We start from the raw sequence: 54,368 nt of genomic DNA, 5'->3' as shown, positions 1-54,368 counted from the left end.
CGTGGTCGTGAACACGCCGATGCCGACCGTCGCGAGCGCGATGACCGTGAGTATCGCGTATTCGGAGCGGTCCATGTGGTTGGATATGAGGGGAGCCGTCCCTAACTCGGTTGTGCCTAGGAGAATCGGGCTTTCGACGCGGTTCGAGTTTGAGTTCCGAAGTCGAGTCGGCGGCCGGCTTTAGACGGAAAGCCGAGCGTCGGCGCGGCGGCTCCGATGACCGGCCAGAAACGAGGGATGCGCGCGATGCCGGGCGATTCTCCTCGACCCCAGAGCGTTAACTTCTCGTGGGGTCTATCCTCGGCCCATGACCCTTACTGCGGAGTTCGTCATCCGTTCGCCCTCACTTCCGTTCGTCAGCCTCGCGGCGTCGCTCCCGTCGAAGCAACTAGAGTGCGTACACGGGCTCTGCCACGAGGGTGGCTCTCGGGTGTTCGTCGTCTACCTCGAACCCGACGACAACGTCTCCGAGGCAGACCTCTCCTCGCTCGACGAGGTTGTGGACACCTCCCCGCTCGGACGCGCGAGCGGCAAGGACGTCTACCAGCTCACCATCGAGCTGGCGGACGTCGTCTCGGAGGCGTTCGCGCCCGAGCGGTTCACCGCGACCCAGATGGAGCCGACGGTCGTCACGCCGGACGGCTGGTACGAAAAGAAACTGTTCCAGAACTACAACGCGTTCAACGGCATGCGAACCCGGTGCGAGGAGTACGGTATCGGGGTCGAGCTGGTGTCGATATCGCAGAACCCTCCCGAGGACGACGGGTCATCACAGTACGGACTGACCGAGCGACAACAGGAGGCACTCCAGTTGGCGATTGCCCGTGGCTACTACGAAAGCCCGCGACAGGCCAGCACGAAAGAACTCGCCGAGGAGATGGACATCTCACAGCCCTCGATGTCGAGTCTCCTCCGGCGCGGCGAGCGGCAACTGCTCACCTCGGCACTCGGGTCACAGCCGCAGGTAGAGCGCCTCTCCAAGTAGCGCCGACTCGTGTCGGCTGGTTCCTCGGTCACCTCGCTTCGGGTCGGGCTGGTTCGGACTGGGTCGGCGTTCGAACGGTGGTCTCGGCGGCCCACTATTTAAACACACTTTCATAGTAGCATAACTCCGAAGCCGACGGCGTCCCCACTCTCTATTCGATGACGACAGAATTCGGTTCAGAATTAGATGGGCAGGTCGCAATCGTCACCGGGGCGTCTTCGGGTATCGGCAGTTCGACTGCCGAGTCGCTCGCATCGCGCGGTGCGAGCGTCGTTCTCGCCGCCCGCCGCGAGGGCGAACTCGAAGAACTCGCCGCAACCATCGAAGACACCGACGGCGACGCACTCGTCGTTCCGACAGACATCACGAACGACGATGACATCGACACCCTCGTCGAGGCAACGCTCGACGAGTACGGCCGCATCGACATCCTCGTCAACAACGCCGGTCTCATGCCGCTCGCACACATCGCTGAGGCCGACCGCGAAACGCTACAGACCACCATCGACGTGAACTTCAGCGGCCTGATCAAGCTCACGCACGCCGTCGTCCCGACGATGATGGAACAGGAGAGCGGCCACATCGTCAACATCTCCTCCGTCGTCGGGCGGTTCCTCCAGGCGAACAGTTCGCACTACAACGCGACGAAAGCGGGCGTCAAGATGTTCGGCGACTCGCTCCGTCTCGACGTCGCCGAGGCCGGCATCCGCGTCGCCACTGTCGAACCGGGCGCGGTCGACACCGAACTGCTCGAACACATCCCCGACGACGAGGTCCAAGAGAACGTCAAGGACTACGTCGGAACGATGGACGCGCTCGCTCCCGAGGACATCGCTCGGACGATTACGTTCGTCGTCACCCAGCCGCGGCGCGTCGACATCAACGAGGTCCTCATTCGGCCGCTCGACCAGGTCCAGCCGTAACTCGACTCCGACAACTCGCGTCCGGTCGTCCCGTCGAGCCGAACACCGTTTTTTGACTGCCGCGCTCGGGACGAGCATCGCTTACGACGCAAAGAGACATCCGTATCTGTGTGTGTGGCTGTGACTGCGCGTCACAGATGAGTCTCTGTTCGCTCCCTGATTCAACCCCGTTGACCCAGAGTTAGCTCGTCACGAAGTTCCTCGCAAAATCATGGGCGCTGCAGGATTGAGAACTCCGCCCGAGAACCTGCACTCCGTGCAGAACCTCGGTCTAGTTCAAATCCTTCACGCAGGGATGATTCTCCACTCACGTTGTTCGCGGAAGAATCATGGGCGCTGCAGGATTTGAACCCACGGCAACTTGGTCCGAAGCCAAGCACTCTGTCCAGACTGAGCTAAGCGCCCTACATGACTTCGTCTGTTGTGGACTGTTTTAAATGGATTGATTCGAGGCGGCGACTCCGCGCGATTTATACCCGACCTCCGAACAGTACGGGGTATGTCTCTCGGCACGCGAGCGCGCGGGTTCGTCGAACTCACCCGACCGGGAAACGCCGTCGCCGCGGGCGTTCTCACCTTCACCGGAGCGTTCGTCGCCGGGGCGGCTCCGGGCGACGCGCTCGTCGTCGTCGCGGCGATGCTCGCCACCGTGTTCGCCACGGGTGCGGGTAACGCCATCAACGACTATTTCGACCGTGATATCGACCGCATCAACCGCCCCGACCGGCCGATTCCGCGCGGCGCGGTGACCGCGGCCGAGGCGAAGTGGTTCAGCGTCGCGCTGTTCGGCGGGGCGGTCGTCTCGGCGTTCGTGCTCCCGGTCGTCGCCATCGCCATCGCCGTCGTCAACCTCGTTGCGCTCCTCGCGTACACGGAGTTCTTCAAGGGCCTCCCGGGCGTCGGCAACGTCGTCGTCGCCGCGCTCACCGGCTCGACGTTCCTCTTCGGCGGCGCGGCCATCGGCGAGCCGTTGGGCGCGGTCGTCCTCTGTGTGCTCGCCGCGCTGGCGACGCTGACCCGCGAAATCGTCAAAGACGTGGAGGACATCGGCGGCGACAGGGAAGAGGGACTGCGGACGCTTCCCATCGTCGTCGGTGAGGAGGCGTCGCTGTGGCTCGGCGCGGTCGTGTTGGTCGTGGCCGTCGCGGCGAGCGCGGTGCCGTTCATCTGGGGCGGGTTCGGGCTGGCGTACCTCGGAGTCGTCGTCCCCGCCGACGCGGTCATGCTCGCGGCCGCGACGCGGGCGTTCGCCGACCCGGCCGCCGCCCAGCGCCGACTCAAATACGGGATGTTTTTAGCGGCGTTCGCCTTCATCGTCGGACGGGCGACGGCGCAGACTGGAGGAACCATATAAATGTATGCGGACGAACAATCGGTCGGATTCCGGGGAACGCGCCGACGAACGGGGGGCGTTCTATCCGCCAATCAAAAAGAATATTACCGGCTCACCGCATGGTCGTACTATCCGATGACCCTCGGCGAGCGGAAGCGTCACGCGATTGCGTTCCTCGGAGTCGATACCGTCGAACCGAGGTACCTGCATGTATAAGCTAGGCGCTGACCTCGACGTCGAGGTCGAACCGGGCACGAACCTCCTTCTCGTCGGGCCGCCGCTGACCGGCAAGCGCTCGCTGGCGCTCGATATCCTCGCCGAGGGCACCCGAAACGGCGAAGGCGCGGTTATCGTCACGACCAAAGACGGCGCGGACCGCATCCTCAACGACTTCGGCAAGCGACTCGACTACGAGGGCAACCCCGTCGCGGTCGTCGACTGCGTCACGAAACAGCAGGGCGTCGGCGAGGTCCGCGACGACGAGCGAATCCGATACACGTCGTCGCCGGTCGACATGACCGGAATCGGAATCAAGCTCTCGGAGATTCTCCAGGAGTACTACCAGGACCGCGGGCTCTCGGAGAACCGCATCATGCTCCACTCGCTGTCGACGCTCCTGATGTACGCCGACCTCCAGACAGTCTTCCGGTTTCTCCACGTGTTCACCGGCCGCATCCAGAGCGTCGGCGGCCTCGGCCTGTTCACCATCGACGCCGACGCCCACGACGACCGGACGATGAACACCATCAAACAGCTCTTCGACGGCATCATCACGACTCACGAGGACGCGCCGCCGGACATCCGCATCGCGGACCACTGAGACGGGAGTCCGAGATTCACAGGAGTCCGAGATTCCTCACTGGGACGGCGGCCGCGCCGCACACCCGCCTGACGTTTTTATCCGCAGACGGCCACGTCGTACGTATGCCCATCACCAGCGACGACGACATCCGCGCGCTGTTCGACGCCGAGACCATCGCGGTCGTCGGCTGTTCGGCCACGCCCGGCAAGCCCGCCCACGACGTCCCGGCGTACATGCAGCGCCACGGCTACCGCGTCGTTCCGGTCAACCCCTTCCACGACGAAATCCTCGGCGAGAGGGCGTACGACTCGCTCGCCGACGTGGACGAGGACATCGACCTCGTGGACGTGTTCCGACCGTCCGAGGAGGCTGGCGACATCGTCGACGCCGCAATCGAGCGCGCCGCCGACCGCGGCGACGTGGAGGCCGTCTGGCTCCAACTCGGTATCCGCGACGACGACGCGGCCGCCCGCGCCGAGGAGGCGGGGCTCTCGTTCGTTCAGGACAAGTGCTTCAAGGTCGAACATTCGCGACTCGCCTGAGAACCGCGGTTCGACCGGGTCCGGGTCGTCGCGGTTAGCCTTCCCACGACTCGAAGTCGCCGTAGACGCCCTTCGAGAGGTATCGCTCCGAGGAGTCGGGGAAGACGGTGACGACGGCGTCGTACGGGAGGTCGAGGTCGCCGGCGGCGGCCCGCTCGGCCACGTCGACGGCGGCCAGCGAGTTGGCGGCGGCGCTCGACGCGACGAGGTGGCCCTCCTCCGCGGCGAGGCGCTGCATCTCGTCGTGGGTGTCGCGGTCGCCGATTTGGACGATTTCGTCCACTAACTCGGGGTCGAACAGCTCGTTCGTCGCGGGGTCGTGCGTCCCGATGCCCTCGGTCTTGTACGACGCCTCCGCCACGTCGCGGCCGTGGAGCCGGGCGTAGAGCGAGCCTTCGGGTTCCACCGCGGTAACGAACGTGTCTTCGTGGTGCTCGCGGCCGTAGCGCGCCATCCCCATGAGCGTGCCCGCGGTGCCGCAGCCGGCGACGAGCGCGCCGACCTCGCCGTCGAGGGCGTCGTAAATCTCGGGCGCGGTCGTCTCGTAGTGCGCCTCGGGGTTGAGCGGGTTGGAGAACTGTTGGGGGACGACGGCGTCGTCGAGTTCGTCGGCGAGCTTGTGCGCGCGGTCGATAGCGCCGCCCATCCCGTCTTCGGTGGGCGTGTTCACCACGTCGGCACCGAGCGCGCGCATGAGCGTCTGTTTTTCGACGCTGAACCGCTCGGGGACGACGAACACCGCGCGGATGCCGAGCTGTCCGGCCGCGACGGCGAAGCCGATGCCGGTGTTGCCGGCGGTCGGCTCGACGATAGTGCCGCCCTCGGGGAGATCGCCCGATTCGAGCATCTGTTCGAGCATGTACGTCCCGATGCGGTCCTTGACGCTCGCGCCCGGATTGAACGATTCGAGCTTCGCGTAGACGGGCACCTCGTCGGGCGACGCGTGGACTCTGACGAGTGGCGTCTCGCCGACGGCGTCGAGCACCGAGTCGAGGGGGTCGCGGTGCGTGGTCATACGTGGGCAAAAGTTGCCCCTGGCCCTGAACGTTTTCATCCCGGTTCGTCCTTCGTCGGCGGTCGACTCGCGGCCGGAGCGACTGACGCCGGTCGAAACGAAAGCGTCGTCTTCGGGACTGGCAGCGGACTGTGACGGGGGACGGGATGTCGAAAGAGAACGGAGAGAGACGGAGGGGCGGTCGGATTACGCTTCGTCGGTGGTGTCGCTCGATGCATCAGCATCGGCGTCAGTCGCGTCGGCGGTCGGCTCGGTCTCGTCTCCGGCCGAGCCTTCCTCGGCCTCAGAGATGTGCGCCTGCGCGATTGCGGCGTCGAGGTCGACGCCCTGTTCTTCCGCGATGGCTTCGAGAATCGCCCGCTGTTCGGCGTTCTCGGCTTCGAGTCGGTCGACGCGCGACTTCGTCTCGTTGACCGTCTCGCGGACCTCGACGACCTGCTCGCGCAGTTCGTTGAGCTTCTTGTACACGTCTTCGGCCATCTCTGCGACCTTCTGGAGCTTCTTCGCGGTGCCTCCGAGTGCCATGTGTCGCCTCTCGGACTCGGGGCTTGTACGACTTCCGGTGCGGTGTCGCAAGAAGGCTGGACGCGAACAGCGCAAGCGGGGCGGAGAGACCGGGTCTCAGCCGAGTTCGTTCGGGTCAACCCGGTCGACGACGAACCGGAGGCCGACGAGCGCGACGACGCCGACGAAGACGAGCCCCGCGACGGCGACTTTCGCGCCGACGCCCGCGGTCCCGAGCGCCAGCCGAGCGGCCGTGTTCGCGGGGCTCAGGGGCAGCAGCGACGTGCCCGCGAAGACGAGGAGCACGCCGATGGAGTACAGGAGCTGTGCGACCCGGCGGTCGGGCGAGGTAATCGCCACCGCCGCGCCGAGGGTGACGACGACGGCCGAGAGCCCGGCGACCATGCCGAACAGCCACGGCACGCTCTCGATGGCCGTCCCGTTCAGTTGAAGGAGGAGCATCCACGCGATGGCCTGCACGGGTGCCAGCCCGCCGGCTGCGAGGAGCTTTCCGTCCACGACGGCCGCGAAGCTCACGGGTGCGACCCGCAGGAGTTCGAGCGTCCCGCGGGCGACCTCCTCCGTGAGCGAATCGACCACCAGCGACCCCGAGATGAACACTGGCAGGAACAACAACAGCGGGACGAGCACCGTGTAGGTGAAGCCGAAGTACGGGCTCGACTCCGCCGCCGGCGGGAGGGTAAGCGGGGTCGTAGAGAGGAACGCGCTCCGTTCCGCGCGCTCGTTGCGCTCCAGTTCGCGGAGCGCGTCGCGGAGGCGGGTGACCACCGCCGTCGTCTCCACGCCCGTATCGGGCGCGACCGCCGCGACTCGTATCCTGCCGTCCTCGCCCGTAGACGCCTCTAAGACGGCATCGACCTGCCGTTCTTGGAACGCCGTCATCGCGGCCGACGTGGACGAGTACGGCCGCCCGCTGAGTCCGTCTTCCGTCCCGACGGCGCGAAGCAGGTCCTCGACGGCCTCCTCGTCGCCCGTGACGGCCACGTCGACCTGATAGCTCGCCGCGCCGGGGTCGTACAGCGAGACGAGCCCGACGACGAGGAACGACGAGAACGCCGCGACAAATAGCTGGATGGCCAGCGCCAGCACGATGGTCTTCTCCTTGCGGAGGCTCCCGAGTTCGCGCCGAGCGATGGCGAGTCGCGGGCTACCCAAGGGCGTTCACCACCTGGAGGTTGTAGACGAGGTGAATCGCGATGGCACCCACGAGCGCGACACCGTAGGCTGAGCGCCCCCGACTCGCCCCGAGGGCGGTCACGCTGGCGGTCACCGCGTGGAGCGCCAGCGGCGCGAGGAACAACCCGAGAACGACGAGGGCGCTCACGCCGGTGCCGTCGGCGATACCGACGCCGGAGGGCGCGAAAGCGGTCTGTCCGAGCGTGAGCGACTGCAACCCGGCGAGTTGGGCGATGGCGGTGAACTTCTCGCCGACGAAGAACCCGAGGCCGGAGAGCCCGCCGAGGACGAGCGACGACCGGAGCGTCCGCGAAAAGCGCGCCTTCTCGAAGGCGGCGAGGACGTGGAGGCTCTTGGCCAACTCCTCGATGACCGCGACCGCGAGGAGAATCATCGGAACGGTCAGGTCCACCGGGAGGACGAACAGCACGGCGATGGCCAGCAGTTCGGCGATGAAGACGAACGGAATCGACAGCGCCGACAGGGTCGCCACGGAGCGCGCCCGCGAGATTCGGCTGTCGAGCGCGTCGAGGAACTTCAGCGGGACCGGCCGCTGGGTGAACATGTCTTCCTCGCGGTAGACGCCGACGCCGAGGAGGAACAACACGCCCGCGGCGAGGAGAATCGGCCCGACGGAAAACAGGAACTCGCCGAGCGGAATCGACTCGCCCGCGAGGTCACGGACGACGAGCGTCAACGGCGAGATGAGCGCGATGGGCGTGACGTTCGTGAAGATGGCCGGGACGAACGTGTACGTCGTCAGGAACACCGACACCGTCACCGTGACGAACGTGAGTTCCTTGAACGAGCGGGCGAACATCGCGCCGACGAACGTCGACGCGAGAAACAGGAGTCCGATGGGGACGACCGCGGCCACCGAGACGACGCCACCGCCGACCGCCGCCGCGATGGCGACGGTTATCGCGACCGTCCCGAGCAGGTACGGGAGCGTCTTGCCGGCGACGATGTCGCCCGGCGAGATGGGCGCGACGAGGAGCAGTTCGCCGCGGCGGTTGATGCGCTCGTTGAGGACGCTCGACCCGTAGGCCTGAATCACGAAGTTCATCGGCACGAGGAAAGCGAAGGCGAGGACGAGCGAGGCGAACGGGAACGGCGGGCTGATGCTCGCCGGCGACCCGCTGGTGTCGCCGCCGAAGAGGCTCGCCATCCCGCCGAGTGACGGGGCGTCGACGCCGCCGTCGTCGGCCGCCGCGGCGTCGGACGCGTCCGGGCCGTCGGCTGCCGAGCCACCCGCGGTGTCGCCGCCGGTGGTTCCGCTTCCAGTTCCAGCGTCGGCTCCGCCGCCACCGGTTCCGGCTCCGCCACCACCCCCGCCCGAATCGCCGTCGACGCGGCTTCCGGTCGGGACAAGCGCGGCGCGCTCGCGGTACTGGAGGTCAACGACGACCGGGAACGCCGCGGACTGATTCTCCTCGCGGGCCATCTGTCGCTCGTTGTACGACTGGACCGCGTCGCGGAACGCGCTGTAGGCGGCCCGACCGGTCTGCGTGTCCGCGACCGAGATGTGCGTCTCGCTGACGACGAGTTCGACGTTCGGGTCGGAGACGGGCCGCGGGTCGAGCGTGGATGACTGGTCCACGGCGTCGTAGTAGGGGCTGTCGCCCGCGATGCCGACGCGGTAGAGGTCGCGGTCGAGCGCGACCCCGCCGCCCGCTGCCCCGGCCGCGATACCGCCGGCGACGAGGACGGCGACCAGTCCGATAACTGCGGTTCGGCGGTCGAGCGTCCCCGCCGAGCGCGACACCTCCCAGCGGGCGATGCGGAGGACGGTCCGGGCGTGCGCGACCAGTCGCGTTCGGAGGTCGGTCACGACTGCCCGTTACCTCCGGGGACGCGCTGTTCGTGCTCGCCGGCGGCGATGGGCTCGTCGGCGGCCGCTCCGCGACCGCCCTCGGCTTCGCTCGTCGTCGGCGCTTCGCGGGCGAGTCGGAGGAAGATGTCCTCCAGCGACGCCTCGTCGGTTCGGATGTCGGCGACGCGACCGCCGGCAGCCTCGGCACGCTCGCGGAGCGACTCGACGGCCGACATCTCCTCGACGGCGGCGACGTGGCGCGCTTCACCTTCGCCTCCGACCTCGTCGTCCGCGGGCAGGGTCTCCGCGAGCGGGACGGTCGTGAAGACGCGGTAGGTGGTCTCGCCGTGTTCCGCGCGAATCTCGGGGACCGTCCCGCGGGCGATGATTTCCCCGCGGTTCATGATGACCACGCGGTCGCAGATGGACTCGACGTGAAAGAGGTTGTGCGCGCTGAAGACGACCGTCTTGTCCTCGTCGCGGAGTTCGCGGACGAACTCCAAGACGACGTTCGTCGTCAGCGGGTCGAGGCCGCTGGCCGGTTCGTCGTAGATGAGCAGGTCGGGGTCGTTGACGAGCGACCGGGCGATGGCGACCTTACGCTTCATCCCCTTCGACATGTCGCCGAGCCGGCGGTCGCGGTATTCGAGGTCGAGGCGGTCGAGCACCGCGCCGGTGCGCTCGTCGGCCACGTCGCGAGGCACGTCGTAGAGGTCGGCGAAGAATCGGAGGTACGACCGCGCCGTCATGTCCTCGTACAGCGGCGACTCCTCGGGGAGAAAGCCGAGTTTTCGCCGCATCGCCGGCTCCTCGGGGTCGTATCCGAGCACCGACGCCGACCCGCCGGTCGGTTCGACGAGTCCGGCGAGCATCTTCAGCGTCGTCGTCTTCCCCGCGCCGTTGGGGCCGACGATGCCGAACACCTCGCCCGACTCGACCGAGAAATCGCTTCCCACGACGGCGGGGAAGTCGCCGTAGGTCTTCCGCAGGTTCTCGACCGTAATCATTGAGAGACCTTCACGCGGGACGGGATAAAAGGGTTCGCGCGGGATTTCAGGATTGATAGCCTTCCCCTTCGCGGGGCAACAGTTTCGTCTCCCCGCGGCCAAGGTGAGGGTATGCCCGCAGACGACTACCTCTCGCCGTCGTTCGTCCTCTTCGTCGGCGGATTCGTCGCCGCCGTGTTCCTGTTCGGCGCACTCCTCGCCTTCGCCGCCGCTGCCGGCTCGCAGACCGTCGAAGGGTTGGCGGTGGCGCTGGCGGGACTCGGCGGGCTATTTCTCGTCGCGGGGGCTGTCGGTGCCGGAGTGATGCGCTATCGCCGCGGGCCGGGGTCGGCGTCGGCGTCGAAGACGGCGGCGACCAGAGAGCGCCGTTAGTCGTACTCGTAGAAGCCCTTGCCCGTCTTTTTGCCGAGGTCGCCCGCCGCAACCTTGCGCTTGAGCAGGTACGCCGGCTTGTAGCGGTCGCCGAGTTCCTCGAACAGCGTCTCGGAGGCGTCCAGACAGATGTCGAGGCCGATGTGGTCCGCGAGGGTGAGCGGCCCCATCGGGACGTTCGTGCCGAGAGTCATGCCACGGTCGATGTCCTCCTTGGAGGCGACGCCCTCGTCGTAGGCGCGGATGCCCTCGTTGAGCCACGGCATGAGAATGCGGTTGGTGACGAAACCGGGCTTGTCGTCAGACTCCCACGTCTCCTTGCCGAGGGCCTCGGAGAAGTCGTGGGCGAACGCGACGACCTCGTCGTCGGTCTTCTCGCCGCGGACGACCTCGACGCCCTTCATAATCGGAACGGGGTTCATGAAGTGGAGGCCCACGACGAGTTCGGGTCGCTCCGTCGCGGCCGCGATGGTCGTGATTGAGAGCGTGCTGGTGTTCGTCGCCAGCACGACGCCCTCGGGGACGATGTCGTCGAGGTCGGCGAAGATGTCGCGCTTGACGTCCATGTTCTCGACGGCCGCCTCGACCACGAGGTCGCAGTCGGCGAGGTCCGCGAGTTCGGTCGTTCCCGAAACGCGCCCCTTTGTCGCGTCGGCTTCGTCCTCGGTCAGTTTCTCCTTCGAGACGAACCGCGAGAGACTGTCGTCGATTGCCGACAGGCCGCGTTCGACGTACTCCGTTTCGAGGTCGCGCATGACCACGTCGTAGCCGGCCATCGCGGCCACCTGCGCGATGCCGTTGCCCATCGTTCCCGCGCCGACGACGCCCACCGTGTCGATATCTTCGGTATCGTACATGTCCGGGTCTGCGCGAGGTGGGGAGGTAAAACTTGCCGATGCGTTCGGAATAGTGACAGACTCGTGACTATCACGGGAAGACTCAAGTCGGGCGCAAGAATGGGGATATGCAACGGTGATTGGGGTGAATGACGCCGGCAGACACGACGAAGACGACGCGGGCGGGGACGGAGGGGAAGCCGTCTCGGACGCGCGCCGGAGCGACGGCGAGGGTACGAACCGGGCAAACGAGGCGGACGAAGCGGACGAGGGGCCGTCGAACCCCGACGAGGCGCTGACACACCTGCTCAGACCGCGAGGTGCTCGCGCGAGCGACGCGGTCCCGACCGAGCTACAGGACCTGAAGTACGTCGGCCCGGCGACCGCCGAATCCCTCGCCGAGTCGAACATCGACGTGGACGCCATCGTCGACGGCGAGGTGTGCTACCGCGACCTCGTCGCCGCCGGGACGAATCCCGGCGTGGCGGCGAAGATTCGGCGCTGGCACTCCCTTTCGTGGTCGTTCAACTCCGGCGACGACCTCGACCGCCGCTCCTCGCAGGTTCGCGGACTGGGCGACGACGAGCGCGCGTGGGTCGCCGCGAGTTCGGGTGACTGGGATGCGACCGACGGCGCGGCCGACGGCGACGGCGACTCCGGCGATTGGACCCCGGACGGCCGGGCCGAAGCGACGGAGACGAGCGGCCCGGCGCGAGACGGCGACTGGACGCCGTCGGGGTCGGACGACGACGCGAACGCGCGCTCGAAACCGACGGAGTCGGGTGATTGGACGCCGAGCGGGCGGGAGACGACGGGCGCGTCAGCCGACGGGTCGGGCGACGCGCTCGCGGCCGAGGCGGCGTGGCGAGAGCGGTCGAAGCCGAAGCCGCTGACGACGCTCGCCGACATCGACGAGACCGACGCCGAACTGCTCGCCGAGGCGGGCGTCCGCTCCGTCAGGCGACTCGCCACCGCCGACCCGGAACACGTCGCCGATGCCCTCCGAATCGACCCGACCGTCGTCAGTACGTGGAAGACGCAGGCGCGCGACGCGATGGAGTAGAGCGCCCACCACGCTCCCGAATTTTTACTATCTGAGTAGTAATTTTCATTCGGAGAATCATTTGCCGTAATATTTCGTTACGGACCCCATAACGGTCGAATTCGGCAATATCTCCTAAACCACTCTAGACGTAGCTTTTATATAGGTAGTTACACCACTTTGAATCAGATGATGCCCGGTTCCGACACAGCCGTCGACTCCCCGCAGACGGTATCTCCCGCCCCGACGACGCTCGGGGAACGTTCCCGCCTCGCCGACGATTCACGCCCGACCCGCCGACGCTCCGAGGGGTGGGCCTGATGGCGACGACGGACATCAACACCGCCGACACCGCCCGCGACGTGCAGACCATCGACGGCGTGGTCGACGTCATCGCGAGCACCGCGCCCGAGATTCGAACCGGCCTGCCCGGCCGCCGCGTCGCCGCCGAAGACGAGAACCCGAGCGGCGAGACGCAGATGGCCGCCGACGTGTTCGCGGACGACCTCCTCTGCGAGCGCATCGGTGCGCTCGAAGGCGTCGGCGAGTACGCCAGCGAAGAGCGCCCCGAATCCGTCGACGTGGGCACCGGTCGGCTGTCAGTCGCGGTGGACCCCCTCGACGGCTCGTCGAACCTGAAGCCGAACAACACGATGGGGACCATCTTCGCGGTGTACGAGTCCCCGCTTCCGGCCCACGGCCGCGACCTCGTCGCCGCCGGCTACGTTCTCTACGGCCCCGTCATGACGATGGTCGTCGCCCGCAACGGGACCGTCGACGAGTACGTCATCCACGACGACGCGAGCCACGAGCTCGTCCGCGAGGACGTCACCCTCCCCGACGAGGGGTCGGTCTACGGCTTCGGCGGCCGCGTTCCCGACTGGACCGACGACTTCGAGGCGTTCGCCCGCGAGGTCGAACAGGACGCCTCGCGAAAGCTCCGCTACGGCGGGTCGATGATCGGCGACGTGAACCAGATTCTGACCTACGGCGGCATCTTCGCGTACCCCACGTTGGAGTCCGCGCCCGAGGGCAAACTCCGCGTCCAGTTCGAGGGCTACCCCATCGGCTACGTCATCGAGACGGCCGGCGGCGCGACCTCCGACGGCGCGAAGTCGCTCCTCGACGTGGACAAAGACGACCTCCACGCGCGGACCCCGATGTACGTCGGCAACACCGACCTCGTGGCGAAACTCGAAGCGGCGCTGGACTGAGCGTGCGCGACCGACCCGTCTACTCACGGGTCTGACGTGCTGGGCACGCCGGACGTGCCGACTGCAGTAACCGCACCAACCGCATCGAGCGAACTGAAACGACCGGGCACACTCGTTTTCCACGGACTCCGCAGTCGATAGCGACTGGTCTTGGACCAGTCTCAGACCAGACTGCCACCGGCCTCCAATGGGCCGACTGGCAAATCGTGCATGGAAAACCATTTTGAATACGGTGGTGCATCACCGAGTATGAAGGTCAGAATCGGCGACGGCGCGACCGGCGACGAGGCCGAGGCCATCGCCAGCGCGCTGGCGCGACACCTCGGGACGGACGTGAACGTCTTCGTCGGCGACGGCGAGGAGGCCGTCGCGGACGCCGAACCGCCCGCGGACGCCTTCCCGCTGGACGACGACATGGGACCCACAGAGCGCGAGGAGAAACTCCGCGAGGAGATTGCGGACGTCCTCGGCGGCGGGCCCGAGAAGTACAAACAGCGACTGCCGGAGTCCGGCAAACTGTTCGTCCGCGACCGCCTCGACCTCTGGTTCCCGGAGGGTCTGAAGTTCGAAGACGGCAAGTTCGCCAACTTCGACTCGTGGCACGAAAACTCCCCCGAGGTCGACGAGGCGGACCCGAACACCCGCTTACCGGGCGACGGCCTCCTCACGGGAGCCGCCGAGTTCGAGGGCCGCGACCTCCACTTCATGGCCAACGACTTCACCGTCAAGGCCGGGTCGATGGCCCGCCGCGGCGTCGAGAAGTTCCTCCGCATGCAGCAGCGGGCGCTCAAGACCGGCAAGCCGGTGCTCTACCTGATGGACTCCTCGGGCGGTCGCATCGACCAGCAGACCGGCTTCTTCGCCAACCGCGAGGGCATCGGGAAGTACTACTACAACCACTCGATGCTCTCGGGGTACGTCCCCCAGATATGCGTCCTCTACGGGCCGTGTATCGCCGGCGCGGCCTACACGCCCGTCTTCGCCGACTTCACCATCATGGTCGAGGGGATGTCCGCGATGGCCATCGCCTCGCCGCGCATGGTGAAGATGGTCACCGGCGAGGAGATTTCCATGCAGGACCTCGGCGGCGCGCGGATGCACGCCGAGGAGTCCGGGAGCGCCGACCTCGTCGCCCGCGACGAGGCGCACGCCCGCGAACTCGTCTCGCAACTCGTCACCTACCTCCCCGACAAGGCCGGCGAGAAGCCGCCGCGCTCCGAGTCGAAACCGCCGCGGTACTCGCCCGACGGCATCGACGAACTCATTCCCGAGTCGCCGAACCGCCCCTACGACGCCCACGACCTCATCGAGCGCGTCGTCGACGCGGAGTCGGTGTTCGAACTGAAACCCGACTACGGCAAGGAAATCGTCACCGCGTTCGCCCGCATCGACGGCCGGCCGGTCGGCATCGTCGCCAACCAGCCCACGGAGCGGTCGGGAGCCATCTTCCCCGACGCCGCCGAGAAGGCCGCGGAGTTCATCTGGACCTGCGACGCCTACGAGATTCCGCTCCTCTACCTCTGTGACACGCCCGGCTTCATGGCCGGGTCGCAGGTCGAAAAGGACGCCATCCTGGAGAAGGGCAAGAAGTTCATCTACGCCACCTCGTCGGCGACGGTGCCCAAACAGACCGTCATCGTGCGGAAGGCCTACGGCGCGGGCATCTACGCCATGGGCGGCCCCGCCTACGACCCGGAGAGTGTCATCGCGCTTCCCTCGGGCGAAATCGGTATCATGGGCCCCGAAGCCGCTATCAACGCGGTGTACGCGAACAAACTCGCCGACGTCGACGACCCCGAAGAGCGGGCCCGGATGGAAGACGAACTCCGCGAGGAGTACCGCGAGGACATCGACGCCCACCGGATGGCGAGCGAGGTCGTCATCGACGAAATCGTCCCGCCGTCGAACCTCCGCGACGAACTGGTCGCCCGCTTCGAGTTCTACGCCGACGTGGACAAGTCGCTCCCGGACAAGAAGCACGGAACGGTGCTCTGAGCCGGCTCGACGGTTAATGCTCCGTTTTTCCGGCGGGTAATCTCACAGTAACTGACCTAAGCAGTTCGTACTGAGGACGGCGGCGGTGCTACGGACATCATCGTCGGCCGACTCCCGTTCCGTCCAGCCCATCGCGCCCCGACAGTCTCGCCGCGACATCGGGAACCGTCGCCTGCCGATAGCCCGCCATGAGCCACGAAGTTCCCCTTCCCGAGACGCCCCGAGCGGTACTCGCACACGCGGTGAGCGACGAGCACGTCCTCTGGACCGTGACGATGCTGGCGTTCGTCCTCGACGTGTTGACGACGCTCTACGGACTCGGCCGGGGCCTCGCCGAACTGAATCCCGTCGTCCTCGCGCTCATCCCCGCGCTCGGTCCGGTGGGCGCGCTCATCTCTCTGAAACTCGTCGTCCTCGCGGTCGCGGTGGTCGCGTGGCGCGTCCTCCCCAGTCGCTACCGCGGGGCGATTCCCATCGGTGTGGCCGTCCCGTGGGGCGTCGCCGGGCTGATGAACACCCAGCTCATCCTCGTCACGGTGTTCGGGTAGGCCGCCGGAGCGACTCGACCAAGACGGCCCACGCGAGTCCCGCCAGCCCGATGTCGCGGGCGAGCACGTCGCCGAACAGCCCGCCTTCTACGACGAAGATGACCGCGAGATAGAGACACGTCGCCGACAGCGAGACGGCCGCGACGGCGCTCGCAAAAGCGGTGTAGCGGTCGGCGACGATGGCCGCGCCGAAGCCGACTTCGAGGACGCCGTTTACGAGCATGAACGTCACCGGCGAGACGACGAGCAGCGGCGCGAGCCACGGGACGACGTAGGCCGACCACGAAAGTGGGTCCAGAAGCTTGTGGACGCCCGCGGCGAACACCATCGCGCCGAGGCCGACCCGGGCGATGGTCGCCGGTTCGGGGGCGCGGGCGGCGGCGGAAGCGGTCCGGTCGGCGACCGACGCGGTCCGCGCGGAGAGGCCGTCGAAATCCATATCCGGCTTAGCGACGCCGGGGAGAAAACGGTGCGGGTGGGTGCGGAGGACTTCGTCGCCGACTCAAGAGTCGTCCGCGTCGGCGGCGAACTCGCGTTTCAGCGACAGCGCCGTCCGCTCGAACTCGCAGACGAGGTCGTCGTCCTGGTTGAACACCTCGACTTTCATCGTCACCACGCCGCGCTCGCCGTCGGAGGTCTCGCGCTTGTCGAGGACGGTCGTCTGCGCCCGGAGCGTGTCGCCGTGGAACACCGGGTTCGGGTGGGACACGTCGTCGTAGCTGAGATTCGCCACGATGGTCCCGTCGGTCGTGTCGGGAACCGAGAGGCCGACCGCGAGGCTCATCGTGTAGAGGCCGTTGACCAGTCGCTCGCCGAACTGCGAGTCGCCCGCGAACTCGGCGTCGAGGTGGAGCGGCTGCTGGTTCATCGTCATGTCGCAGAAGCGCTGGTTGTCCGACTCCGAGACGGTGCGGCGCTTTTCGTGTTCGATGGTCTGACCGACCTCGAACTCCTCGTAGTACAGCCCGGTCATGTCGGAACGTGTGATAGACCGTGATAAAATCGTGCCGATCGACCCTCCCGTGTGACAACTATTGCCCCGAGCGAAACTAGATAACAACCATTATAATTATCCACAATAGAGGATTGCGAAAGCGCCCGATAGCGGCCGATTTGTCGGCCTCGGCGGGCGCGGGACAGCGCGTCTGTCTCCCGGCTCAGCCGGCATCCGCCCGGCACGAACCATCATGGCATCCGCAGCACCACCCACCGCGACGGACGACGAACCGACGGAAGAGACAGCCCTCGAGACGGCCCGCCGACAGCTCGAACGCGCGGCGGCGCACCTCGACGTGGACCCCGGCGTCATCGAGCGGCTCCGACACCCGAATCAGGTCCACCGCGTCTCGGTGCCCCTCGAACGCGACGACGGCTCGACCGCGGTCTACACCGGCTACCGCGCCCAGCACGACAGCGTCCGCGGCCCCTACAAGGGTGGCCTCCGGTTCCACCCCGGTGTGACCGAAGCCGAGTGCATCGGGCTCTCGATGTGGATGACGTGGAAGTGCGCGGTGATGGACCTCCCGTTCGGCGGCGGGAAAGGCGGCATCGTCGTCGACCCCAAGGACCTCTCGACCGACGAGAAAGAGCGACTCACCCGCCGGTTCGCAGAGGAGCTTCGGCCCTTCATCGGCCCCACGAAGGACATCCCCGCGCCCGACATGGGCACCGACGCCCAGACGATGGCGTGGTTCATGGACGCCTACTCGATGCAGGAAGGCGAGACGACGCCCGGCGTCGTGACGGGTAAGCCGCCAGTCGTCGGCGGGAGCAAGGGCCGCGACACCGCGCCCGGCCGCTCCGTCGCCATCATCGCCCGCGAGGCCATCGACTACCTCGACTGGGACATCGAAGACACGACCGTCGCGGTACAGGGGTTCGGTTCGGTCGGCGCGCCCGCCGCGCGACTCCTCGACGACGAGGGCGCGACGGTCGTCGCCGTCTCCGACGTGAACGGGGCCATCTACGACCCCGACGGCCTCGACACCCGCGACGTGCCGACCCACGAGGAAGAGCCCGAGGCGGTCATGAAGTACGACGCGCCGCGGAAGCTCTCGAACGAGGAACTCCTCGAACTCGACGTTGACGTGCTCATCCCGGCCGCCGTCGGCAACGTCCTGACCGCCGAGAACGCCCGCGACGTGCAGGCGAACCTCATCGTCGAGGGCGCGAACGGCCCGACCACGTCGGCCGCGGGCGAAATCTTCGAGGCGCGCGAGATTCCGGTCGTCCCCGACATCCTCGCCAACGCCGGCGGCGTCACCGTCTCGTACTTCGAGTGGTTGCAGGACCTCAACCACCGCTCGTGGTCGCTCGAACGCGTCCACGACGAACTGGAGACCGAGATGCTCCGCGCGTGGAACGCCGTCCGCGAGCGCGTCGAGGAACACGACGTGACGTGGCGCGACGCCGCCTACATGGTCGCGCTCGAACGCGTCTCCGAGGCCCACGAACACCGCGGCCTCTGGCCCTGAGCCGGGTCGGCGACGAGTCGATATTTCACCGTTCCCCTCGATACACACAGTATGCCCCGACGCAGCGTTTTGTTCTCCCCCGGCGACCGACCCGAGCTACTGCGGAAAGCCCCCGGCGCGGGCGCTGACGTGCTCGTCTTCGACCTCGAAGACGCCGTCTCGCCCGACAGGAAAGCCGAGGCTCGGGAGACCGTCGCCGCGGTCCTCTCGGACCCCGACTTCGACCCCGACGCCGAGGTCGCCGTCCGCGTCAACCCCGGCGACGCCGGCCACGACGACATCGCCGCCGTCTGCACCGAACACCCGCCGGACGCGCTCGTGGTTCCGAAGGCGACGAGCGCCGACGACGTGACGAGCGTCGCCGGCGCGGCCCGCGAGGTCGGCGCCGACTGTCCCGTCATCGCCATCGTCGAGAGCGCGGCGGGCGTCCTCGCCGCCCCCGAAGTCGCGGCCGCGCCCGACACCGCCGCGGTCGTCTTCGGCGCGGAGGACTTCGCCGCCGACGTGGGCGCGACTCGGTCCGACGAGGGCACCGAAGTGCTGTACGCCCGCGAGCGCGTCGTCGTCGCGGCCGCGGCCGCCGGCGTCGACGCCATCGACACGCTCCACGTCGATTATCAGGACGAGGCCGGACTCCGCGAGGACGCCGCGTTCGGCCGGCGACTCGGCTACGACGGGAAACTCGCCATCCATCCCGCGCAGGTGCCGGTCATCAACGAGGCGTTCTCGCCCGACGACGAGGACGTGGCGTGGGCGAAAAAGGTGCTCCGCGCCCGCGGCGAGGCCGCGAAGGAGGGTCGGGGCGTCTTCGGCGTCGACGGCGAGATGATAGACGCCCCGCTCGTCAAGCAGGCCGAGAACATCCTCGACCGCGCCGGCGAGTCGTACTGAGCGCTCCCAAGCCGGTGCGGTCTCTCGTTGCTCGGATGCTCGATTGGTGGCACATTTTATCAATGGGTATGTGTCTCAATATTGTGGTATGCTAAAATCCCCGCTACGCTTAACCGGATGCCCGGAGCGTATTAGGACATGGCACAAGAGGCGAATCCCTTCGAGAGTCTACAGGAGCAAATCGACGATGCGGCCGCCTACCTCGACGTGCGCGACGACGTTATCGAGCGGCTGAAAAACCCCGAGCGAGTCCTCGAGACGAACCTCGCCGTCGAGATGGACGACGGCGACGTCGAACTGTTTCGCGCCTACCGGTCGCAGTTCAACGGCGACCGCGGCCCGTACAAAGGCGGGATTCGCTACCACCCGAACGTCAGCCGCGACGAGGTGAAGGCGCTGTCGGGCTGGATGGTGTACAAGTGCGCCGTCGTCGACATCCCCTACGGCGGCGGTAAGGGCGGCATCGTCATCGACCCCAAGGCGTACTCCGAGTCCGAACTCGAGCGCATCACCCGGTCGTTCGCCAAGGAGCTTCGCCCCCTCATCGGAGAGGACCGCGACATCCCCGCGCCCGACGTGAACACCGGCCAGCGCGAGATGAACTGGATTAAGGACACCTACGAGACCCTCGAAAACACCACCGCGCCGGGTGTCATCACCGGCAAGGCGCTCTCGAACGGCGGGAGCGAGGGTCGCGTCGAGGCGACCGGCCGCTCGACGATGCTCACCGCCCGCGAGGCGTTCGACTACCTCGGCCGCGACATCGAGGGCGCGACCGTCGCCGTGCAGGGCTACGGGAACGCCGGCTCCGTCGCCGCGAAGCTCATCGACGACCTCGGCGCGTCGGTCGTCGCCGTCTCCGACTCCTCCGGCGGCATCTACGACCCCGACGGCCTCGACACCCGCGCGGTCAAGCAGTTCAAAAACGAGACGGGCACCGTCTCCGACTACGAGGGAACGGAGGCCATCACCAACGAGGAGCTTCTCACCCTCGACGTGGACCTGCTCGTCCCCGCCGCGCTGGAGAACGCCATCGACGGCGAACTCGCCCACGACGTGAACGCGGACATCATCGTCGAGGCCGCCAACGGTCCGCTCACGCCGGACGCCGACGACGTGCTCACCGAGCGCGAGGTCCACGTCTTCCCCGACATCCTCGCCAACGCCGGCGGCGTCACCGTCTCGTACTTCGAGTGGGTCCAGAACCGCCAGCGGTTCTACTGGACCGAAGACCGCGTCAACGACGAACTGGAGCGCGTCATCGTCGACGCCTTCGAGGAACTCGTCGACGCCTACGAGACCCACGACCTGCCGAACTTCCGCACCGCGGCCTACGTCGTCGCCATCCGCCGCGTCGTCGACTCCTACGACTCCGCGGGCAACTGGCCGTAGGGTCGGAGTCAGTCGTCGTCTCGGCGGTTTCGTCCTGCCGTCTCGTCGCTTCGCCGCCTCGTTTTCCGACCGTTTCGTCCGCGCTTCTGTGTCCGCCGCGGTCGCCGATATCGCCGATTTTGTGCATGGTGGTGAATATCACTCGAAGCGTCCGATGCCGGGGGATTCAAGTCGATGTAGGTCGCGTCATTCATCGATGCGTCAGGACCACCTCATCTCCGCGTCGCACCTCTCGCGGGAGGACATCGAGGCGGTGCTCGACCGCGCGGCCGACATCGACGACGACCCGGCCGCGTTCCGGCAACGACACGCCGGGAAGGTTCTCGGGCTCTGTTTCTTCGAGCCGAGCACGCGAACTCGGATGAGCTTCGACTCCGCGATGAAACGCCTCGGCGGCCAGACCGTCGATATGGGACCGGTCGAATCGTCGTCGGTCAAGAAGGGCGAGACGCTCGCCGACACCGTCCGCGTGGTCGAGGGCTACGCGGACGCGCTCGTGCTCCGCCACCCGAGCGAGGGCGCGGCCACGATGGCCGCCGAGTTCGTCGACGTGCCCCTCGTCAACGCGGGCGACGGCGCGGGCCAGCACCCGAGCCAGACCCTCCTCGACCTCTACACCATCCGGGAGAACGCCGGCCTCGACGACCTCACCATCGGCATTATGGGCGACCTGAAGTACGGCCGAACGGTGCACTCGCTGGCCGAGGCGCTGACGAACTTCGACGCCAGTCAGCACTTCATCAGCCCCGAGAGCCTGCGACTCCCCCGGAACGTCCGCTACGACCTCCACGCCTCGGGCGCGCAGGTCAGAGAACACACCGAACTCGACGAGGTGCTCCCCGAACTCGACGTGCTCTACGTGACGCGCATCCAGCGCGAGCGCTTCCCCGACGAAAACGAGTACCGCAAGGTCGCGGGACAGTACCAAATCGACTCGGAGACGCTGGAAGCGGCGGCTGACGACCTCACAGTCATGCACCCGCTGCCCCGCGTGGACGAGATTTCGCCGGACATCGACGACACCGACCACGCGACGTACTTCGAACAGGCCCACAACGGCATCCCGGTCCGGATGGCGCTGTTGGACATCCTCCTCTCCCAAGACCGATGACAGACGACCACCAACTCCGCGTCTCGAAGATTCGAAACGGCACCGTCATCGACCACGTCGCCGCGGGACAGGCGCTCAACGTCCTCGCCATCCTCGGCATCGACGGCACCAGCGGGGAGGCGGTCTCGGTCGGGATGAACGTCCCCTCCGACCGCCTCGGCCGCAAGGACATCGTGAAGGTCGAAGGCCGCGAACTGAGCCAGTCCGAAGTGGACGTGCTGTCGCTCATCGCGCCCGCCGCGAGCATCAACATCGTCCGCGACTACGACGTGGTCGAGAAGAACCGCGTCGTCCGCCCCGACGCCGTCGCGAGCATCATCTCGTGTCCGAACAGAAACTGCATCTCCAACGCCGACGAACCTATCCGGTCCCGTTTTACCGTCCTCTCGGACGGCGTGCGCTGTGACTACTGCGAGACCATCGTCCGCGAGGACGAAGTCGCGGCCAACCTCGACGTGAACTGACCGTTTTTAGGAGTCGTCCGACGCTCTTTTTCCCGCGGCGCTCGCCTGACAGCGGTGGTCCTCGTCGGCGAATTCGACGCCGTCGAACTCGAAGCGCGCGCCGCCGGTCGCCGCCGCCCCGACGGAGACCGACCAGCCGTGGGCCTCCGCGAGCGACCGGACGATGTCGAGGCCGAAGCCAGTCCCCTCGGAGGAAGTGGTGAAACCGCGTTCGAACACCCGCGTGACGATGGCGGCGTCGATGCCGATACCGTCGTCTTCGACCGCGAACGACTCGTCGGCGGCCGACGCGGTGACGCGGACGGTCAGCGGCGAGGGCCGCCCGCCCGCGGAACCGTGATCTACCGAGTTCCGAAACAGGTTCTCGAACAGTCGCTGGAGCCGACCGGGGTCGGCGTGAACCGTCGCGGACGACTCGACGACGAGCGTCGCCTCGCCCGTCTCGACCGTGTTCCACGCCCGGTCGGCGACCGCCTCGACCGAGACGGGCGCGAAATCGATGACCGCCTTTCCGCTTCGGGCCGCGGCAAGCACGTCGTCGACGATGTCGCTGATGCGCGCCAGCGAGGTCGCGACCCGTTCGAGGTTCTCGGAGTCGTTCGTCTCCCGCTCGAGGTCGAGAAAGCCTACCGAGATGGAAAGCGGGTTCCGGAGGTCGTGAGAGAGGACCCGCGCGAACTCGCCGAGGCGCTCGTTTTGCTGTGCGAGTTGCTCTTCGTGTTGCCGACGGGTGGTGATATCGCGGCCGACGCCGCAGAACCCGACGACGTCCCCCTCCGGTCCCGTGAGCCGGCGACCGGTGAGTTGGAACAACAGCGTGCCGTCGTCCGTCGGGAGCCGCGCTTCGACGACCGTGGTTCCCGTTCGGATAACTTCTTCGACGGCGCGCTTGACCGCCGGCTGGTCGGCCTCGTGGAAGAACGCGTCGGCCGACATGCCGGTGAGTTCGGCGTCCGACAGGCCGGTCAGCTCCGAGAGTCGCTCGTTCCACGAGACGAGGTTCCCCTCGCGGTCGTAGACGTAGAACACGTCGTCGAGCGCGTCGAGCGCGTCCTCGATGAACCACCCCGTCTCGACCGACTCACCGACCCGCTCGACCGTCTCGCGGGCGGCCCGCTTCTTGCAGTGTTCGCAGGCGAGTCGCCGGACTCGCGACCCGAGCGCGTCGGCCGGGTCGGTGGCGGCCTCGGTGTCGTCGGCGTGGTCGTGCTCTTCCCGTCCGAGGAACTCCTCGCGGACGAGGTACGCGCCGATAGCTAAATCGACCAGTTCGGTCACGGAGTGGTCGGCGTCACCGGGTGCGAGGAAGACGACGGGGAGGTCGTCACCGGCCGTGCGAATCTCGCGGAGCAGGGAGACGGCGTCGCCGTCGGGAAACGCCGAACCGAGAACGAGACAGTCGTACGCGTCCTCGCCGTCGAGGGCACGGCGAGCGGCAGCGAGTGTCGCGGCCGAGTCGACGACGGCGTTCGGGACCGACCGCTGGGCGACCCGGGAAATAGCGCGGTCGCCGTCGGCGGAGAGGACGCGGAGCGGAGTATCGAGTTGCATCGGGCGGGGCGGGGAAACTGAACGACTGACGGAATGCCCTCAGATAAGATAACGTTTCTGCGTATTCTGTCACTTAATTAACTCCTGTTCGGAACGTGCATCCAGTTTTTAAATCGCTCGCCGCATTTGCCCCGGTGTCGTAATCACTTAGTGCAGTGCGGTCGAAGTTCTCGGCATGTCCAAGAAGGCCAAACTGGTTCTGGTACTGGCGCTCGTGGCGGTCCTCTACACCGTGTTCTCCGGGAGTGGAGACACCGTCGAAGTCGAAATCGAAGAGTAACCACTTTCTCGCGTGCTCGGCCGCGTTCGGCCGGGTTCGCCTCACTCGCGGCCGGCCAGTGACGACGCCCGAGGAGGAGGTACACGCCCGAGAGCGAACGACTTACCCGACGTCCGCGCGAAGGCGGAGCCATGTACGGGGTCGTCACGCGCAACGAAGAGGAAGTCGACTGGCCGGAGTTCGACCGCGGCTTCTACGAGGTCAAGGACGTCACCGGTCGGGCGGCCGAACCGCTGTCGAACGCCGTCAACATGATATCGTGTTTCGGCGACAACGCCGCCGCCAACGAGAGCCCCGAGTTGGTCCCCGTCGACGGCGAGGGGAACCCCGCGACGCGGGACCGCACGTACTTCGACTGGGCGTACATCTGCCCGACGAACGAGAAGTACCGCGCCGGCCTGCTCGAAATCGTCGAGGACGCCGCCGCGGCAAACGGCGACGTGCGCCTCGACGACGTGGGATTCCCGCGTGACGAGTACTGCCGGTGTGACCGGTGTACCTCGCAGTTCGAGGCGTGGGCCGACGACCGCGGCCGCGACGCCGACGACGAGGACGCCTGGTTCGAGTGGCGCGCTGAGGTCATCACTAACTTCGTCGCTGACGCCGCCGAGCGCGTCCCCGGTCGCCTGTATCTCACGCTGTATCCCGACCCCTATCCGGGCCATCTCTACCGCCGCGCCGGCCTCGATATCGAGGCGCTCTCGGCGCACGTCGACGAGTTCGTCGTCCCGCTCTACGACACCAACTACGGGACGACCTACTGGCTCGAAACCATCGCCCGCGGCTTCGTCTCGCTTCTGGAGCCCTACGACGCCGACTTCTCGCTCGAACTGTACGCCGTGAACGTGGACGTGGACGACCTCATCCACGCCATCGAGGTCGCAGACGAGTACGCGAAGGACGTGCTGTTCGGCTACGACGCGAGCAACGCCGCCGCGACGCTCCGCCGGATGACCGCCGATGGCTCTCGCGGGAAAACCTACCACCCCGACGACGCGACCCGCTGAACCGACCGCTGTTCGCCGTCCCGAACCGCGGGGACGGAGGGGTCCCTCGGGAGCGTCAGAACGCGCCGGCGAGGTAGCCGATGACGACGATACCGAGGAGGAAGACGAGCGCCGCGAACGCGAACAGGGCGAACATGAGTCGCCGCTGTCCGCTCGTCGGTTGTGCCATGGGCGTTCTCCGGACCGCATCCACTTATCATAGTCGCCGCACGGGACAGTCCCGTCCGGGCGGTCGAACTCCGGCCGAAAAAACGGGGCTCTGTGCGGGTCGGCTACGGGACGACGTAGCCGCCGTCGATGACCATCGGGTGGCCGGTGACGAACGACGCGTCGTCCGAACAGAGGTAGACGACCGCGCTGGCGATTTCTTCCGGTTTGCCGAGACGACCGATTGGCTCGTCTTCGAGCAACCCCGCCTTCGCCTCGTCGTTGCCGGCGGTGAACCGCTCTATCATCGGCGTCTCGATGACACCCGGACAGACCGCGTTGACGCGGACGTTCTCGGTCGCCACTTCGAGCGCCGCCGAGCGGGTCAGCCCGATGACGCCGTGTTTGGCGGCGTAGTAGTGCGCGAGGTTCGCGCCGCCGGTCAGTCCTGCCACGGAAGACGTGTTGACGATAGCGCCGCCGCCGTTCTCGACGAGGCGCGGAATCTCGTACTTCAGCCCGAGGAACACGCCGGTCAGGTTGATGTCGATGACCCGCTGGAAGTCCTCGATGGACATCTCGGCGATGGGGCCGGGCGTCCCCTCGATGCCCGCGTTGTTGTGCGCGAAGTCGAGGCCGCCGAACTCGCTGACCGTCCTGTCGACGAGGCTCGCCACGTCGCTTTCCTTCGAGCTATCGGCTTCGAAGAAGACGGCCTCGCCGCCCTCGCTTTCTATCTCTCGGACGACCTGCTCGCCGGCGTCCACCTGCACGTCCGAGAGCGCGACCATCGCGCCCTCCTCCGCGAACCGGAGCGCAGTCGCCCGTCCGATACCCGACGCCGCGCCCGTCACGAGCGCGACCTTCCCGTCGATTCCCTTCATGATATCACCACGACCCGCCGGCCGTCTGGGCGGCGCAGTCGTGCGTGCCAGTAGGTGTCACTCGAAAATAACGCCTCTTCAGGAACGCGTGACGCTCTCTTGACCGAGAAAAACAGATTTCGTCCGCTCTCGCCGACCGACGGCTCAGTCGAGGTCTTCGATGGGCTCGGCGTTCCCGAAGTACGGGTCGGGGCCGTCGCCGGGAGCCGCCCACTCGACGGCGTTGTCGAGGACGGTCCGAACCTCTTCCTGCTCGTAGATGGGGTAGGTCTCGTGGCCCGGCCGGAAGTAGAAGACGCGGCCCTTGCCGCGGGTGTAACAACAGCCGGAGCGGAACACTTCGCCGCCCTCGAACCACGACGTGAAGACGAGTTCGTCCGGCGCGGGGATGTCGAACCGCTCGCCGTACATCTCGGCGCGGGGGACCTCGAACGACTCGGGAAGCCCGTCGGCGATGGGGTGACCCGGCTCGACGACCCAGACGCGCTCTTTCTCGCCCGACTCGCGCCACTTCAGCGAGCAGGTCGTCCCCATCAGGCGCTTGAACGGCTTGGAGTAGTGTCCCGAGTGGAGCACGAGCAGACCCATCCCGTCGCGGACGCGGTCGACCACGCGGTCGACGATGTCGTCGTCAACCTCGTCGTGAGCCTTGTGGCCCCACCACGCCAGCACGTCGGTGTCGTCGAGGACCGACTCGGTGAGCCCGTGTTCCGGTTCGTCCAGCGTGGCGGTCTGTACGTCGTAGCCGGCCTCGCGGAGCCCCTCGGCTATCGTCGCGTGGATACCGTCGGGGTAGATTTCGGCGACCTCGTCGTTTTCCTTCTCGTGTCGATACTCGTTCCAGACGGTGACGGTGACCATACTCCCGCCGTCGCCGGGCGGCGACAAGTATGCACCGAACACGGAGCCGGACCGTGGCGGTCGCCCACCGGGGCAGCTACTTCCCTTCGAACGCCGGTTCCCGACGACTCATGAACGACTCCACGCCCTCGGCGTGGTCGTCGGTTTCGAACATGACCGCCTGCGCCGATGCCTCGTGTTCGATAGCCGCTTCGATGGAGTCGTCGGGGCGGCGGAGCAGGCGCTTTGAGGCGGTGAGCGCTTTCGTCGGGCCGCCGGCGATGCGCTCCGTGAGGGCGGCGAGTTCGGATTCGAACTCGTCCTCGCCCGCGACGCGGTTCACGACGCCGAGTTCCAGCGCCCGCTCGGGGCCGAGTTTCTCGCCCGTGTAGACGAGTTCCATGGCGACGTTGCGCCCGACGAGTCGCGGAAGGAGGTACGACAGCCCCGAATCGACCGCGAGACCGACCCGGCGGAATCCGAATCCGATGGAGGCGTCTTCGCGGAGGAGTTGGAGGTCGCAGGCGATGGCGAGCGCGCCGCCCGCACCCACGGCCGGGCCGTCGATGGCCGCGACCGTCGGCAGGTCGCACTCGTAGACGCGGCGCACGCAGTCGGCGGTGTCGCGGACGACGTGGTCGACCGCCTCGGGGAGCGTCATCGCGTCCGCCTGTAGCTCTAACATGGCGTTCACGTCGCCGCCGGCGCAGAACGCGCCCGCCTCGTCGCTCCCGCGGAGGACGACACAGCGCGCCTCGTCGGGGAGCGAGTTCAGCGCCTCGCGTACGCCGGCGGTGACGTCGACCGTCAGCGCGTTCCGAACCGCCGGAGCGTCCAGCGTCACCGTCGCCACGCCGTCGGCGAGCGCGAGCCGTACCGCGTCGGAGTCGAGTTCGACCTCGGTCATCTCCCGGTTCGACGTGCAGAATCGTGAAAAACGTTTGGACCGTGGAGAGTTGAATCGTCGGCGACCGAGTCAGGGAAACACCGCGTCCACGTCGATGCCGAGGCCCGGACTCTCGGGGACGCGCATCCGGCCCTCGCGCACGGGTGCCGGGTCGGCCGCGAGGTCGGCGTCGAGAAGCGACGCGGTCGCCAGTCCGTGCGCCCGGTCGCCGGGGAGCGACGCCGCGACGTGGAGCGCGCCGAGTCGGGCGACGACGGCGTCGATGGTGGTCGTGACGACGACCGCCACATCGGCGTCGCGGGCGCGAGTCGCGAGGTCGCGGACGCGGTCCGGGCCGCCGAGCGCCATCGGTTTGCAGACGAGCACGTCCGCCGCGTTCGAGGCGAGCGCCCGCCCCGGCGGGACCGCAGCCAGCGACTCGTCGAGCGCGATGGGCGTGTCGTGGAGTCGCCGGAGCACGGCGTGGCCGTCGAGTTCGTCGGCCGGAAGCGGCTGTTCGAGGTAGTCGAGGTCGAGTCCAAGTTCCTCGACGGTGTGCAGAAATCGGTCCGCGGTCCAGCGGTCCCACGCGGCGTTCGCGTCGGCCCGGAGCGACACGCCGGGACCGACCGCCTCGCGGACCGCCCGCAGGCGCGCCACGTCGTCGGTCGGGTCCCGTGCGCCGACCTTCAGTTTGAGACAGTCGTACCCCGATTTGACGGCGGTCTCGGCGGCCTCGACGGTCGCCTCTGGGTCGTCGTCGCCGAGGGTCGAATTCACCGGAAGCGAGGTGTGCGAGTCGGTGGCTAGGGACGCGGCGAGCGGCCGGTCGGCGGCGCGAGCGCGGGCGTCGGCGACGGCGAGCGAGACGGCGTGTCTCGCGGCGGGCGCGTCCGCAAGCGTCCCGTCTTTGAGCGCGGATTCGGGGTCGGAATCACCGGTGGCGTCGTCTTCGGCGAGGCCGCCGAGCACGTCGCGACAGTCGGCGAGTGACTCGGTCCAGCCCGGAAGCGGGGTCGCCTCGCCGACACCGGTTTCGCCTGCGACATCGACCGCGACGAGGAATCCCTCGCGACGCTCGATGTCACCCTTGGCTGTCGAAAGCGGCGTTCGGAGGTCGACGGCGAACTCGCGGAGTCGCATCGTCACGCGAGGACGAGGCCGACCGAGAAGAGGACGGCGTAGAGCGCGAGGAGTTTGCCCGTGTCTTCGAGCGCGGGGTTGAGCTTCTCGCCTTTCGTCTCGGTCACGACGGTCCGCGCGATGCGGGCCGCGACGGGCATCGAGAACATGGGGAGAAGGACGAACCAGTCGAAGCCGGCGCGAGTCCAGAGGTAGGCGGGGACGACGTAGGCGAGCGCGAGCATGGCGACGTACTCGGCGCGGGCGAAGCCGTAGCCGAACCGGACCGCGAGCGTCCGCTTGCCCGTGGTCGCGTCTTCCTCCTTGTCGCGGACGTTGTTCACGACGAGGATGTTCGTAGAGATGGCCGCGATGGGGAGGCTGGCGAGGACGGCGACGACCGTGACGGTCCCGTCCGGAATCCCGACGGTGAGGGGGGCGGCGAGGACGCTCGCGGCCTGCACGTAGAAGGTGCCGACGACGGCGACGAGGCCGAAGAAGACGAAGACGAACAGGTCGCCGAGGCCGTGGTAGCCGAGGGGGTACGGACCGCCGGTGTAGGCGATGCCCGAGGCGACAGAGAGCAGGCCGATGACGAGGATGGGCACGCCGCCGACGTAGACGAGATACGTGCCGAGGAGGATGGCGGCGGCGAAGGTGAGGTACATCGCTCGCTTGACCTCGGCCGGGGGGATGAGTCCGCCCGCGGTGACGCGGGTGAAGCCCTCGCGGGCCTCGGTGTCCGCGCCCTGCACCGCGTCGTAGTAGTCGTTGGCGAAGTTGGTCCCGACCTGGATGAGGAGCGCGCCCACGAGCGCCGCGAGCGCGGGGAGCGGGGCGAACAGGTCGGCGTGGACGGCGACCGCGGTGCCGACGACGACCGGCGCGGCGGCCGCCGGAAGCGTCTGCGGCCGCGACGCCATCACCCACGCCCGACTGCGAGAGATGTCCTGCGTGCTCATTGTCTGCATACGAGTGCCGAAGCAGTGAGTAAGTTCCTATCCGAAAGCGCGCGACGCCGAGGCGGTGCGTGGGAGAACACGGTGGCCAGGCGCGCGCGTCGGTCCTGACGAGACAGTCACGCCCCAGCGTCAGCGACGACGTGGTCATCGCCGTCGGCCGACGGGGGTGGGCGTCTCTCGCTATTCGGCGTCGGAAGCGGAATCGGAGGCGGGACCGGAATCGGCGTCGAGACCGAGATGGTCGGCGAGTCGTTCGTGACCCCGCTCGGCCCGAGTTTCGACCGTCTCCTCGGAGACGTACATCTCGCGTTGGCGCTCCACGTCGGCCTCGCGGAGTTCGTGGAGTCGCTCCTCGGAGAGGTCGCAGTCGTCGGGGACCCGGCTGTCGAACCGCTCGCGCCAGTTGTCGCGGGCGGCCTCCTCGTCGGCGAGCTCGGACTCGGGGCGTATCCAGTCCCAGTGGCGCGCGAGGTCCTCGGGATACCCCTGTTCGAGACGGTGGTCGGTGATGACCGACCGCCCGACTCGCGCGCCCTGTCCGGCCGACATGATGGCTTGCACGTTGACCTCGCTCACCGGCGCGGCGACGTACAGCCCGTCGATGGCTGTTCGGCCCTCGATGTCGGCGTAGTCGCGGTCGAACTTCGTCCGTGTCTCGCCGTCGTACTCGTAGGTGACGAACATCTCGTCGTCGCCGAGCGGTTCGAGGAAGTCGCCGCCGTAGCGGGCGGCCGCGACGACCCGCCTCGCGGTGACGGTCTCGCCGCTCTGTGTCGTGACCGCGAAGCCGGGGCCGGCGGCGGTCGCGGTCGCAGCCGCGTCGTCGCCGGCGGGTTCGACCGCCTCGACGAGGTCCGAAACGAGGTCACAGCCGGCCTCCTCGACGTGGTCGTGGATGAGTCCGTAGAACGCCTCGATGTCGATGCCGCCGGGAAAGCCGAGGTAGTTCTCCAGATAGGCACAGCGCTGGAGCGACGACCGGCCGCGGTCGAAGACCACGGTGTCGAGGCCGTACCGGCCGGTGAAGACGCCCGCCGAGCAGCCCGTCGGCCCGCCGCCGACGATGGCCACGTCGTAGTCGAACGCCGCGGCCTCCGGGCCTGTCGCCGTCTCCGTCGTCGTGTTCGCCTCCTCGGAGTTCCCGGCGTCTGCCATCTCAGAACTCCCCGTTGACGATGTCCGCGACGCGCTGGCGGTCGAACAGTTCGGCGTCGTCCGTCACGTCGCCGAACACGTCGGGGTACATCTGCTTCGCGGCGCGCTCGGTCAGGAACAGGTTGTGAATCGGCCCCTGGAACAGGTAGCCGCCGCGGTAGACCCGGCCGTTCTGGACGGCCGCCAGTTCGCCGCCGACGGGGTGGTCTTCCATGTACGCGAGGACGGTGTCGCGGAACTCCTCGGGCGTCTTGCGCTCGTGGCCGCGAACGAGAATCACGTCGGGGTCGATTTCGAGGAGGTTCTCGTAGTCGAGTTCGCCGCGGTTGGTCGTGCTGAGGTTCTCGATGTCGGTCCCCGAGAGCGCGTCGGTGACACCGAGGTCGTTCCACTGCTTTTTGCTCGTGCCCTTGTCGTTGAGGCGGTACGGCGAGAACGTCTCGGGCTCGGTCGTCCCCTCGTAGGTGAGAAAGACGTTCGGGCGCTCGTCCGCCGGCGGCAGTTCCGCCTGTATCTCCGCGATGAACTCGTCGTGGAGCGCCTCGAACGCCTCGTAGCGGTCCTCGCGCTGGAACACCTGCGCGACCTTCTCGAACGCCTCGTAGAGCGTGTAGTAGCGGTAGTCGTGCCAGCCGTCCGAGCGGCGGAAAACGAGGTTGCCGACGAACGGGGCGACGTTCTCCGCGATTTCGTCCACGTCGGCTTGGTCCCAGTCGAACCAGTTGATGAGCATGTTCGGGTCGTAGAGGTGGACGTCGTTGTCGAGTTCGTAGAACTCCTCTTTCGTCCTGACCTCGGGGTACGCCTCGACCTGCTCGCGGTCGACGCTCACGCCGGGGAGTTCGTCGTAGACGTAGGTGTAGTACCGCCCCGCGCCGCCGACACCGGTCAACCCGTCGCCGACGCCGAGCGCGACCGCCATGTCGGCGTAGCCGCCGTCGTAGGCGGCCCACGACTCGGGGACCGAGTCGAACGTGACCTCCCCCATCGGCTCCATCGTCACCGAGTACGAAGTGTCGGCCTCGGTGGTCTGGGTCGCGGTCGCCGTTTCGGTCGCTTCCTCGGTCGTCGTCTCGGGCGCAGCGGTCGTCTCGTCGCTCCCCGACGAGTCCGACGTACAGCCGGCCAGCATCCCGGCCCCGAGAGCCGTGCCGCCGTACCGAATGTAGTTGCGTCGCGTGAGTCCCTCCTGCCCGGTGGATTTCTCGTCCATGGAATTTAGGCTAACCTAAATGCATAAGAGCGTTCCTATTTTTCGGCGTGCCTAAACCTTGACAGTCCAACGAGTTCCGGCCCGGTACCGGGGCTGTGGCGCGACAGCGTCGGCCCCGTCAGGGACTCAGTAGTGCCACGGATAGTCGCGGAACCGCGGTTCGCGCTTTTCGAGGAAGGCGTCGCGGCCCTCCTGTGCCTCCTCGGTCATGTAGGCGAGTCGGGTCGCCTCGCCGGCGAACACCTGCTGGCCGATCATGCCGTCGTCGGTCATGTTGAAGGCGTACTTGAGCATGCGCATGGCCGTCGGCGACTTCTTCGTCATCTCGTCGGCCCACTCCAGCGCCACGTCTTCGAGGTCCTCGTGGGGAATCGCCTCGTTCGCCATCCCCATGTCCACGGCCTCCTCGGCGGAGTAGGTCTTCCCCATGAAGAACACTTCGCGGGCCTTCTTCTGGCCGACCTGTTTGGCGAGGTACGCGGAGCCGAAGCCGCCGTCGAAGGAGGCCACGTCGGGGTCGGTCTGGAGGAACTTCGCGTGCTCGTCGGACGCGAGCGTCATGTCGCAGACGACGTGCAGGGAGTGACCGCCGCCGACGGCCCACCCCGGCACGACGGCGACGACGGGTTTGGGCATGAAGCGGATGAGCCGCTGGACTTCGAGGATGTGCAGGCGACCGGCCTTCGCCTCGCGGACGAGCGGGTCGTCGGAGGCGTCGGCCTCGTCGTCGTCGCGGTACTCGTAGCCGGAGCCGCCGCGGACCGACTGGTCGCCGCCGGAGCAGAACGCCCAGCCGCCGTCCTTCTCGGAGGGGCCGTTGCCAGTCAGGAGGACGCACCCCACGTTCGCGCGCTTTCTGGCGTCGTCGAGCGCGGCGTAGAGTTCGTCCACGGTTCCCGGTCGGAAGGCGTTTCGGACCTCGGGGCGGTCGAACGCGATGCGGACCGCCGGCACGTCGACGGCGCGGTGGTAGGTGATGTCGTCGAACTCGTCGGACCCCGGGACGGGCTCCCAGCGGTCGGGGTCGAAAATCTCCGAGACCATACCGAGAGGCGGCGCGGGCGGCGCAAAAAGATTCGCTTGCGGCCGCGGTTCGGAAGACAGGCCGCCACCTGACCGCTCCCCCGGCCCGGAACTATTTGTCAGTGCGCAAACGACTCTCGCGTATGTCGGCCGCGACCAGCCTCCTCGTCAGGTTCGTCCACGTCGTCGGGATGGCGCTCGTCTTCGGCGGCGCGGCGTTCGCGTGGGCCACGCTCAGAACCGGCGAGTCCGGAGGCGCGGACGCCGACGGCTCGACCGCCTCTCTCGGCGACTCGACCCCGCTCGCGACCACCTACGAGTGGGTCTTCTGGGCGGCGATGGGTGCGATGGTCGTCACCGGCGTCGGCAACCTCGGCGCGCTCGGCCCGCCCGGACCGTCCGGGCGCTGGGGGACGCTCCTGACCGCGAAACTCCTCGCGGTGACCGCGTTCGTCCTCGGGTCGTTCGTCCGCACGCTCATCGTGCTCCGGCTCCGACGAGACCACCCGGTGGGTGCCGGGCGCTCGCTCCTCGCGAAGAGCTACGGCGCGACCGCCGGCGCGCTCCTCGTCCTCGTCGCGCTCGCGGAGGTGTTGGCCCATGGCTGAGGCCGCCGCCGGCCGCTTCGAGGCGTGGGTCGTCTCGTCGTTCAACCTCGTCGCCCTGAGCCTCGTCGGGCTCCTCGCGGCGCACGCGAGCGGCGCGCTCGAAGGCGAACTCGCCGGCTTCGGGACGCTTCCGGGCGTTGCCGTTTTCGCCTATCTGTGGCTCCTCACCGCGGTTGCAACTCGGTGGGCACTGGCGGACGGCGGGCTGGCAGACCTACGAACCGGACTCCACGGACTGTGGCGACTCGTCCTCCGCGGGTTCGCGGCGGGCGCGCTCATCGGGGGCGCGTTTCTCCTCGGGGTGCTCCTCGTCGGCGCGATTCTGAACGGCGCGACACTCGTGTCGCTGGCGTTCATCGCGCTCATCGGCGTCGCGGCCGCGAGCGTCGTCGGGGGCGTCATCGGTGGCCTGTCGGTCGTCCTCGACGCCGGCTGTTACTGGGCGGCCGGTCGGCTCGTCGGGCGGTGGACGGAGTCGGACACCTCGGGGCGAGCCCCCGACGTGGAGTCAGTGGGTAAGTGAGTGAGTCAGCCAGTTAGTCAGTCAGCCAGTCAGCCCCGAATCGGGCCGCGCGGACTCGTCAGCCACGACGCCAAGCCGACGAGTACCGCGCCCGCGATGCCGACGAGAAAGGCGGTCGCCCCGGCAAACGACCCGTACGCGACGAGTCCGGTCCCGACGAAGGCGGTGGCGAGCGACCGGCGGCGACCCATCGACTCGGGGTAGCCGACGGCCTTGAACCGCGCGAGCCCCCACGCGACCACGGCGACGAGCGGCGCGAGGCCGAGGCCCATGAGGGGGCGCTGAACGACGAACCAGAAGACTGGAAAGGCGACCACGACTGCAACGAGCGCGAGTGTTCCGCGGCGGCCGAGCGCCGAGGGATAGCCGCGCTCGGCGAGGTCCGAGAGAAGTACCACGCCGAAGACGACGGTGCCACCGGCGAAGACCCCGGCGAGCGGTTCGCGTGTGACGACGGCCGCGTAGGCGAACACGAGGACGCCGAGGAACCCGGCGACGGCGTAGACGCTGCCGCGGTACTGGCGGAAGAGCGTGGAGGACATGTCGCCACGATTCGGAGCGCGGGAGAAAAGTCAGTCGGTCGACTGGTTCGGTCAGTCAGTCAATCGGTCAATCGGACAGACGCTCGACGGCGCGCTCGGCGATGCGCTCGCGCACCCGGTGCGAGGACTCGGCGTCGGTGCGGACCTCGATGACATCGGTGCCGTCGGTGGCGACCGACTCGGCGTAGGCGTCACGGAAGTCGTCCGGGTCGACCGACGCGAACGAGAGGTCGTAGAGGTCCTCGGTGGCTTCGAAGTCGAGGCCGTGGGGCGTCTTGAACTGGTCCGTGAAGGGCGGTTCGTACTCCTCGATGGGGAGCATGTGGAAGATGCCGCCGCCGTCGTTGTTGACGAGGACGATGGTCGCGTCCACGCCGAGGCGACCGAGCGCGAGCAGACCGTTCATGTCGTGGTAGTACGCGAGGTCGCCGGTCAGGAGCGTCAGGTGGTCGGTCGCCGCGGAGCCGGCTCCGAGCGCCGAGGAGACGACGCCGTCGATGCCGGACGCGCCGCGGTTACCGAGGACTGTCCGGGACTTCGTCGAGGGGCGCGCGAAGCGGTCGAGGTCGCGGACGGGCATGGAGTTCGAGACGAACAGCGTCGACGGCTCGGGCGCGAGGTCGGCCACGTCGGCCGCGAGTCGGCCCTCGAACGTGTCAGTCTCGTCGTCGACGAGCCCCCAGTAGGCCTCTTCCGCGTCGGTCCACAGCGCGTTCCACGACTCGTCCGGGCGGTTGCGGATGAGTTGCGAGAGCCGCCACGCGAGCACCGACGGCTCGGCCTCCACGAGGTCGGTCGCGCCGAACTCGGCCTCGCGCCAGCGGCCCGTCGGGTCGACGAGGAACTGTCTGGCGTCGGTGCGCGCGAGATACTTTCGGAGCGCCTTCGAGGTCGGCGACGCGCCGATGCGGACGACGACCTCCGGGTCGGGCCAGTCGGCGGTGACGCGCTCGTCGAGGTAGGCGTCGTAGCCGCCGAGAACGGTCGTCGTTCGGGTGTGACCGCCGAATCGGAGCCCCGAAAGCGGGTCGGCGACGACGGGGAAGCCGGTCGCGTGGGCGAACGCGGCGACGGCCTCGGCGTTGAATCCCGGCGTGTCGGCGGGACCGGCGACGATGAGTCCACGGTCGACCGCGAGGTCGTCGGCCAGCTTTCGGAGGTGGTCCTCGGAGAGTTCCGGCGCGCCCGCGGTCGTCTTGACGTAGGGGCGGCTCCCGCTCCGGCCGTCGAGCGCCTCGGGGTCGAGGTCGGCTGGCACGTCGCCCTCGACGTACGTCGGTTCGAGCGGCTTCCTGAAGGGGAAGTTGAGGTGGACAGGGCCGGCGTCAACGCCGGTCGCCTCGGAGACGGCGCGGGCGGCGGTCGTCCGGAGGCTCCGGAGTTTCCTGTCTGTGGCCTCCGGTTCGGGCATGTCCTTGTACCAACGGACGGCGTCGCCGTAGAGCTTCTCCTGGTCGACGGTCTGGTTGGCCCCGCTGTCGCGGAGTTCCGGCGGGCGGTCGGCCGTGAGGACGAGCATCGGCACGCGGGCCTGCGACGCCTCGATGACCGCGGGGTGGAAGTTGGCCGCGGCGGTGCCCGAGGTGCAGACGATGGGCGTCACCTCGCCCGTGCGCCGGGCGCGGCCGAGCGCGAAGTAGGCCGCCGAGCGCTCGTCGAGGTGCGAGAACGTCTCGATGTCGTCGTGGCGGTCGAACGCCTCCGTGAGGGGCGTCGAGCGACTACCGGGTGCGATGCACACCGCGTCGATACCGGTGCGTGCCAGTTCATCGGAGAAGGTCCGTGCCCAGAGGGCGTTTCGGTTCGGTGCTGTCATCTCGTCTATGTCGTCAAGTCGGATTGAATCGAATCAAGATCTGTCGTCGGCTCCGGTGCCGGTCGTCGGTCCCGAACTCAGTCGTCGCGTTCGAGTTCGTCGAGGACGGGGCGGTACTTCAGTTGCACCTCGTCCCACTCGGCGTCGGGGTCCGAGTCGGCGACGAGGCCGACGCCCGCAAAGAGCGTCGCCAGCGTCTCCTCGACGATTGCCGAGCGAAGCGCGACCGCGAAACTGCCGTCGCCGTCGGCGTCGAACCAGCCGACGGGCGCGGCGTACCAGCCGCGGTCGAACGGCTCGGTGTCGCGAATCACGTCGAGGGCGGCCTCGGGCGGGAGGCCGCCGACCGCGGGCGTCGGGTGAAGCGCGTCCACGAGCGAGAGGACGTGCTCGTCGCGTTCGAGCGTCGCGTCGATGGGCGTCCAGAGGTGCTGGACGGTCGCGAGCTTCCGGATCCCGCGGTCGCCGACGCGAATGTCGGCCGACAGGGGCGCGAGCTGTTCCCGAATCGTCTCCGCGACGAGTTCGTGTTCGTGGTTGTCCTTCTCGCTTCCGAGCAGTTCGTTCGCCAGCCACTCGTCTTCGTCGTCGGTGTCGCCGCGGCCGGTCGTTCCGGCGAGCGCGCCGGTCTCGACCTCGCGGCCGCGGAGCGAGACGAGCCGCTCGGGCGTCGCGCCGAGGAAACTCGCCCCGCCGTTCGGCTCGACGAGGAAGCGGTGGCAGTCGGGGTACGTCCGGCCGAGGCGGGCGAGCAGGTCGGGCGCGGCGGCGGGGCGGTCGAGTTCGACTTCGAGCGCCTGCGCGAGGACGACCTTCTGGAGGTCGCCGGCGCGGATGCGAGAGACCGCGGCATCGACGCTCTCGTGCCACGCCTCCACCGAGGTCGTTCGGTGACGGTCCGCGACACCCGGCGGTCCCTCGGAGGGTTCGTCGTCGAGCGATTCGAGCGTCTCGCGGACCTCGTCGAGCCGGTCGCCGACGACCTCCGGGTCGGCGTCAGCGCCGACGGCGGTGACCGTGAGCCACGCGTCGTCGCCGTCGAAGGCGACTTGCACCTCGGGGACGACGAAGCGCGCGGCCGGGAAGTCGGCCCACGGGTCGCGGCCGGTCGCCTCCTCGTGGAAGGCGAGGCCGCCGAAGAATCGCGGGCGGGCGGCGTCGGGGGCGTCAACGTCCGCGCCGTCGAACAGCGCCGTGGCCGACTCGCGGATGCGCGCGAGTCGCTCAGGGCCGTCTGCCTCGACGGCCACGGCGACGCCGCCGCCGACGACTGTCGGCTCGTCGGGGGCGGTCCACAGCGCCCGCGGGCGACGCATCGTCGCGAGCGACGCCGAGACGGGCGGCGCAGACAGTCGAACCGACCTGCTGACGAGATGGTCCCCCACCTCGTCTGTCCGCAACGGTTCCATCGACCGTGGGTCAGGACCGGGGACGCTTGAAACTCTCCCTTCTGTTCCGCCCGCCGCCCCGGAGGGAGACAGTGGGACGCGCACATCTGTCCACCGAACGACAACGCTGGGGGCTCGGACGCGAAGCGACCGCCGAAAACGCTGAAAAATCAGCTCAGCTGTACCGCTCTTCGTTCCACGGGTTCGCCCACCTTTTTCCGTGGTTCGCTACGCTCACCACGCAAAAATCTGGACCAAAAACTTAGGTTAGCTGTACCGCTCTTCGTTCCACGGGTTCGCCGTGTTCGAGTACCCGCGTTTCTCCCAGTAGCCGCGTTCGGGTTCGGTGAGGAACTCGACGCCCGAGACCCACTTCGCGCCCTTGTAGGCGTACTTGTGCGGGGTGACGACCCGAAGGGGGCCGCCGTGGTCGGCGGGCAGGTCCTCGCCGTCGTAGCCCCAGACGAACATGACCTCGTCGCGCATGCACTGGTCGAGGGGCAGGTTCGTCGTGTAGCCGTCCATCGCGTGGAACATCACGTGGACCGCGTCGTCGTCGACGCCGACCGCGTCGGCGAGCGTCGGGAACGTGACGCCCTCGAACTCGCAGTCGAACTTGCTCCAGCCGGTGACGCAGTGGAAGTCCTGTACCTGCGTCTCGGAGGGGAAGTCGCGGAACTCGTCGAACGAGAGGTCGAGTTCGGTCTCGACCGCGCCCCACGCCTCGAACGACCACGTCTCGGAGTCCCACGAGGGCGTGCCGCTCTTGGAGAGCACGGGGAACCGCTGGGTCTCGCGTTGGCCCGGCGGGAGTCGGTCGTCGCCGAACTCCTCGTAGAGGTGGGTCACGTCGTTGGCCATGGTCGAATCTTCGGCCCGACGCACCTATCACTAACGACTCCGGACACCCGTCGGCGACCGGGCCGACGACCGCACTAACCGAACGTAAGGGGAGATTCGAGTTCGCCCGGACGACCTTCGGAAAACCCGATTATTCCCCCGGTAGAGTTATATACGGCCCTTCCAAAGCGACGGACGTTCAGATGCCCAAAGTAGAGATTACCGTGCCGGAACACCTGGAGATGCAGATCGTCCAACTCGTCGAACAGGGCGAGTTCGTCAACCGCGACGAGGCCATCGAGGACCTGCTGTCGACCGGTATCCGCGCGTACAAGACCAGCGGTCCGATGTCCGACGAGGACCGCGCGTACGAAGACGACGGGATGATGGGTCACGAAGACGAGTACGTCTTCTGAGCCGAGTGACAGTATCCCCCAATAACGCTTAAACCGCCCTCGCGCCTAACCAACGCTCATGCACAAGGACGAACTGCTGGAGCTGCACGAACAGATGGTTATCATCAAGGACCACTTCTCGGCCCGCGATCACGTCGATTCGAGCCTGTTCGACCCCTACGACGAGCTTGCGGTCGAGCCCTCCCACGTCCACAAATCGAAAAGCGAGCACAAACACGCCGTGTTCGTGCTCGGAAACGCCCTCGCGACCGCGATGAGCGACGACGAGTTCTCCAGCGCGGGCCGCGTCGGCAAGCGCATGGAGGAACTGGCCGACGACGCCGAAGGAAAAATCTGAGCGGCCATCCGCCGCAGCGCGCCCCGCGACCGACCGCCCGACGCTGAGTCGTCGTCCGCCGTCGGGTTCGTGTCGCACGCTAGCTCTTCTCAAGCAGTTCTCCGCGGGTTTCTTTATCACCCGTTCGCACGACACAGGTAGCTAATGCTAGAGATACCGGGCTGGATACCGTTCCAGCGGCTCGCCGCGCTCCTCGCGCTCCTCGCCGCGGCCGTCGCGCTCGCCGTCGTCGACAGACCGAGTCGGCTCTCGGCGGCGCTCCGGCGGCGCTTCCTGTTCGGCCTCCCGCTCGGAACGCTCGTCAGCGCCGGCGGCGTCCTCCTCGTCTACCTCGTGGTTCAGGACGGCTGGTCGTCGTGGTACCGGCCCATCGTCATCCCGTTCCGGGCGTGGTCGTACTTCTACCCGACCGGGATGCTGACCGCCGCGTTCGCCCACTCCAGCGCCGGCCACCTCGTCGGCAACCTCGTCGGCACGCTCACGCTCGCGCCGGTCGCGGAGTACGCGTGGGGACACTACCCAACGCGCCGCGGGTCCACGTCGTTCGGGTCGGCCCGCGAGAACCCCTACGTCCGGTCGCTCGTCGTCTTCCCCGCGGTCGTCGTCGGCGTGGGGCTTCTGACCTCCGTCTTCGCGCTCGGCCCGGTCGTCGGCTTCTCCGGCGTCGTGTTCGCGTTCGCCGGCTTCGCGCTCGTCTTCCGGCCGCTGACGACCATCTTGGCGTTCGTCTCGGGGCGCGTCGTCAGCCTGTTTTACAACGCGATGCTCTCGCCCGAAGTCGTCTCGTCGGCCCGTCCCGTCTTCTCGACGCCGTGGTGGTCCCAAATCGCCATTCAGGGTCACGCAATCGGCTTCCTGTTCGGCGTCCTCCTCGGCGTGTGGCTCAGCCACCGCCGCGAGGGGTCGAACCCGCCCGCCCTCCGGAGCTTCGCCGGCGTCCTCCTGTTTTCCGTGAGCGAGTCGCTGTGGGCGGTGTACTGGTACCGCGGCGGCGAGACCTACGTGCTGTTTCGCGCCGTCGGCTTCGCGCTCGTCGTCGCGCTCGCGACCATCGTCGCACTGACGGTCGCGGCCTCAGACAGGCCGCTCCGCGAGTACGCGCCCGACAACTCGCTGTTTTCGGCCCGCCGCTGGCAGGCCGGCCTCGCCGTTCTCCTCGTCGTCGTCGCGGCCCTGTCGGGGCCGGCGATGCTGTACAACACGTTCACCGCGAGCGGCGACGACCTGCCGGGCGAGAGCGTCTCGGTCAGGGACTACGACGTGACCTACGCCGAGGACGTGCCGAACGGGCTGACCGCCGTCTTCGACATCGAACTGTTCGGCGAGTCGACGACGACCAACACCTCCGGGGTCATCGTCAGAAGCGAGCGGCGCGGCATCTGGACCACCGCCGTCTCCACGAGTCGGCTAGCGTTCGACGGCGAGTCGACGGTCAGGCTCGGCGGCCTCGGCTGGCGCGACCGGGTGACGGCGGTCCGCGACGGCTACGTCGTTATGGGCGCGGGAACCGCCTACCGGGTGTTCCTCGTCGCCGACGGCGAGGCGCGACTGACCTACGAGACCGGCCCGGTCCGGGCCGAACCGGTCGTCTCCCGCCGGAACATCTCCGTCGTGCCGACCGCGACGGGCTACGACATCCAAGTGTCGTCGGACAGCGGGACCGTCAGGGGGCCGATGCCGACGAAGAACGCGAGCACGACGCTCGACGGCATTCGGTTCGTCCGCGAGAAGTCGTTCGTCTTCGCCGAGTCGCGGGGGACGAAAGTCCGCATCGCGCGACAAGAGACGTACAATTAGGGCGCGGTCGGCGGACGATTCGTGCGGTGTCTACGGACGGTTCGAGCGGTGATGGGCCGGCGGTGCGACCGCCGCCGCCTCACCACTCGATGCGGAACACTTCGGCGTCGAGCTGTCGGCGGTCCTCGTCGTGGAAGTCGAACTGGCGGTCGAGGTCGAACGTCGCCCGGAACGCGTCCGTGAGGTCGCCGCCGGCGTCGGCGACGAACGACTCGACGAACTCCTTGCTTCCCTCGTTGTGGACCGAGTAGGACACGTCGGCGACCGACGCGACCGATTCGAGGAATGCGCGGTCGGCGTGTTCGTTGCCCCGCTGCGCGCCGAACGGCGGGTTCATGAGCACCGTGACCTGCCGGTCGTCGGGGAGACAGAGCGGCAGGCGGGTCGCGTCGGCGCGAATCCAGTCGATGGGTGCGCTCGCGCCGACCCGGCGGGCGTTGTCCGTCGCGGTTTCGAGCGCGTCGTCGTCGAGTTCGACGCCGACGACGCGGGCGGGCGAGCGGAGCGCCGCGCCGAGTCCGAGCATGCCGGTTCCGGAGCCCAAATCGAGGACCGTCGCGTCCTCGATGTCGCCGCGGAGGTCCGCGAGGTGGACGAGGTGCGCGGCGAGGTCCGGCGGCGTCGGGTACTGTTCGAGCGAGACCTTCGGGTTCTCGAAGCCGGCGACCACCGCCAACTGCGCCTCCAGCGCGGCCTTGGTTGCCATCAGCCGTCGATGGAACCTCGAAGCTCAAAAGCGACACCCTCGCGCCGGGCGCGTTCGCCGAGCGCCGCGAGCGCCGACTTGGCGTCGTCGGGGCGACAGCACTCCGCGACGTCGACGGCGACGCGCCCGACGCCGAGGAACGCGGCGGCGCGGACGTACTCGCGGAGGCGGTCGGACTCCGACTGCACCGCGAGCGGGTCGTCCTCGCAGAAGCGGGCTTCCACGGTGAGTTCGGCGGGGAGGTAGCCCTCCTCGGCGAGTTCGGTCTTCAGGTCGCGGAGGTGCGCGGGAGCAGTCGACTCCAGCCCCGACGCGTCGAGGACGACGGGCGTCAGGTCGGCGGGACGGCCAGCGACGAGTGCGGCTTCGGCGGACGAGGATTCGAGCGTGCTCATGTTGCACACACATTTCCTTTGGTTATGTATATATCTTTGTAAATGCCTAGTGGTAATTTCTGTGCGTGGAATCCGCTGATAGCACGGGGGTTCGCCGTTCCGCCGTGACAGCCTAGGGGCTGATAGCCATGGTAACCGTACTGCCGACGGGGGCACACGCTCCACCCCCATTCCCCCTGACCGCGCGGGCGGTCCACTCGGACGCCGAGGTTCATTCCGACGCTAATTTCGCTACTCGTACGTGTACGAGAGTACCTCAGTCCCCGCGGCGTCGCGAATCGTGACCGTGTCGCCGCCGTTGTTCCACACCGCGCCGCCGCGACCCCAGTAGACGTCCTCGTCGGTGTCGGTTCCCGACCCCGTGTGGAGCGTCAGCGACGCGCCGGGGTCGAGTTCGGTCCCCTCGGCGAACGTGTAGGTCGCGCCCGCCGCGTCGGAGACGGTCCACCCCGAGAGGTCGATGGCGGCGTCGCCGTCGTTCCGGAGCGTGACGTACTCCTCGTTCAGGTTGTCGTTGTCGTTGCCGGGCGCGTCGGCGACGACCGAGACCGAGAGGCCGTCGTCGGTGGTCGCGTCCGGGCCGCCCGCGGCCGACCCCTCGGTCGCGCAGGACCAGAGGCCGACCCCGCGCTCTCTGGCGTCGCGTTCGGCGCGCTCGTAGCGCTCGCGCTCCTCGAACGAACTCTCGTAGACCCGGGCGTGGCCCTCGGCGATGAGGTCGTGGTTGAACTCCGCGCCGTCGACGACGACGTACGCGAGGAGCCGGCCGTAGTAGCCGCGCTCCCCGGCCTTCTCGTCGTAGCGGAGTTCGACGGTTCGGTCGGCGAGTCGTGACTTCGCGTAGGCGCTCGCGTTCTCGCCGGCCGCGCGGAGGCAGGTCCGGCCGGCCTCGGTCTCGGGGACGCCCTCGAACTCGTCGGGCGTGTTCTCGGCGTGGACTTCCGGGGTGTCGACGCCGAGAAGCCGAACCGTCTCGCGCGCGCCGTCCGGCATGACGACCTTGATGGTGTCGCCGTCGACCACCTCGACCACCTCGACTGTCACGTCGCCTTCGGCGGCCGCGGTCGTCGGCGACTCCGACTGCGCCGTCGGCGATGCCGTCTCCGTCGCGGTCGATTCGACTGTCGTCGGCGCGCCCGCGCCACCCCCGCCGAGACAGCCCGCGAGGACCGCGAGAACGACGACAACGAGTGTCGTGGTAGCACGTCTGACCATTCGATTCACCGTTAGTCAGGGAACTGTATAAGTAGGTGCATCCCAGTCGCCCGAATCCGGAGTCTCCGAATCGCCAGACAGCGGCCTGTATCATATTTCTGTTACAAAGGTTTAAATTCACGCTCCACCAGAAACCTTTTAATGGAACGTCCGAGCCGGCAGCGTCAGCGAGAGGAGGAGGCAACGGCACAAGAGGACGAGCAAGTCAACTGTCCGGAGTGCGGCTCTGACCAGATCGTCACGGACGCAGACCAGGGGGAACTGGTGTGTGACGACTGTGGTCTCGTCCTCGATGAGCGACAAATCGACCGCGGCCCGGAGTGGCGGGCGTTCAACCACTCCGAGCGGCAGTCGAAGTCGCGCGTGGGTGCGCCCATCACGGAGACGATGCACGACCGGGGGCTGACGACGACCATCGACTGGAAGGACAAAGACGCCTACGGTCGCTCGCTTTCGTCCGAGAAACGCTCGCAGATGCACCGCCTGCGCAAGTGGCAAGAGCGCATCCGGACGAAGGACGCCGGCGAGCGCAACCTCCAGTTCGCGCTCAGCGAAATCGACCGCATGGCGTCGGCGCTCGGCGTCCCGCGGTCGGTTCGGGAAGTCGCGTCCGTCATCTATCGCCGCGCGCTCAACGAGGACCTGATTCGTGGCCGCTCCATCGAAGGCGTCGCCACATCCGCGCTGTACGCCGCCTGCCGTCAGGAAGGCATCCCGCGCTCGCTCGACGAGGTCGCGGAAGTGTCGCGCGTCCCGCAGAAGGAAATCGGTCGTACGTACCGCTACATCTCGCAGGAACTCGGTCTCGAACTCAAGCCCGTCGACCCCAAGCAGTTCGTCCCGCGGTTCGCCTCCGCGCTCGACCTCTCCGAAGAGGTACAGGCGAAGGCGACCGAAATCATCGACGTGTCCGCCGAGCAGGGCCTGCTGTCGGGCAAGTCGCCGACCGGCTTCGCCGCCGCCGCAATCTACGCCGCGTCGCTTCTCTGCAACGAGAAGAAGACCCAGCGCGAGGTCGCGGACGTGGCGCAGGTGACGGAGGTCACCATCCGGAACCGCTACCAAGAACAGATCGAAGCGATGGGCTTCCGCTGAGCGTCGGCCCGTCGACCAGACCCGCGACCCGGCTCACCGTCACCGACTGACGTCCGTCGACGAGGCTCAGTTTCAGTTTTTCACGAACACCACGACCGACCGTCCCCAGAGGCCGGTGTCGTACTGGTGTGCGACGTAACCGTCGAGGAGCGGCGCGACCGTCCCGCGCTTGTCGGCGGGCGCGATGACCACCGGCGGCACCGACGACCGGGATTCGAGCGCCTCAGGCGTCGCCGCCGACGTCGAGTCGGCGCCGATTCGCTCGACGTACCACGCCATCGGGAGCTGTTCGCCCCACGCGTCGGGGACCGGCGGGTAGTCGGCCGCGCCGTCGGCGATGTACATCGAGCTCCCGTAGTAGAGCACCTCCGGCCCCTCGTCGTCGGTCGGCCCGACCCACGCGGAGAGGTTGTCGCGGAACGACGAGAACTCGCTGGACGGCTGGGCGAAGTGCGCGAGTTCGGTGTTGCGGTCGCTCGGACCGTACACCTCGGTCGTCGCCACCGCACCGGTCTGGGCGACGAGCGCGAGCAGAACGATGACCGCGGCCGCGACGCGGGGCACGTCCCGCGAGTCGAACGCGCTGCGGCCCCAGCGGACGAGCGCCGCGAGACCGATACCCGCCGGGAGCGCGAGCGGGACGACGACGTAGACGCCGAGCCACGGCGCGGACACCTCGGTCAACATGGGGACGAACACCAGCGACGCGCCGGCCCAGTAGACCGCCGCCGACACCTCCGGACGCGGCCCGCCGGCCGTGTAGCGGTCGACGAGGAAGACCGCCGCACCGAGGAGGACGACCGGAAGCGCCGCGAGCGCGAGCGCGCCGAGGAGGTCGCCGAAGTACGGGAGATACTCGTGGGTCCCCTCCGGGTAGCGGTCGACGACGCGGACGCCGACGAAGCGGCGAACCGAGCCGAACAGCGCCGCGTCGATTGCGCCGAGAACCGTCCCCGGCGTGTAGAGGCCCGCGCCGTCGGTGTCGCCCGCCCGCGGGGCGAACGCGAAGACGTAGAGCGCGACGAAGACGAGGAGCGCGCGGGCCGCCGGCGTCGCCGCGCCGCGGAGTCGGGCGGCGTACTCGCCGAGGCGCATCGCGGCCGGGCGCGCCGACGTGAGGAGCGCCGCGTGGTCGAACACCAGGAGGCCGGCGACGGCGAGACAGACGAGCGCGACGACGCCGAGGCCCGAGGAGGCGACGGCGAGCGCGACGGCCGCGGCGAGTCCGTAGGCGTTGCGCCGCCCCGCGCCGTCGACGAGGCGGAGCGCGAACCCGAAGGCGACGAGCGCGAAGCCGACCGCGAGGACGTCGCCGCGGGCGAACCGGCCGTAGTAGACGAGAATCGGGTTCGCCGCGAGGACGGCCGCGAACCCGACGGTTTCGTCGGCGGCGAGGCGGCCGCGGAAGAGGAGCGCCGCGAGCGGGAGGGCCGCGCCGAACAGCGCGAACGGGAGGCGGAGCGCGAAGTCGGTCGCGCCGAACAGCGCGAGCGACGGCCGCGAAAGGTGGTAGACGAGCGGGCCGCCGGCGACGGGACGATACGAGAAGAAGCCGGTTTCGAGCGACCGGAGGCTCCAGTAGCCGACGCGGGCCTCATCCCAGTGAAGCGGCCGGTCGCCGAGGCCGGCGAGGCGGACGACGAGTGCCGCGGCGGCGAGCGCGACGACGGCGAGCGTCGTTCGGTCGGGCCGCCGCCCGACGCGGGAGGGAATCATGGGATGACGTGGCGCGCCGGACGGCAGAAAGGTTACGACTTGGAAGGCCGGCGGCCCGCCCCTTCGAAAGCGTCATCCCCACCGACCGGTAGCAGTCGGATATGTCGCTCATCGAGTCGCTACCCGCTCGCCCCCTCGAACCGCAGGAGTTGACGTCTTTGAACCGCGCCGACGCGTTCGAACTGGTCGTCGCCGTCGAGGACGACGGTCCCGCCCGAAGCCTGCTTTTCGCCACCGAGGCGTGGGTCAAGGGCGTCGCCTACGAGGACGACGCCGGCTGGTCGGTCGTCGAGACGGTCGAACTCGACGACGAGACCGAGCGAATCGACGGACTGCAGGCCTGCGAGGAGGCCGTCCTGTCGTTCCAAGACGACGGGAATGAGGAGTAGTATTAACCGCGTTCCGAACTAAGTATAATTCGTCATGTACAGCGAAATCCTCGTCCCGACCGACGGCAGCAAGGCCGCCGAACGCGCTATCGACCACGCGCTCGACCTCGCGAAGACCTACGACGCGCGGATTCACGCGCTGTACGTCGTCGACACCAGCATCTACACCTCGCTCGACGCCGGCGCGGACGTGGTCATCGACGCCCTCGAACGGGAGGGCGACGCCGCGACCCGACACGTCAGCAAGGCCGCCGAGGAAGCCGGCATCGAGGTACAGGCGGAGGTCGTTACCGGGACCGCCTACCGCTCCATCCGGGAGTACATCGACGACCACGCGATAGACCTCGTCGTCATGGGCACGCATGGTCGCACGGGGCTGAGCCACTATCTTCTCGGAAGCGTCACCGAGCGCGTCGTCCGCACCTCGCCGGTCCCGGTGCTCACCATCCGACTGGACGACGAAGAAGACGAGACGGACGCCGCGAACGAAGAGACGGACGCCGCGAACGAAGAGACGGACGCGGACGCCGAAACCGAGGAGTAGTCCGAACGCGGGCGCGAGGCGAGCGTTCGCCGCACCGTCCGTTCATCTCGGCCGGCGCGGTCGGCGACGGGGGCCGCGGCTTTGATAAACAGTTTTGGTGCGGTCGCTCATAGGCCGCGGTATGACCGAGTACACCGTCGAGTTCGTCGGCACGGGCGAGACCATCACCGTCTCCGACAAGCAGACTATCCTCAAGGCCTGCATCGAGGAGGGCATCGCACAGGAGTACTCCTGCCGCGTCGGGATGTGCCTCGCTTGCTCCGCCGAGATTCTCGAAGGCGACGTCACCCAGCCCGCCGCTCGCGGGCTGACTGAAGAGGAGGCCGAGCGCTTCGCGCTCACCTGCATGGCCCGCCCGCAGAGCGACCTCAAACTCGACCGCGGCGTCTACCCCCCGAGCATCGAGGGCGACGCCGCGGCCGCCGGCACCGCCGCAGACGACGACTGACGACGGGTACTCTCCGGGGGCGGCCCTGCGGCCGCCGACCCACGTTCTCAGTTCCGCATCGCGCCGCTGAGCCGACGCGCCGGCCCGGCACACGCGCTCGGCCCGCGGACCGCGTCTCACGCCTCGCTCGTCGCCGCGCAGTTGTTCGGCCCCAACTCGACCTCGAACGCCTCTTCGTCCGACAGCGAGTCGCGCCCGAGGTTCGTCTCGATGATGCGCTCGTAGTTGGCCGGCCGCGGCGGCATGTCGGAACAGACGAACGAGACGAACGCCGCCTCGTCCATCGAGAGCGCCCCGAGTCGGTCCCGGAGCGTCCCGAGTTCCGCGACGTACGCGCCGGTTTCGTCCGGGACCGTCCGCGGGCCGTAGTGGGTGGGCGCGACCAGCGTGTCGTCGGCGAACTCCCCGTAGCGTTCCGTGAGCGTCGCGTGAAGCCGCCTCGCGGCGGCGGGCGCGCCCTCGTCGCCGTCTTCGAGGTCCGGGCGAGCGACGCTCTCTAAAAAGAGGCTGTCGCTCGCAAAGAGCAGGTCGCCGAGGCGGAACGCAGTCATCTCGGTCGTGTGCCCCGGCGCGTGGACGGCGACGAGTTCCGCGTCGCCGATGCCGATGGTCTCGCCGTCAGCGACGAGTCGCGCGTCGAAGTCGAGGCCGCGGTCGGTCGCGCCTGCCGGGAAGACGGCGGTCGCCTCGGTTCGCTCCGCGACCGCGCTGACGCCGCTGATGTGGTCGGCGTGGACGTGGGTGTCGACGGCGGCGACGACTTCCGCACCGCGCTCGCGGGCGTCTTCGACGTATCGGTCCGCGAACGCCCGAAGCGGGTCGACGACGACCGCCTCGTCGCCGGCGACGACCAGATAGGCGAGACAGCCGCTGGAGGGGCGGTCGTACTGGAGGACCGTCGCGTCCGCGTTCGAGTCCCCGTCCGCGATTCTGACCGGGAGTTCGCGGGCGCGGTAGACGCGCGCCCAGCCGTCCATGCCGGTTTCGAGATTCTCCGCGGGGACGCCGGCTTCGGAGAGCAGGTCGGCGACGTGGGCGCTCGACCGGCCCTCCGCGCAGACGACGACCACGGGCGAGGGGGCATCTCGGAACTCGGCCGCGAGTTCGTCGACCGTCCCGCGAACCTCGGCCTGCGTGAAACGAATCGCCGGAATCTGCGTCGCGGTCACGCCCGCGCCGTCGACGCGCCACGCCTCGAACTCGTCGCGGTTGCGCACGTCGAGCACCGTCGTGGGGTCGCCGCGGGCGAGTCGGGCCGCCAGTTCCTCGGGAGTCATACGCACACGATACGCGCGCCGGGCGGAAGAACGCTACGCGGACCGAAGAAAGAGCAGTGGCCCGCGCTACTCGGTCGTTCCGCCGTCGTTGCTCAGGCGGTTCGAGAGCGGTTGGTCGAAGCCGGACTCGTCGAGGACGCCGGCTGGTGGGCCGTCGACACCACCGGTTGTCGGGGTGTCGGAGCCCGTTCCGAGTGGCGTGCCCGCCCCGCCAGCGACGCCCGTCTCGCCACCACCGAGACGTTCGGCGGCGTGACGAATCGAGAGCACCTGTTCGGTCTGCGAGCGGTTGGCGTCGGCGATGTCGCCGATTTGGTCCGACACGGTGGTCGCGCGGGCGGTCGCGTCGTCGACCATGCGGGCGATTTGCTCGGCGCTCTCGGCTTGGTCGTCGGTCGCCGAGGCGACTTCGCCGACGCCGACGGTAGCCTGTTCGACCGCCGCCGAGATGTCCGAGAGGCTCCCCATCACGTCCTCGCCGCGGTCGATGCCGTCGTAGAGTCGGCCGGTCGTCTGCGAGAGGCTCTCGATGGTCTCCTTCGCCTCGGTCTGGATTTGGTCAACCGTGCCCTCGACCTCGGCGGCGCGGGCCTGCGACTCCTCCGCGAGGTTCTTGACCTCGCTGGCGACGACGGCGAACCCCTCGCCCGCGTCGCCGGCGCGGGCGGCCTCGATGGAGGCGTTGAGCGCGAGCAGGTTCGTCTGCTCCGCGATGTCGTTGATGGCGTCGAGCACCTCGTCTATCTCCGCGATTTGGTCGTGCAGTTGCTGGACGTCCTCGGAGGCGGTCTCCGCGGCCTCGCTCACGTCGCGCATCACGTCGATAGCCTCGTCGGCGGCGTCCTCCCCCTCGGCGGCGCGCATGGCGGCGTCGGCGCTGGTCCGCTCGACCTCCTCCGCGGTCGCCGCGATTTCCTCGACGGTCGCGCTCATGTCCGACACCTCGGCGGCGACCGTCGCCATGTCGTCGGCCTGCGCCTGCGCCGTGGTCTCGATGTCGTCGGTCCGCTCGGTGACTTCCTCGGAGGTCCGCAGGAGCGACTCGACCGGCTCGCTCACGTCGGCTTCGACCTCGTTTGCGAGGGCGCGCCGACGCTCGGCGGCCTCCCGCGCGGCCCGGCTGTACGAGTGGATGTACGTCTCCATCGCCACCTGCTGGTCAAGGGATAGGAGCTTCAACACGGGGAGGATGCGCGCGACGACCTCGTCGACGGCGTCTTCGACCCGGTCGTCGCCACCGCGGAGACCGCTGGAGACGCCGGCCGCGCCACCGAGTAGTCCCGAAAGGAGGCCGTCAGCGTCGGCGTCGTCGTCAGCACCGACATCGGCGTCGTTCCCGGCCGTGTCGCCGCCGATGAACTCCGCTTTCACCTCGTCCGCAACGGCACCCAGAATGCCCTCGTAGTAGACCGAGTACGCCCCGAGGTAGAACTTCGGCCCGAGGTCTATCATATCGTGTAATTTCCCGATTCGAGCCCGCTTCGCGAAGTAGTCCTCACCGTACTCGCCGCGGCCGAGTTCGCGGAGGTACGCCGCCTGGTCGGCCTGCAGCATCTCCATATTCTTCGTCGAGCGACCGAAGAACTTCGTCGTCGCGTGCTCGCCGAGGTGGTCGTAGAACTCCGCCGCGAACTCGTCCGCAAACTCGTCCAAGAGCGGTTCGAGGTCGTGCAGGCGACGTTCGTCTCCCTCCGAGAGACGAACGAACGATTTCCGTCGGTCGATTTCCGCCGCGTCGATATCCAACTGCGAGAGCAGCGCGTCTCCATCGACGCCCGCTCGCGCGCTCGCGTCGACTTGCCCCGAGGAGTCTGTCATATACCGTTCTCAACAGACACCAGTATTTCAACCCTCTCCGCTCGATATCACGAATGATACCGGAACGGATTGCCATGAGAACCCCACAGTCGTGGACCGGACCGAATGTTCAGGTGACTGGCGGACCGATGAACGGTATGGACGCCGATTCCTTCCGCGAGTCAGTCGAGACGGCGAAGCGAACGCAACTCGACCGACTCGGCTCGTCGAAGCTCCTGTTGGCGCTGACCGATGCGGACCTCTCCGAGCCGGCGGTGCTCCGCGCCGCCGCGTACTCCGAGCACGCGGCCCGTGGGACGTTCGAGGCGTGGGCCGACGACGAGTCCGACGAGGAAGCGAGCGCCGCCTTCGAGGCCACCGCGACCCAAGAGGCCGAACACCTCGACCGCGTCCTCGACGCGCTCGGCGAGGAGGTCGACCTCCCGGATGAACCCGGCGTGATGCACGCGTATCTCCGCGGGCGCGAGGACGCTATCGAGCGGGCCGCCGCCGGGATGGTCGGCCGCGGCCTCGTCTCGATTCGGACCCACACGCAGGTCATCAGCTTCTTCGTCAACGAGGCGGACGAGCCCCGCGCCGACCTCTTTCGCGACCTGAAAGCCGAGACAGAGGAGACGCTTGCGACCGGTCTCGACCTCTTGGCCGAGCGCTGCGAGAGCGACGAGGACTGGGAGCGCGCCCGGATGGTCGCCGAGTACGTCGTCCAACTGGCGTACGACGACTACGCCGACGGCCTCGCCGAACTCGGCGTCGACCCGAAGCCACTCTGCTGAGTCGAGTCGAGGACGCCCGGAACCGCCCCGCGTCGTCGACCCAACCTATTCGTGTCCCCGAGTGGTAGCCGGAGGTATGACTTCCGAGGTTCGCGGGCGCGTCGAAGCGCTGTACACCGCGCCGTCGAAGGGGGAGCCGATGGTCTCCCACGAGACCGTCGCGGTCGCGGCGGGCGGCATCGAGGGCGACCGCTACGCCGACGGCGACGGCTTCTACTCGGCGACCGACGGCTGTCAGGTAACGCTCGTCGACGCCGCGGTGCTGGACGACGCGGCGCGCGAGTACGATCTCGACCTCGCTGACGGCCAACACCGCCGGAACGTCGTCGTCCGCGGCGTCGACCTCGACGCCCTGCTCGACGCGACGTTCGAACTCGGCGGAGCGGAACTCCGCGGGACGAAGCTCAGGCCGCCCTGCGCGTACCTCGCGGACCTCGTCGGCGACGACGACGTGGGCGATGCCCTCCGCGAGTCTCGCGGGGGTATCTGCGCGGACGTGCTCGCTCCCGGCCGGGTCGCGGTCGGTGACGATCTCCGCGTGACCGAGGCGAACCCGCGCGAACTGGGCCGCCAGATAGCCCAGCGACTCGGCGGTGTGCGAGTCGCGGACGACGACGAAGCCGCGACGAGCCACGAGGAACGCGGAGACGACCACGAATGACTGGTGACGACGATACCGACGCCGTGGGCGCGACGGCCTCGACACCGGTGGAACGCGCGAAGGCCGCACTCGCGTCGCTCCGGAACGAAGGCGACACCTCGGCGTCGGACGCAGACTCGCCCGTGAGCGCGACCTCGACGGTCGCCGTCGCTCCCGGCCGAGTGAACCTCGTCGGTGGCCACACGGACTACAACGACGGCCTCTGCCTCCCGATGGCCGTGGACCGCCACGTCGCGGTCGCGGCCCGCCCGAGAAGCGACGACCGACTCCGCGTCCGCGCCGCCGACTTCGACGAGACGGCCGAGCTCGCCCCCGGCGACGACCCTGACGGCTGGGCGGCCTACGTCGCCGCGGTCGCTCGCGTCCTCCGCGAGGACCTCCCGATCGGCGGCGCGGACCTCGCCATCACCTCGGACGTGCCCACGGGCGCGGGGCTCTCCTCGTCGGCCGCGCTCGAACTTTCTGTCGGCCGTGCGCTCCTCGCGGTCTCCGGGCGCGACCTCCCCACCGCCGACCTCGCACTGGCGTGCTGGCGGGCCGAACGCGAGGGCGTCGGCGTCGAGTGCGGCATCCTCGACCAGTTCTCCGCGGCGCTGTGCGAAGCCGACTCGGCGCTCTTTCTCGACTGCCGGAGCCGCGAGTTCGAGCCGGTTCCACTCGGCGACGGTGTCGGCGTCCTCGTCATCGACACCGGCGTCTCCCACGAACTGACCGAGTCGGGCTACAACGACCGCGTCCGCGAGTGCGCGGCGGCGCTCGATTCCCTCCGTGAGGTCGCCGACCGCGACCTCGACTCCCTGCGCGACGTGGACCGCGACCTCCTCGACGCCCACGCCGGCTCGCTGGACCCGATGCACCGCCGCCGGATTCGACATGTCGTGACCGAAAACGAGCGCGTCCGTCGCGCCCGCGACGCGCTCGCCGCGGGCCACCTCGACCGCGTCGGCGACGCGATGCTCGCGGCGCACGAGAGCCTGCGCGACGACTACGAGGTGAGCTGTTCGGAACTCGACGCGGCGGTCGAACTCGCCGCCGAGACGCCCGGCGTCTACGGCGCGCGGATGACCGGCGGCGGCTTCGGCGGGAGCGCGGTTGCGCTGGTCGATGACGACGCACTCGACCGGGCGACGCGTGAGATTCGAGACGCAGCCCCCGAGCGCGTCGGCCCCGACGCCGACGTGTTCGCCTGTCGCCCCTCCGCCGGCGTTCGGCTGGTCGGCGAGGAGTAAGCGCGAGCCGACGGCTCCGCGTGGAGTCTCGGAAAAATCGGAACGCGGGTCCGTGAGTTTGACTTTGGCTTACGCCTCGTCGAACAGCGCAGCACTCCGTGCTGCTGGCTCGACGAGTCGTTTCACTCCTCGTCGAATACTGTCGAGCGAAGCTCGACTGATTCGACTTCGGCTTACGCCTCGTCGAACAGCGTCTCGCCGTCGACCATGTGCTCTTCGACGGTGTCCATGTCCAGCGTCACGCCGAGGCCCGGCTTCTCCGGAATCTCGATGTAACCGTCCTCGATGACCGTCTCCTCTACGAG

General features: G+C 68.2%; 56 protein-coding genes, 1 tRNA gene and 1 pseudogene (1 of these 58 running past the window's edge). 28 read left to right on the top strand and 30 right to left on the bottom strand.

Annotation, left to right across the window (positions count from 1 at the left end; all coding sequences use genetic code 11):
- On the bottom strand, positions 1-75 hold the beginning of the coding sequence (locus C5B90_RS00290; RefSeq protein ID WP_115878158.1) for a permease. It extends 1,263 nt beyond the left edge of the window; the window shows 75 of its 1,338 coding nt (coding positions 1-75); its start codon is at positions 73-75; its stop codon lies beyond the left edge, outside the window.
- Positions 76-307: 232 nt separating this feature from the next.
- Between C5B90_RS00290 and C5B90_RS00285 the strand changes: the two genes are divergently transcribed.
- Positions 308-985, top strand: a complete 678-nt coding sequence (locus C5B90_RS00285; RefSeq protein ID WP_115878156.1) for a helix-turn-helix domain-containing protein — start codon at positions 308-310, stop codon at positions 983-985.
- Between the two features lie 158 nt (positions 986-1,143).
- Complete coding sequence (locus tag C5B90_RS00280) at positions 1,144-1,908, top strand: SDR family oxidoreductase (RefSeq protein ID WP_115878154.1); 765 nt, start codon at positions 1,144-1,146, stop codon at positions 1,906-1,908.
- 330 nt (positions 1,909-2,238) lie between these two features.
- Here the strand turns inward: C5B90_RS00280 and C5B90_RS00275 are convergent.
- Positions 2,239-2,313 (bottom strand) — tRNA-Arg (locus C5B90_RS00275).
- Between the two features lie 94 nt (positions 2,314-2,407).
- Here C5B90_RS00275 and C5B90_RS00270 point away from each other — a divergent pair.
- From C5B90_RS00270 to C5B90_RS00260, 3 genes are all read left to right on the top strand, one after another.
- The gene (locus C5B90_RS00270; protein ID WP_115878152.1) at positions 2,408-3,262 is read left to right on the top strand and encodes a geranylgeranylglycerol-phosphate geranylgeranyltransferase; all 855 of its coding nucleotides are present in this window, start codon (positions 2,408-2,410) and stop codon (positions 3,260-3,262) included.
- A 187-nt stretch (positions 3,263-3,449) separates the two neighbouring features.
- Complete coding sequence (locus C5B90_RS00265) at positions 3,450-4,061, top strand: recombinase RecA (RefSeq protein WP_115878150.1); 612 nt, start codon at positions 3,450-3,452, stop codon at positions 4,059-4,061.
- A 104-nt stretch (positions 4,062-4,165) separates the two neighbouring features.
- Positions 4,166-4,585, top strand: coding sequence for a CoA-binding protein (locus C5B90_RS00260; RefSeq protein ID WP_115878148.1), 420 nt, complete (start codon positions 4,166-4,168; stop codon positions 4,583-4,585).
- Between the two features lie 34 nt (positions 4,586-4,619).
- On the opposite strand, the gene C5B90_RS00255 is transcribed toward C5B90_RS00260, so the two are convergent.
- The 5 genes from C5B90_RS00255 to C5B90_RS00235 form a co-directional block, all read right to left on the bottom strand.
- Positions 4,620-5,600: a PLP-dependent cysteine synthase family protein gene (locus C5B90_RS00255; RefSeq protein WP_115878146.1), complete on the bottom strand. Its 981-nt coding sequence runs from the start codon at positions 5,598-5,600 to the stop codon at positions 4,620-4,622.
- Positions 5,601-5,786: 186 nt separating this feature from the next.
- Positions 5,787-6,125, bottom strand: a complete 339-nt coding sequence (locus C5B90_RS00250; RefSeq protein ID WP_115878144.1) for a DUF5798 family protein — start codon at positions 6,123-6,125, stop codon at positions 5,787-5,789.
- 96 nt (positions 6,126-6,221) lie between these two features.
- Positions 6,222-7,280 carry an ABC transporter permease gene (locus C5B90_RS00245; RefSeq protein WP_115878142.1) on the bottom strand — a complete coding sequence of 353 codons (1,059 nt, stop codon included), beginning with the start codon at positions 7,278-7,280 and terminating at the stop codon, positions 6,222-6,224.
- Complete coding sequence (locus C5B90_RS00240; protein WP_115878140.1) at positions 7,273-9,132, bottom strand: ABC transporter permease; 1,860 nt, start codon at positions 9,130-9,132, stop codon at positions 7,273-7,275. The genes C5B90_RS00245 and C5B90_RS00240 overlap by 8 nt, the downstream gene beginning before the upstream one ends.
- Positions 9,129-10,121 carry an ABC transporter ATP-binding protein gene (locus C5B90_RS00235; RefSeq protein WP_115878138.1) on the bottom strand — a complete coding sequence of 331 codons (993 nt, stop codon included), beginning with the start codon at positions 10,119-10,121 and terminating at the stop codon, positions 9,129-9,131. The genes C5B90_RS00240 and C5B90_RS00235 overlap by 4 nt, the downstream gene beginning before the upstream one ends.
- Positions 10,122-10,232: 111 nt before the next feature.
- On the opposite strand from C5B90_RS00235, the gene C5B90_RS00230 reads away from it, so the two are divergent.
- Positions 10,233-10,493, top strand: a complete 261-nt coding sequence (locus C5B90_RS00230) for a hypothetical protein (protein WP_115878137.1) — start codon at positions 10,233-10,235, stop codon at positions 10,491-10,493.
- On the opposite strand, the gene C5B90_RS00225 is transcribed toward C5B90_RS00230, so the two are convergent.
- A complete protein-coding gene (locus C5B90_RS00225; RefSeq protein WP_115878135.1) occupies positions 10,490-11,350 on the bottom strand; it encodes a 3-hydroxyacyl-CoA dehydrogenase family protein in 861 nt (286 codons plus the stop codon). The two genes, C5B90_RS00230 and C5B90_RS00225, sit on opposite strands and share 4 nt — an antisense overlap.
- A 124-nt stretch (positions 11,351-11,474) precedes the next feature.
- On the opposite strand from C5B90_RS00225, the gene C5B90_RS00220 reads away from it, so the two are divergent.
- The 4 genes from C5B90_RS00220 to C5B90_RS00205 all read left to right on the top strand — a co-directional run bounded on the left by C5B90_RS00220 (position 11,475) and on the right by C5B90_RS00205 (position 16,128).
- Positions 11,475-12,392, top strand: coding sequence for a helix-hairpin-helix domain-containing protein (locus tag C5B90_RS00220; RefSeq protein WP_115878133.1), 918 nt, complete (start codon positions 11,475-11,477; stop codon positions 12,390-12,392).
- Between the two features lie 299 nt (positions 12,393-12,691).
- On the top strand, positions 12,692-13,585 hold the full coding sequence (locus C5B90_RS00215) for a class 1 fructose-bisphosphatase (RefSeq protein WP_115880497.1): 894 nt from the start codon (positions 12,692-12,694) through the stop codon (positions 13,583-13,585).
- 249 nt (positions 13,586-13,834) lie between these two features.
- A complete protein-coding gene (locus tag C5B90_RS00210) occupies positions 13,835-15,580 on the top strand; it encodes an acyl-CoA carboxylase subunit beta (protein WP_115878131.1) in 1,746 nt (581 codons plus the stop codon).
- 188 nt (positions 15,581-15,768) lie between these two features.
- Positions 15,769-16,128: a DUF5658 family protein gene (locus C5B90_RS00205; RefSeq protein ID WP_115878129.1), complete on the top strand. Its 360-nt coding sequence runs from the start codon at positions 15,769-15,771 to the stop codon at positions 16,126-16,128.
- Here the strand turns inward: C5B90_RS00205 and C5B90_RS00200 are convergent.
- Together C5B90_RS00200 and C5B90_RS00195 are read right to left on the bottom strand one after the other, a co-directional pair.
- Positions 16,112-16,567, bottom strand: coding sequence for a DoxX family membrane protein (locus tag C5B90_RS00200; RefSeq protein WP_115878127.1), 456 nt, complete (start codon positions 16,565-16,567; stop codon positions 16,112-16,114). The two genes, C5B90_RS00205 and C5B90_RS00200, sit on opposite strands and share 17 nt — an antisense overlap.
- A gap of 63 nt (positions 16,568-16,630) precedes the next feature.
- Positions 16,631-17,131, bottom strand: coding sequence for a MaoC family dehydratase (locus tag C5B90_RS00195; protein ID WP_342764726.1), 501 nt, complete (start codon positions 17,129-17,131; stop codon positions 16,631-16,633).
- 184 nt (positions 17,132-17,315) lie between these two features.
- On the opposite strand from C5B90_RS00195, the gene gdhB reads away from it, so the two are divergent.
- From gdhB to pyrI, 5 genes are all read left to right on the top strand, one after another.
- The gene (gene gdhB / locus C5B90_RS00190; protein WP_115878123.1) at positions 17,316-18,602 is read left to right on the top strand and encodes a glutamate dehydrogenase GdhB; all 1,287 of its coding nucleotides are present in this window, start codon (positions 17,316-17,318) and stop codon (positions 18,600-18,602) included.
- A 51-nt stretch (positions 18,603-18,653) separates the two neighbouring features.
- A complete protein-coding gene (locus C5B90_RS00185) occupies positions 18,654-19,493 on the top strand; it encodes a CoA ester lyase (protein ID WP_115878121.1) in 840 nt (279 codons plus the stop codon).
- Between the two features lie 138 nt (positions 19,494-19,631).
- Positions 19,632-20,885: a Glu/Leu/Phe/Val dehydrogenase gene (locus C5B90_RS00180; protein ID WP_115878119.1), complete on the top strand. Its 1,254-nt coding sequence runs from the start codon at positions 19,632-19,634 to the stop codon at positions 20,883-20,885.
- Between the two features lie 196 nt (positions 20,886-21,081).
- A complete protein-coding gene (pyrB, locus tag C5B90_RS00175) occupies positions 21,082-21,996 on the top strand; it encodes an aspartate carbamoyltransferase (RefSeq protein WP_004977050.1) in 915 nt (304 codons plus the stop codon).
- Positions 21,993-22,460, top strand: a complete 468-nt coding sequence (pyrI, locus tag C5B90_RS00170; protein ID WP_004977049.1) for an aspartate carbamoyltransferase regulatory subunit — start codon at positions 21,993-21,995, stop codon at positions 22,458-22,460. Before pyrB ends, pyrI begins: the two co-directional genes overlap by 4 nt.
- 6 nt (positions 22,461-22,466) lie before the next feature.
- Here the strand turns inward: pyrI and C5B90_RS00165 are convergent, their stop codons facing one another.
- The gene (locus C5B90_RS00165) at positions 22,467-24,011 is read right to left on the bottom strand and encodes an ATP-binding protein (RefSeq protein WP_115878117.1); all 1,545 of its coding nucleotides are present in this window, start codon (positions 24,009-24,011) and stop codon (positions 22,467-22,469) included.
- 411 nt (positions 24,012-24,422) lie between these two features.
- Here C5B90_RS00165 and C5B90_RS00160 point away from each other — a divergent pair, with 411 nt between their 5' ends.
- A complete protein-coding gene (locus C5B90_RS00160) occupies positions 24,423-25,298 on the top strand; it encodes a hypothetical protein (RefSeq protein WP_115878115.1) in 876 nt (291 codons plus the stop codon).
- A 272-nt stretch (positions 25,299-25,570) separates the two neighbouring features.
- Here C5B90_RS00160 and C5B90_RS00155 read toward each other — a convergent pair whose 3' ends face one another.
- From C5B90_RS00155 to C5B90_RS00120, 8 genes are all read right to left on the bottom strand, one after another.
- Positions 25,571-26,329, bottom strand: coding sequence for a glucose 1-dehydrogenase (locus C5B90_RS00155; protein WP_115878113.1), 759 nt, complete (start codon positions 26,327-26,329; stop codon positions 25,571-25,573).
- A gap of 144 nt (positions 26,330-26,473) precedes the next feature.
- Positions 26,474-27,190, bottom strand: a complete 717-nt coding sequence (locus C5B90_RS00150; RefSeq protein ID WP_115878111.1) for a ThuA domain-containing protein — start codon at positions 27,188-27,190, stop codon at positions 26,474-26,476.
- 76 nt (positions 27,191-27,266) lie between these two features.
- Positions 27,267-28,076: an enoyl-CoA hydratase/isomerase family protein gene (locus tag C5B90_RS00145; protein ID WP_115878110.1), complete on the bottom strand. Its 810-nt coding sequence runs from the start codon at positions 28,074-28,076 to the stop codon at positions 27,267-27,269.
- A gap of 69 nt (positions 28,077-28,145) precedes the next feature.
- A complete protein-coding gene (locus C5B90_RS00140) occupies positions 28,146-29,198 on the bottom strand; it encodes a mandelate racemase/muconate lactonizing enzyme family protein (RefSeq protein WP_199517419.1) in 1,053 nt (350 codons plus the stop codon).
- 2 nt (positions 29,199-29,200) lie between these two features.
- Positions 29,201-30,139 carry a 1,4-dihydroxy-2-naphthoate polyprenyltransferase gene (locus C5B90_RS00135; RefSeq protein ID WP_115878106.1) on the bottom strand — a complete coding sequence of 313 codons (939 nt, stop codon included), beginning with the start codon at positions 30,137-30,139 and terminating at the stop codon, positions 29,201-29,203.
- A 180-nt stretch (positions 30,140-30,319) separates the two neighbouring features.
- Entirely contained in the window at positions 30,320-31,294 is a 975-nt protein-coding gene (locus C5B90_RS00130; RefSeq protein ID WP_115878104.1) for an NAD(P)/FAD-dependent oxidoreductase, read from the bottom strand.
- A gap of 1 nt (position 31,295) precedes the next feature.
- Entirely contained in the window at positions 31,296-32,507 is a 1,212-nt protein-coding gene (locus C5B90_RS00125) for an ABC transporter substrate-binding protein (RefSeq protein WP_115878102.1), read from the bottom strand.
- A 126-nt stretch (positions 32,508-32,633) separates the two neighbouring features.
- A complete protein-coding gene (locus C5B90_RS00120) occupies positions 32,634-33,551 on the bottom strand; it encodes a 1,4-dihydroxy-2-naphthoyl-CoA synthase (RefSeq protein ID WP_115878100.1) in 918 nt (305 codons plus the stop codon).
- Positions 33,552-33,673: 122 nt separating this feature from the next.
- Here C5B90_RS00120 and C5B90_RS00115 point away from each other — a divergent pair, with 122 nt between their 5' ends.
- A complete protein-coding gene (locus tag C5B90_RS00115; RefSeq protein WP_115878098.1) occupies positions 33,674-34,138 on the top strand; it encodes a CopD family protein in 465 nt (154 codons plus the stop codon).
- Complete coding sequence (locus C5B90_RS00110; RefSeq protein ID WP_115878096.1) at positions 34,131-34,661, top strand: hypothetical protein; 531 nt, start codon at positions 34,131-34,133, stop codon at positions 34,659-34,661. The genes C5B90_RS00115 and C5B90_RS00110 overlap by 8 nt, the downstream gene beginning before the upstream one ends.
- Before the next feature lie 29 nt (positions 34,662-34,690).
- Here C5B90_RS00110 and C5B90_RS00105 read toward each other — a convergent pair whose 3' ends face one another.
- From C5B90_RS00105 to C5B90_RS00090, 4 genes are all read right to left on the bottom strand, one after another.
- Positions 34,691-35,203, bottom strand: a complete 513-nt coding sequence (locus C5B90_RS00105; RefSeq protein WP_115878094.1) for a hypothetical protein — start codon at positions 35,201-35,203, stop codon at positions 34,691-34,693.
- A gap of 67 nt (positions 35,204-35,270) precedes the next feature.
- Positions 35,271-37,019 carry a 2-succinyl-5-enolpyruvyl-6-hydroxy-3-cyclohexene-1-carboxylic-acid synthase gene (gene menD, locus C5B90_RS00100; protein WP_115878092.1) on the bottom strand — a complete coding sequence of 583 codons (1,749 nt, stop codon included), beginning with the start codon at positions 37,017-37,019 and terminating at the stop codon, positions 35,271-35,273.
- 77 nt (positions 37,020-37,096) lie between these two features.
- The gene (locus C5B90_RS00095) at positions 37,097-38,428 is read right to left on the bottom strand and encodes an isochorismate synthase MenF (RefSeq protein WP_115878090.1); all 1,332 of its coding nucleotides are present in this window, start codon (positions 38,426-38,428) and stop codon (positions 37,097-37,099) included.
- A gap of 246 nt (positions 38,429-38,674) precedes the next feature.
- Positions 38,675-39,268 carry a sulfite oxidase-like oxidoreductase gene (locus C5B90_RS00090; RefSeq protein WP_115878088.1) on the bottom strand — a complete coding sequence of 198 codons (594 nt, stop codon included), beginning with the start codon at positions 39,266-39,268 and terminating at the stop codon, positions 38,675-38,677.
- 182 nt (positions 39,269-39,450) lie between these two features.
- On the opposite strand from C5B90_RS00090, the gene C5B90_RS00085 reads away from it, so the two are divergent.
- The 3 genes from C5B90_RS00085 to C5B90_RS00075 all read left to right on the top strand — a co-directional run bounded on the left by C5B90_RS00085 (position 39,451) and on the right by C5B90_RS00075 (position 41,797).
- Positions 39,451-39,663, top strand: a complete 213-nt coding sequence (locus C5B90_RS00085; protein WP_004043463.1) for a ribbon-helix-helix domain-containing protein — start codon at positions 39,451-39,453, stop codon at positions 39,661-39,663.
- A gap of 58 nt (positions 39,664-39,721) precedes the next feature.
- Positions 39,722-40,000 carry a UPF0058 family protein gene (locus C5B90_RS00080; RefSeq protein ID WP_004977032.1) on the top strand — a complete coding sequence of 93 codons (279 nt, stop codon included), beginning with the start codon at positions 39,722-39,724 and terminating at the stop codon, positions 39,998-40,000.
- A gap of 144 nt (positions 40,001-40,144) precedes the next feature.
- Positions 40,145-41,797, top strand: coding sequence for a rhomboid family intramembrane serine protease (locus tag C5B90_RS00075; protein WP_115878086.1), 1,653 nt, complete (start codon positions 40,145-40,147; stop codon positions 41,795-41,797).
- 79 nt (positions 41,798-41,876) lie between these two features.
- Here the strand turns inward: C5B90_RS00075 and C5B90_RS00070 are convergent, their stop codons facing one another.
- The 3 genes from C5B90_RS00070 to C5B90_RS00060 all read right to left on the bottom strand — a co-directional run bounded on the left by C5B90_RS00070 (position 41,877) and on the right by C5B90_RS00060 (position 44,113).
- Positions 41,877-42,503 (bottom strand): METTL5 family protein, encoded by a 627-nt coding sequence (locus tag C5B90_RS00070; RefSeq protein WP_058567510.1) that lies wholly within the window; start codon positions 42,501-42,503, stop codon positions 41,877-41,879.
- Positions 42,503-42,898: a hypothetical protein gene (locus C5B90_RS00065; protein WP_115878084.1), complete on the bottom strand. Its 396-nt coding sequence runs from the start codon at positions 42,896-42,898 to the stop codon at positions 42,503-42,505. The genes C5B90_RS00070 and C5B90_RS00065 overlap by 1 nt, the downstream gene beginning before the upstream one ends.
- Positions 42,899-43,129: 231 nt before the next feature.
- The gene (locus C5B90_RS00060; protein WP_115878083.1) at positions 43,130-44,113 is read right to left on the bottom strand and encodes a lamin tail domain-containing protein; all 984 of its coding nucleotides are present in this window, start codon (positions 44,111-44,113) and stop codon (positions 43,130-43,132) included.
- A gap of 141 nt (positions 44,114-44,254) precedes the next feature.
- Here C5B90_RS00060 and C5B90_RS00055 point away from each other — a divergent pair, with 141 nt between their 5' ends.
- Entirely contained in the window at positions 44,255-45,208 is a 954-nt protein-coding gene (locus C5B90_RS00055) for a transcription initiation factor IIB family protein (RefSeq protein WP_004043457.1), read from the top strand.
- A 72-nt stretch (positions 45,209-45,280) separates the two neighbouring features.
- Here the strand turns inward: C5B90_RS00055 and C5B90_RS00050 are convergent, their stop codons facing one another.
- Entirely contained in the window at positions 45,281-46,924 is a 1,644-nt protein-coding gene (locus C5B90_RS00050) for a flippase activity-associated protein Agl23 (protein ID WP_115878081.1), read from the bottom strand.
- Positions 46,925-47,025: 101 nt separating this feature from the next.
- Here C5B90_RS00050 and C5B90_RS00045 point away from each other — a divergent pair, with 101 nt between their 5' ends.
- The 3 genes from C5B90_RS00045 (at position 47,026) to C5B90_RS00035 (ending at position 48,305) form a co-directional block, all read left to right on the top strand.
- Complete coding sequence (locus tag C5B90_RS00045) at positions 47,026-47,313, top strand: hypothetical protein (RefSeq protein ID WP_115878079.1); 288 nt, start codon at positions 47,026-47,028, stop codon at positions 47,311-47,313.
- Positions 47,314-47,347: 34 nt separating this feature from the next.
- Positions 47,348-47,857 carry a universal stress protein gene (locus C5B90_RS00040; protein WP_115878078.1) on the top strand — a complete coding sequence of 170 codons (510 nt, stop codon included), beginning with the start codon at positions 47,348-47,350 and terminating at the stop codon, positions 47,855-47,857.
- A 121-nt stretch (positions 47,858-47,978) separates the two neighbouring features.
- Positions 47,979-48,305, top strand: a complete 327-nt coding sequence (locus C5B90_RS00035; protein WP_089777904.1) for a 2Fe-2S iron-sulfur cluster-binding protein — start codon at positions 47,979-47,981, stop codon at positions 48,303-48,305.
- 116 nt (positions 48,306-48,421) lie between these two features.
- On the opposite strand, the gene C5B90_RS00030 is transcribed toward C5B90_RS00035, so the two are convergent.
- Entirely contained in the window at positions 48,422-49,582 is a 1,161-nt protein-coding gene (locus C5B90_RS00030; protein WP_115878076.1) for an MBL fold metallo-hydrolase, read from the bottom strand.
- 66 nt (positions 49,583-49,648) lie between these two features.
- Complete coding sequence (locus C5B90_RS00025; protein ID WP_115878074.1) at positions 49,649-51,400, bottom strand: globin-coupled sensor protein; 1,752 nt, start codon at positions 51,398-51,400, stop codon at positions 49,649-49,651.
- A 137-nt stretch (positions 51,401-51,537) separates the two neighbouring features.
- On the opposite strand from C5B90_RS00025, the gene C5B90_RS00020 reads away from it, so the two are divergent.
- The 3 genes from C5B90_RS00020 (at position 51,538) to galK (ending at position 54,063) form a co-directional block, all read left to right on the top strand.
- Entirely contained in the window at positions 51,538-52,173 is a 636-nt protein-coding gene (locus tag C5B90_RS00020; RefSeq protein WP_115880495.1) for a rubrerythrin family protein, read from the top strand.
- A gap of 76 nt (positions 52,174-52,249) precedes the next feature.
- A complete protein-coding gene (locus tag C5B90_RS00015; RefSeq protein ID WP_115878072.1) occupies positions 52,250-52,834 on the top strand; it encodes an MOSC domain-containing protein in 585 nt (194 codons plus the stop codon).
- Positions 52,831-54,063, top strand: a complete 1,233-nt coding sequence (gene galK / locus C5B90_RS00010; RefSeq protein WP_115878070.1) for a galactokinase — start codon at positions 52,831-52,833, stop codon at positions 54,061-54,063. Before C5B90_RS00015 ends, galK begins: the two co-directional genes overlap by 4 nt.
- A 173-nt stretch (positions 54,064-54,236) precedes the next feature.
- Here galK and C5B90_RS00005 read toward each other — a convergent pair.
- A pseudogene (locus C5B90_RS00005) lies at positions 54,237-54,368 on the bottom strand (mandelate racemase/muconate lactonizing enzyme family protein); the annotation flags it as partial.

The sequence above is a fragment of the Haloferax sp. Atlit-12N genome, assembly GCF_003383095.1.
Classification (GTDB): domain Archaea; phylum Halobacteriota; class Halobacteria; order Halobacteriales; family Haloferacaceae; genus Haloferax.
This window is presented reverse-complemented; position numbering and strand designations above follow the sequence as displayed.

Excerpts from the sequence above, each read along its gene's own strand:
- C5B90_RS00285 (WP_115878156.1), top strand. The coding sequence starts at position 308 with ATGACCCTTACTGCGGAGTTCGTCATCCGTTCGCCCTCACTTCCGTTC.
- C5B90_RS00280 (WP_115878154.1), top strand. The coding sequence starts at position 1,144 with ATGACGACAGAATTCGGTTCAGAATTAGATGGGCAGGTCGCAATCGTC.
- C5B90_RS00270 (WP_115878152.1), top strand. The coding sequence starts at position 2,408 with ATGTCTCTCGGCACGCGAGCGCGCGGGTTCGTCGAACTCACCCGACCG.
- C5B90_RS00265 (WP_115878150.1), top strand. The coding sequence starts at position 3,450 with ATGTATAAGCTAGGCGCTGACCTCGACGTCGAGGTCGAACCGGGCACG.
- C5B90_RS00260 (WP_115878148.1), top strand. The coding sequence starts at position 4,166 with ATGCCCATCACCAGCGACGACGACATCCGCGCGCTGTTCGACGCCGAG.
- C5B90_RS00255 (WP_115878146.1), bottom strand. The coding sequence starts at position 5,600 with ATGACCACGCACCGCGACCCCCTCGACTCGGTGCTCGACGCCGTCGGC.
- C5B90_RS00250 (WP_115878144.1), bottom strand. The coding sequence starts at position 6,125 with ATGGCACTCGGAGGCACCGCGAAGAAGCTCCAGAAGGTCGCAGAGATG.
- C5B90_RS00235 (WP_115878138.1), bottom strand. The coding sequence starts at position 10,121 with ATGATTACGGTCGAGAACCTGCGGAAGACCTACGGCGACTTCCCCGCC.
- C5B90_RS00230 (WP_115878137.1), top strand. The coding sequence starts at position 10,233 with ATGCCCGCAGACGACTACCTCTCGCCGTCGTTCGTCCTCTTCGTCGGC.
- C5B90_RS00225 (WP_115878135.1), bottom strand. The coding sequence starts at position 11,350 with ATGTACGATACCGAAGATATCGACACGGTGGGCGTCGTCGGCGCGGGA.
- C5B90_RS00215 (WP_115880497.1), top strand. The coding sequence starts at position 12,692 with ATGGCGACGACGGACATCAACACCGCCGACACCGCCCGCGACGTGCAG.
- C5B90_RS00210 (WP_115878131.1), top strand. The coding sequence starts at position 13,835 with ATGAAGGTCAGAATCGGCGACGGCGCGACCGGCGACGAGGCCGAGGCC.
- C5B90_RS00205 (WP_115878129.1), top strand. The coding sequence starts at position 15,769 with ATGAGCCACGAAGTTCCCCTTCCCGAGACGCCCCGAGCGGTACTCGCA.
- C5B90_RS00200 (WP_115878127.1), bottom strand. The coding sequence starts at position 16,567 with ATGGATTTCGACGGCCTCTCCGCGCGGACCGCGTCGGTCGCCGACCGG.
- gdhB (WP_115878123.1), top strand. The coding sequence starts at position 17,316 with ATGGCATCCGCAGCACCACCCACCGCGACGGACGACGAACCGACGGAA.
- C5B90_RS00185 (WP_115878121.1), top strand. The coding sequence starts at position 18,654 with ATGCCCCGACGCAGCGTTTTGTTCTCCCCCGGCGACCGACCCGAGCTA.
- C5B90_RS00180 (WP_115878119.1), top strand. The coding sequence starts at position 19,632 with ATGGCACAAGAGGCGAATCCCTTCGAGAGTCTACAGGAGCAAATCGAC.
- pyrB (WP_004977050.1), top strand. The coding sequence starts at position 21,082 with ATGCGTCAGGACCACCTCATCTCCGCGTCGCACCTCTCGCGGGAGGAC.
- pyrI (WP_004977049.1), top strand. The coding sequence starts at position 21,993 with ATGACAGACGACCACCAACTCCGCGTCTCGAAGATTCGAAACGGCACC.
- C5B90_RS00165 (WP_115878117.1), bottom strand. The coding sequence starts at position 24,011 with ATGCAACTCGATACTCCGCTCCGCGTCCTCTCCGCCGACGGCGACCGC.
- C5B90_RS00160 (WP_115878115.1), top strand. The coding sequence starts at position 24,423 with ATGTACGGGGTCGTCACGCGCAACGAAGAGGAAGTCGACTGGCCGGAG.
- C5B90_RS00155 (WP_115878113.1), bottom strand. The coding sequence starts at position 26,329 with ATGAAGGGAATCGACGGGAAGGTCGCGCTCGTGACGGGCGCGGCGTCG.
- C5B90_RS00150 (WP_115878111.1), bottom strand. The coding sequence starts at position 27,190 with ATGGTCACCGTCACCGTCTGGAACGAGTATCGACACGAGAAGGAAAAC.
- C5B90_RS00145 (WP_115878110.1), bottom strand. The coding sequence starts at position 28,076 with ATGACCGAGGTCGAACTCGACTCCGACGCGGTACGGCTCGCGCTCGCC.
- C5B90_RS00140 (WP_199517419.1), bottom strand. The coding sequence starts at position 29,198 with ATGCGACTCCGCGAGTTCGCCGTCGACCTCCGAACGCCGCTTTCGACA.
- C5B90_RS00135 (WP_115878106.1), bottom strand. The coding sequence starts at position 30,139 with ATGAGCACGCAGGACATCTCTCGCAGTCGGGCGTGGGTGATGGCGTCG.
- C5B90_RS00130 (WP_115878104.1), bottom strand. The coding sequence starts at position 31,294 with ATGGCAGACGCCGGGAACTCCGAGGAGGCGAACACGACGACGGAGACG.
- C5B90_RS00125 (WP_115878102.1), bottom strand. The coding sequence starts at position 32,507 with ATGGACGAGAAATCCACCGGGCAGGAGGGACTCACGCGACGCAACTAC.
- C5B90_RS00120 (WP_115878100.1), bottom strand. The coding sequence starts at position 33,551 with ATGGTCTCGGAGATTTTCGACCCCGACCGCTGGGAGCCCGTCCCGGGG.
- C5B90_RS00115 (WP_115878098.1), top strand. The coding sequence starts at position 33,674 with ATGTCGGCCGCGACCAGCCTCCTCGTCAGGTTCGTCCACGTCGTCGGG.
- C5B90_RS00110 (WP_115878096.1), top strand. The coding sequence starts at position 34,131 with ATGGCTGAGGCCGCCGCCGGCCGCTTCGAGGCGTGGGTCGTCTCGTCG.
- C5B90_RS00105 (WP_115878094.1), bottom strand. The coding sequence starts at position 35,203 with ATGTCCTCCACGCTCTTCCGCCAGTACCGCGGCAGCGTCTACGCCGTC.
- menD (WP_115878092.1), bottom strand. The coding sequence starts at position 37,019 with ATGACAGCACCGAACCGAAACGCCCTCTGGGCACGGACCTTCTCCGAT.
- C5B90_RS00095 (WP_115878090.1), bottom strand. The coding sequence starts at position 38,428 with ATGGAACCGTTGCGGACAGACGAGGTGGGGGACCATCTCGTCAGCAGG.
- C5B90_RS00090 (WP_115878088.1), bottom strand. The coding sequence starts at position 39,268 with ATGGCCAACGACGTGACCCACCTCTACGAGGAGTTCGGCGACGACCGA.
- C5B90_RS00085 (WP_004043463.1), top strand. The coding sequence starts at position 39,451 with ATGCCCAAAGTAGAGATTACCGTGCCGGAACACCTGGAGATGCAGATC.
- C5B90_RS00080 (WP_004977032.1), top strand. The coding sequence starts at position 39,722 with ATGCACAAGGACGAACTGCTGGAGCTGCACGAACAGATGGTTATCATC.
- C5B90_RS00075 (WP_115878086.1), top strand. The coding sequence starts at position 40,145 with ATGCTAGAGATACCGGGCTGGATACCGTTCCAGCGGCTCGCCGCGCTC.
- C5B90_RS00070 (WP_058567510.1), bottom strand. The coding sequence starts at position 42,503 with ATGGCAACCAAGGCCGCGCTGGAGGCGCAGTTGGCGGTGGTCGCCGGC.
- C5B90_RS00065 (WP_115878084.1), bottom strand. The coding sequence starts at position 42,898 with ATGAGCACGCTCGAATCCTCGTCCGCCGAAGCCGCACTCGTCGCTGGC.
- C5B90_RS00060 (WP_115878083.1), bottom strand. The coding sequence starts at position 44,113 with ATGGTCAGACGTGCTACCACGACACTCGTTGTCGTCGTTCTCGCGGTC.
- C5B90_RS00055 (WP_004043457.1), top strand. The coding sequence starts at position 44,255 with ATGGAACGTCCGAGCCGGCAGCGTCAGCGAGAGGAGGAGGCAACGGCA.
- C5B90_RS00050 (WP_115878081.1), bottom strand. The coding sequence starts at position 46,924 with ATGATTCCCTCCCGCGTCGGGCGGCGGCCCGACCGAACGACGCTCGCC.
- C5B90_RS00045 (WP_115878079.1), top strand. The coding sequence starts at position 47,026 with ATGTCGCTCATCGAGTCGCTACCCGCTCGCCCCCTCGAACCGCAGGAG.
- C5B90_RS00040 (WP_115878078.1), top strand. The coding sequence starts at position 47,348 with ATGTACAGCGAAATCCTCGTCCCGACCGACGGCAGCAAGGCCGCCGAA.
- C5B90_RS00035 (WP_089777904.1), top strand. The coding sequence starts at position 47,979 with ATGACCGAGTACACCGTCGAGTTCGTCGGCACGGGCGAGACCATCACC.
- C5B90_RS00030 (WP_115878076.1), bottom strand. The coding sequence starts at position 49,582 with ATGACTCCCGAGGAACTGGCGGCCCGACTCGCCCGCGGCGACCCCACG.
- C5B90_RS00025 (WP_115878074.1), bottom strand. The coding sequence starts at position 51,400 with ATGACAGACTCCTCGGGGCAAGTCGACGCGAGCGCGCGAGCGGGCGTC.
- C5B90_RS00020 (WP_115880495.1), top strand. The coding sequence starts at position 51,538 with ATGGACGCCGATTCCTTCCGCGAGTCAGTCGAGACGGCGAAGCGAACG.
- C5B90_RS00015 (WP_115878072.1), top strand. The coding sequence starts at position 52,250 with ATGACTTCCGAGGTTCGCGGGCGCGTCGAAGCGCTGTACACCGCGCCG.
- galK (WP_115878070.1), top strand. The coding sequence starts at position 52,831 with ATGACTGGTGACGACGATACCGACGCCGTGGGCGCGACGGCCTCGACA.